The 56,100-nt window shown below is 72.1% G+C and carries 58 protein-coding genes (1 of these 58 cut by a window edge); 40 read left to right on the top strand and 18 right to left on the bottom strand.

The annotated features are described in order from the left end of the window. On the top strand, nt 1-1,888 hold the 3' portion of the coding sequence (locus D9V37_RS06715; protein ID WP_121805373.1) for a ComEC/Rec2 family competence protein. The gene continues 473 nt to the left of window position 1, outside the view; only the last 1,888 of its 2,361 coding nucleotides appear in the window; its start codon lies off the left edge, out of view; it ends in the stop codon at nt 1,886-1,888. 53 nt (nt 1,889-1,941) lie between these two features. After that, nucleotides 1,942-2,952 carry a DNA polymerase III subunit delta gene (gene holA / locus D9V37_RS06710; RefSeq protein ID WP_232524790.1) on the top strand — a complete coding sequence of 337 codons (1,011 nt, stop codon included), beginning with the start codon at nt 1,942-1,944 and terminating at the stop codon, nt 2,950-2,952. Nucleotides 2,953-3,061: 109 nt separating this feature from the next. Here the strand turns inward: holA and rpsT are convergent, their stop codons facing one another. From rpsT to D9V37_RS06695, 3 genes are all read right to left on the bottom strand, one after another. Next, complete coding sequence (gene rpsT, locus D9V37_RS06705) at nt 3,062-3,322, bottom strand: 30S ribosomal protein S20 (RefSeq protein WP_121805372.1); 261 nt, start codon at nt 3,320-3,322, stop codon at nt 3,062-3,064. Between the two features lie 120 nt (nt 3,323-3,442). Continuing rightward, complete coding sequence (locus tag D9V37_RS06700) at nt 3,443-4,363, bottom strand: fructose bisphosphate aldolase (RefSeq protein ID WP_269778369.1); 921 nt, start codon at nt 4,361-4,363, stop codon at nt 3,443-3,445. Between the two features lie 23 nt (nt 4,364-4,386). Continuing rightward, nucleotides 4,387-5,331 carry a phosphotransferase family protein gene (locus D9V37_RS06695; protein WP_147455880.1) on the bottom strand — a complete coding sequence of 315 codons (945 nt, stop codon included), beginning with the start codon at nt 5,329-5,331 and terminating at the stop codon, nt 4,387-4,389. A 44-nt stretch (nt 5,332-5,375) separates the two neighbouring features. Here D9V37_RS06695 and D9V37_RS06690 point away from each other — a divergent pair, with 44 nt between their 5' ends. Continuing rightward, nucleotides 5,376-5,840: a GNAT family N-acetyltransferase gene (locus tag D9V37_RS06690; RefSeq protein ID WP_121805370.1), complete on the top strand. Its 465-nt coding sequence runs from the start codon at nt 5,376-5,378 to the stop codon at nt 5,838-5,840. 15 nt (nt 5,841-5,855) lie between these two features. Here the strand turns inward: D9V37_RS06690 and D9V37_RS06685 are convergent, their stop codons facing one another. Then, the gene (locus D9V37_RS06685; RefSeq protein WP_198412423.1) at nt 5,856-6,494 is read right to left on the bottom strand and encodes an MOSC domain-containing protein; all 639 of its coding nucleotides are present in this window, start codon (nt 6,492-6,494) and stop codon (nt 5,856-5,858) included. Nucleotides 6,495-6,527: 33 nt separating this feature from the next. Here D9V37_RS06685 and D9V37_RS06680 point away from each other — a divergent pair, with 33 nt between their 5' ends. From D9V37_RS06680 to D9V37_RS06650, 7 genes are all read left to right on the top strand, one after another. Beyond that, complete coding sequence (locus D9V37_RS06680; RefSeq protein WP_198412422.1) at nt 6,528-8,108, top strand: FMN-binding glutamate synthase family protein; 1,581 nt, start codon at nt 6,528-6,530, stop codon at nt 8,106-8,108. Beyond that, a complete protein-coding gene (locus D9V37_RS06675; protein ID WP_121805369.1) occupies nt 8,105-8,845 on the top strand; it encodes an SDR family oxidoreductase in 741 nt (246 codons plus the stop codon). Before D9V37_RS06680 ends, D9V37_RS06675 begins: the two co-directional genes overlap by 4 nt. Before the next feature lie 23 nt (nt 8,846-8,868). Beyond that, the gene (locus D9V37_RS06670; RefSeq protein WP_121805368.1) at nt 8,869-10,593 is read left to right on the top strand and encodes a thiamine pyrophosphate-dependent enzyme; all 1,725 of its coding nucleotides are present in this window, start codon (nt 8,869-8,871) and stop codon (nt 10,591-10,593) included. Between the two features lie 117 nt (nt 10,594-10,710). Continuing rightward, nucleotides 10,711-12,561 (top strand): translation elongation factor 4, encoded by a 1,851-nt coding sequence (lepA, locus tag D9V37_RS06665; protein WP_121805367.1) that lies wholly within the window; start codon nt 10,711-10,713, stop codon nt 12,559-12,561. Continuing rightward, a complete protein-coding gene (locus D9V37_RS06660) occupies nt 12,558-13,049 on the top strand; it encodes a GNAT family N-acetyltransferase (RefSeq protein ID WP_121805366.1) in 492 nt (163 codons plus the stop codon). Before lepA ends, D9V37_RS06660 begins: the two co-directional genes overlap by 4 nt. 165 nt (nt 13,050-13,214) lie before the next feature. After that, entirely contained in the window at nt 13,215-14,051 is an 837-nt protein-coding gene (locus D9V37_RS06655; protein ID WP_408636188.1) for an aminoglycoside phosphotransferase family protein, read from the top strand. A 39-nt stretch (nt 14,052-14,090) separates the two neighbouring features. Beyond that, the gene (locus tag D9V37_RS06650) at nt 14,091-14,957 is read left to right on the top strand and encodes an oxidoreductase (RefSeq protein WP_121805364.1); all 867 of its coding nucleotides are present in this window, start codon (nt 14,091-14,093) and stop codon (nt 14,955-14,957) included. 6 nt (nt 14,958-14,963) lie between these two features. Here D9V37_RS06650 and D9V37_RS06645 read toward each other — a convergent pair whose 3' ends face one another. Next, nucleotides 14,964-15,287, bottom strand: coding sequence for a putative quinol monooxygenase (locus tag D9V37_RS06645; protein ID WP_121805363.1), 324 nt, complete (start codon nt 15,285-15,287; stop codon nt 14,964-14,966). Nucleotides 15,288-15,370: 83 nt separating this feature from the next. Between D9V37_RS06645 and D9V37_RS06640 the strand changes: the two genes are divergently transcribed. From D9V37_RS06640 to D9V37_RS06625, 4 genes are all read left to right on the top strand, one after another. Then, a complete protein-coding gene (locus D9V37_RS06640) occupies nt 15,371-16,693 on the top strand; it encodes an MFS transporter (protein WP_158604395.1) in 1,323 nt (440 codons plus the stop codon). Between the two features lie 28 nt (nt 16,694-16,721). Further along, on the top strand, nt 16,722-18,554 hold the full coding sequence (locus tag D9V37_RS06635) for an AMP-dependent synthetase/ligase (protein ID WP_121805361.1): 1,833 nt from the start codon (nt 16,722-16,724) through the stop codon (nt 18,552-18,554). Nucleotides 18,555-18,662: 108 nt separating this feature from the next. Next, the gene (hemW, locus tag D9V37_RS06630) at nt 18,663-19,877 is read left to right on the top strand and encodes a radical SAM family heme chaperone HemW (protein WP_121805360.1); all 1,215 of its coding nucleotides are present in this window, start codon (nt 18,663-18,665) and stop codon (nt 19,875-19,877) included. A 43-nt stretch (nt 19,878-19,920) separates the two neighbouring features. Beyond that, a complete protein-coding gene (locus D9V37_RS06625; RefSeq protein ID WP_121805359.1) occupies nt 19,921-20,181 on the top strand; it encodes a hypothetical protein in 261 nt (86 codons plus the stop codon). Here D9V37_RS06625 and D9V37_RS06620 read toward each other — a convergent pair. Next, the gene (locus D9V37_RS06620) at nt 20,162-20,965 is read right to left on the bottom strand and encodes a DUF3097 domain-containing protein (RefSeq protein WP_232524831.1); all 804 of its coding nucleotides are present in this window, start codon (nt 20,963-20,965) and stop codon (nt 20,162-20,164) included. The genes D9V37_RS06625 and D9V37_RS06620 overlap by 20 nt on opposite strands. A gap of 189 nt (nt 20,966-21,154) precedes the next feature. Between D9V37_RS06620 and D9V37_RS06615 the strand changes: the two genes are divergently transcribed. Beyond that, complete coding sequence (locus D9V37_RS06615) at nt 21,155-21,826, top strand: PadR family transcriptional regulator (RefSeq protein WP_121805357.1); 672 nt, start codon at nt 21,155-21,157, stop codon at nt 21,824-21,826. Then, complete coding sequence (locus tag D9V37_RS06610) at nt 21,823-22,221, top strand: DUF1707 SHOCT-like domain-containing protein (protein WP_121805356.1); 399 nt, start codon at nt 21,823-21,825, stop codon at nt 22,219-22,221. Before D9V37_RS06615 ends, D9V37_RS06610 begins: the two co-directional genes overlap by 4 nt. 85 nt (nt 22,222-22,306) lie before the next feature. On the opposite strand, the gene D9V37_RS06605 is transcribed toward D9V37_RS06610, so the two are convergent. Continuing rightward, nucleotides 22,307-23,170 carry an MBL fold metallo-hydrolase gene (locus D9V37_RS06605; RefSeq protein WP_121805355.1) on the bottom strand — a complete coding sequence of 288 codons (864 nt, stop codon included), beginning with the start codon at nt 23,168-23,170 and terminating at the stop codon, nt 22,307-22,309. A 73-nt stretch (nt 23,171-23,243) separates the two neighbouring features. On the opposite strand from D9V37_RS06605, the gene hrcA reads away from it, so the two are divergent. From hrcA to D9V37_RS06590, 3 genes are read left to right on the top strand one after another with little or no spacing between them, the layout of a single operon-like run. After that, entirely contained in the window at nt 23,244-24,275 is a 1,032-nt protein-coding gene (gene hrcA / locus D9V37_RS06600; protein WP_121805354.1) for a heat-inducible transcriptional repressor HrcA, read from the top strand. A 27-nt stretch (nt 24,276-24,302) separates the two neighbouring features. Further along, complete coding sequence (gene dnaJ, locus D9V37_RS06595) at nt 24,303-25,463, top strand: molecular chaperone DnaJ (RefSeq protein ID WP_121805353.1); 1,161 nt, start codon at nt 24,303-24,305, stop codon at nt 25,461-25,463. Continuing rightward, nucleotides 25,460-26,203 carry a 16S rRNA (uracil(1498)-N(3))-methyltransferase gene (locus D9V37_RS06590; RefSeq protein WP_121805352.1) on the top strand — a complete coding sequence of 248 codons (744 nt, stop codon included), beginning with the start codon at nt 25,460-25,462 and terminating at the stop codon, nt 26,201-26,203. The genes dnaJ and D9V37_RS06590 overlap by 4 nt, the downstream gene beginning before the upstream one ends. A gap of 399 nt (nt 26,204-26,602) precedes the next feature. Here the strand turns inward: D9V37_RS06590 and D9V37_RS06585 are convergent, their stop codons facing one another. Beyond that, on the bottom strand, nt 26,603-27,637 hold the full coding sequence (locus D9V37_RS06585; protein WP_121805351.1) for a winged helix DNA-binding domain-containing protein: 1,035 nt from the start codon (nt 27,635-27,637) through the stop codon (nt 26,603-26,605). Nucleotides 27,638-27,672: 35 nt separating this feature from the next. Here D9V37_RS06585 and D9V37_RS06580 point away from each other — a divergent pair, with 35 nt between their 5' ends. Next, on the top strand, nt 27,673-28,077 hold the full coding sequence (locus D9V37_RS06580) for a VOC family protein (protein WP_121805350.1): 405 nt from the start codon (nt 27,673-27,675) through the stop codon (nt 28,075-28,077). On the opposite strand, the gene D9V37_RS06575 is transcribed toward D9V37_RS06580, so the two are convergent. Continuing rightward, on the bottom strand, nt 28,074-29,015 hold the full coding sequence (locus D9V37_RS06575; protein ID WP_158604394.1) for a Gmad2 immunoglobulin-like domain-containing protein: 942 nt from the start codon (nt 29,013-29,015) through the stop codon (nt 28,074-28,076). The two genes, D9V37_RS06580 and D9V37_RS06575, sit on opposite strands and share 4 nt — an antisense overlap. Before the next feature lie 78 nt (nt 29,016-29,093). On the opposite strand from D9V37_RS06575, the gene D9V37_RS06570 reads away from it, so the two are divergent. From D9V37_RS06570 to D9V37_RS06560, 3 genes are all read left to right on the top strand, one after another. Beyond that, nucleotides 29,094-29,981 carry a phosphotransferase gene (locus D9V37_RS06570; RefSeq protein ID WP_121805348.1) on the top strand — a complete coding sequence of 296 codons (888 nt, stop codon included), beginning with the start codon at nt 29,094-29,096 and terminating at the stop codon, nt 29,979-29,981. Beyond that, entirely contained in the window at nt 29,978-30,328 is a 351-nt protein-coding gene (locus D9V37_RS06565; protein WP_121805347.1) for a histidine triad nucleotide-binding protein, read from the top strand. The genes D9V37_RS06570 and D9V37_RS06565 overlap by 4 nt, the downstream gene beginning before the upstream one ends. A gap of 107 nt (nt 30,329-30,435) precedes the next feature. Beyond that, on the top strand, nt 30,436-30,984 hold the full coding sequence (locus tag D9V37_RS06560; protein WP_121805346.1) for a hypothetical protein: 549 nt from the start codon (nt 30,436-30,438) through the stop codon (nt 30,982-30,984). Between the two features lie 25 nt (nt 30,985-31,009). Here the strand turns inward: D9V37_RS06560 and D9V37_RS06555 are convergent, their stop codons facing one another. Continuing rightward, nucleotides 31,010-31,258: a hypothetical protein gene (locus D9V37_RS06555; protein ID WP_121805345.1), complete on the bottom strand. Its 249-nt coding sequence runs from the start codon at nt 31,256-31,258 to the stop codon at nt 31,010-31,012. Between the two features lie 97 nt (nt 31,259-31,355). Here D9V37_RS06555 and D9V37_RS06550 point away from each other — a divergent pair, with 97 nt between their 5' ends. From D9V37_RS06550 to D9V37_RS06535, 4 genes are read left to right on the top strand one after another with little or no spacing between them, the layout of a single operon-like run. Next, entirely contained in the window at nt 31,356-32,378 is a 1,023-nt protein-coding gene (locus tag D9V37_RS06550; protein ID WP_121805344.1) for a PhoH family protein, read from the top strand. 31 nt (nt 32,379-32,409) lie between these two features. Next, nucleotides 32,410-32,880 carry an rRNA maturation RNase YbeY gene (gene ybeY / locus D9V37_RS06545; RefSeq protein ID WP_121805343.1) on the top strand — a complete coding sequence of 157 codons (471 nt, stop codon included), beginning with the start codon at nt 32,410-32,412 and terminating at the stop codon, nt 32,878-32,880. A gap of 1 nt (nt 32,881) precedes the next feature. Continuing rightward, the gene (locus tag D9V37_RS06540) at nt 32,882-34,183 is read left to right on the top strand and encodes a hemolysin family protein (protein ID WP_121805342.1); all 1,302 of its coding nucleotides are present in this window, start codon (nt 32,882-32,884) and stop codon (nt 34,181-34,183) included. 52 nt (nt 34,184-34,235) lie between these two features. Continuing rightward, nucleotides 34,236-34,673, top strand: coding sequence for a hypothetical protein (locus tag D9V37_RS06535; RefSeq protein ID WP_121805341.1), 438 nt, complete (start codon nt 34,236-34,238; stop codon nt 34,671-34,673). A 76-nt stretch (nt 34,674-34,749) separates the two neighbouring features. Here the strand turns inward: D9V37_RS06535 and D9V37_RS06530 are convergent, their stop codons facing one another. Further along, on the bottom strand, nt 34,750-35,184 hold the full coding sequence (locus D9V37_RS06530; protein WP_121805340.1) for a MarR family winged helix-turn-helix transcriptional regulator: 435 nt from the start codon (nt 35,182-35,184) through the stop codon (nt 34,750-34,752). Between the two features lie 26 nt (nt 35,185-35,210). Between D9V37_RS06530 and D9V37_RS06525 the strand changes: the two genes are divergently transcribed. The 8 genes from D9V37_RS06525 to era all read left to right on the top strand — a co-directional run bounded on the left by D9V37_RS06525 (nt 35,211) and on the right by era (nt 43,720). Further along, on the top strand, nt 35,211-36,578 hold the full coding sequence (locus D9V37_RS06525) for a chloride channel protein (RefSeq protein WP_232524788.1): 1,368 nt from the start codon (nt 35,211-35,213) through the stop codon (nt 36,576-36,578). Between the two features lie 75 nt (nt 36,579-36,653). Next, nucleotides 36,654-36,998, top strand: a complete 345-nt coding sequence (locus D9V37_RS06520; RefSeq protein WP_121805860.1) for a cytidine/deoxycytidylate deaminase family protein — start codon at nt 36,654-36,656, stop codon at nt 36,996-36,998. A 27-nt stretch (nt 36,999-37,025) separates the two neighbouring features. Then, nucleotides 37,026-38,402: an FAD-binding oxidoreductase gene (locus tag D9V37_RS06515; RefSeq protein ID WP_121805339.1), complete on the top strand. Its 1,377-nt coding sequence runs from the start codon at nt 37,026-37,028 to the stop codon at nt 38,400-38,402. Further along, nucleotides 38,399-39,691: an SAM-dependent methyltransferase gene (locus D9V37_RS06510; protein ID WP_121805338.1), complete on the top strand. Its 1,293-nt coding sequence runs from the start codon at nt 38,399-38,401 to the stop codon at nt 39,689-39,691. Before D9V37_RS06515 ends, D9V37_RS06510 begins: the two co-directional genes overlap by 4 nt. Before the next feature lie 96 nt (nt 39,692-39,787). Then, nucleotides 39,788-40,870 (top strand): glycoside hydrolase family 43 protein, encoded by a 1,083-nt coding sequence (locus D9V37_RS06505; RefSeq protein WP_158604393.1) that lies wholly within the window; start codon nt 39,788-39,790, stop codon nt 40,868-40,870. A gap of 130 nt (nt 40,871-41,000) precedes the next feature. Further along, nucleotides 41,001-42,077: a glycoside hydrolase family 43 protein gene (locus D9V37_RS06500; protein ID WP_121805336.1), complete on the top strand. Its 1,077-nt coding sequence runs from the start codon at nt 41,001-41,003 to the stop codon at nt 42,075-42,077. Between the two features lie 51 nt (nt 42,078-42,128). After that, complete coding sequence (locus tag D9V37_RS06495; RefSeq protein WP_121805335.1) at nt 42,129-42,809, top strand: siderophore-interacting protein; 681 nt, start codon at nt 42,129-42,131, stop codon at nt 42,807-42,809. After that, nucleotides 42,806-43,720, top strand: a complete 915-nt coding sequence (gene era / locus D9V37_RS06490; protein ID WP_121805334.1) for a GTPase Era — start codon at nt 42,806-42,808, stop codon at nt 43,718-43,720. The genes D9V37_RS06495 and era overlap by 4 nt, the downstream gene beginning before the upstream one ends. Nucleotides 43,721-43,954: 234 nt before the next feature. On the opposite strand, the gene D9V37_RS06485 is transcribed toward era, so the two are convergent. From D9V37_RS06485 to D9V37_RS06475, 3 genes are all read right to left on the bottom strand, one after another. Beyond that, nucleotides 43,955-44,776, bottom strand: a complete 822-nt coding sequence (locus D9V37_RS06485; RefSeq protein WP_121805333.1) for a septum formation family protein — start codon at nt 44,774-44,776, stop codon at nt 43,955-43,957. Next, nucleotides 44,773-45,555, bottom strand: a complete 783-nt coding sequence (locus D9V37_RS06480) for a septum formation family protein (RefSeq protein ID WP_158604392.1) — start codon at nt 45,553-45,555, stop codon at nt 44,773-44,775. The genes D9V37_RS06485 and D9V37_RS06480 overlap by 4 nt, the downstream gene beginning before the upstream one ends. Before the next feature lie 205 nt (nt 45,556-45,760). Next, nucleotides 45,761-46,690 carry a ferritin-like domain-containing protein gene (locus tag D9V37_RS06475; protein ID WP_121805331.1) on the bottom strand — a complete coding sequence of 310 codons (930 nt, stop codon included), beginning with the start codon at nt 46,688-46,690 and terminating at the stop codon, nt 45,761-45,763. Nucleotides 46,691-47,038: 348 nt separating this feature from the next. On the opposite strand from D9V37_RS06475, the gene D9V37_RS06470 reads away from it, so the two are divergent. The 3 genes from D9V37_RS06470 to D9V37_RS06460 all read left to right on the top strand — a co-directional run bounded on the left by D9V37_RS06470 (nt 47,039) and on the right by D9V37_RS06460 (nt 51,233). Continuing rightward, on the top strand, nt 47,039-48,268 hold the full coding sequence (locus tag D9V37_RS06470; protein WP_121805330.1) for an Nramp family divalent metal transporter: 1,230 nt from the start codon (nt 47,039-47,041) through the stop codon (nt 48,266-48,268). 137 nt (nt 48,269-48,405) lie between these two features. Continuing rightward, complete coding sequence (gene leuA, locus D9V37_RS06465; protein WP_121805329.1) at nt 48,406-50,148, top strand: 2-isopropylmalate synthase; 1,743 nt, start codon at nt 48,406-48,408, stop codon at nt 50,146-50,148. A 131-nt stretch (nt 50,149-50,279) separates the two neighbouring features. Further along, nucleotides 50,280-51,233: a PDDEXK family nuclease gene (locus D9V37_RS06460; RefSeq protein WP_121805328.1), complete on the top strand. Its 954-nt coding sequence runs from the start codon at nt 50,280-50,282 to the stop codon at nt 51,231-51,233. A gap of 53 nt (nt 51,234-51,286) precedes the next feature. On the opposite strand, the gene recO is transcribed toward D9V37_RS06460, so the two are convergent. Together recO and D9V37_RS06450 are read right to left on the bottom strand one after the other, a co-directional pair. Then, entirely contained in the window at nt 51,287-52,024 is a 738-nt protein-coding gene (gene recO / locus D9V37_RS06455) for a DNA repair protein RecO (protein WP_121805327.1), read from the bottom strand. 14 nt (nt 52,025-52,038) lie between these two features. Next, the gene (locus tag D9V37_RS06450) at nt 52,039-52,908 is read right to left on the bottom strand and encodes an alpha/beta fold hydrolase (protein WP_232524787.1); all 870 of its coding nucleotides are present in this window, start codon (nt 52,906-52,908) and stop codon (nt 52,039-52,041) included. 19 nt (nt 52,909-52,927) lie between these two features. Here D9V37_RS06450 and D9V37_RS06445 point away from each other — a divergent pair, with 19 nt between their 5' ends. Beyond that, entirely contained in the window at nt 52,928-53,383 is a 456-nt protein-coding gene (locus D9V37_RS06445; protein ID WP_147455879.1) for a GNAT family N-acetyltransferase, read from the top strand. Here the strand turns inward: D9V37_RS06445 and D9V37_RS06440 are convergent. Then, complete coding sequence (locus D9V37_RS06440) at nt 53,372-54,874, bottom strand: class I adenylate-forming enzyme family protein (protein ID WP_121805325.1); 1,503 nt, start codon at nt 54,872-54,874, stop codon at nt 53,372-53,374. The genes D9V37_RS06445 and D9V37_RS06440 overlap by 12 nt on opposite strands. 23 nt (nt 54,875-54,897) lie before the next feature. Next, nucleotides 54,898-55,677 (bottom strand): isoprenyl transferase, encoded by a 780-nt coding sequence (locus D9V37_RS06435; protein WP_198412420.1) that lies wholly within the window; start codon nt 55,675-55,677, stop codon nt 54,898-54,900. Nucleotides 55,678-55,788: 111 nt separating this feature from the next. On the opposite strand from D9V37_RS06435, the gene D9V37_RS06430 reads away from it, so the two are divergent. After that, the gene (locus D9V37_RS06430) at nt 55,789-56,100 is read left to right on the top strand and encodes an antibiotic biosynthesis monooxygenase family protein (RefSeq protein WP_121805323.1); all 312 of its coding nucleotides are present in this window, start codon (nt 55,789-55,791) and stop codon (nt 56,098-56,100) included.

The following is a 56,100-nucleotide window of genomic DNA, read 5'->3' as shown; positions in this document are numbered from 1 at the left end:
GTGGGGGCAGACGCTGCGGTCCTCGGCGCGGCTGGGGATGGCCCGGGGGGACGACCTGGCCGCGTTGGTGACACCGCGCGGGCCGCCCGCGGTGGTCGCCGAGCCGGCGCCGTGGTGGCGGGTGGTCGACCGGGTCAGGCACGGCGTCCGCGATGCGACCGCTCCGGCGGGGCGGCAGCCCGGTGCGCTGGTGCCCGCGCTCGTCGACGGCGACGAGGCGGGCCTGTCCCAGCAGACCCGCACCGAGTTCCAGACCACGGGCATGACCCACCTGCTCGCGGTCTCGGGAACCAATCTCACGCTGGTCGTCGGAGCGTTGTTGCTGCTGGCGCGCTCCGCTCGGGTGCGGGCCCGAGGACTGGTCGTCGTGGGGGCGCTCGGTGTCGTCGGGTTCGTCATGCTGGCCCGCCCCGAGCCGTCGGTGCTGCGTGCGGCGGCGATGGGGTCGGTGGCCCTGCTCGGCATGGGCAGTGGCGGCACCACGCGGGCGGGCCGCACGCTCGGCGTCGCCGTGCTGGTGCTGATGCTGGTCGATCCGTGGCTGGCCCAGCAGGTCGGGTTCGCGCTGTCCGCGCTGGCCACGACGGGCATCGTCTACCTGGCGCCGGGCTGGCGTGAGGCGATGTGCCGATGGCTGCCCCGGTGGGCGGCGGAGGCGTTCACCGTGCCGCTGGCCGCCCAGCTGGTCTGCACGCCGGTGGTCGCGAGCCTCTCAGGACAGGTGAGCCTGGTGGCGGTGGTCGCGAACCTGCTCGCGGCGCCGGTGGTGGGGCCGGCGACGGTGCTCGGTCTTGCGGGCGGGGTGCTCTCGGCGCTGTGGGCGCCGCTGGGGGTGCCACTGGGGGTGCCGGCGGGCTGGTGCGCGTCGTGGCTACTCCTGGTGGCCCACCGCGGCGCGGCGCTGCCGACGGCGGCGGTGGGCTGGTCGGCCGACCCGGTGTCGCTGCTGGTGCTCAGCCTGGTGTGCGTCGCGCTGGCGCTGGCGATGCGCGGCCTGCTCGCCCGGCGCGTCGCGACGGTGGGCACGTGCGCGGTGGCGCTGGCGGCGATGGTGGTGCCGGGCGGCCTGCCCACGCCCGGTTGGCCACCGGGCGACTGGGTGATGGTCGCCTGCGACGTCGGTCAGGGTGACGGGCTGGTGCTGCGGGTCGCCGACGGTGTCGGGATCGTCGTCGACACCGGGCCCGACCCGCAGTTCATCGACAACTGCCTGCGCCGGCTCCACGTCAGCAGCGTGCCGCTGGTCGTGCTCACCCACTTCCACGCCGACCACGTCGGCGGCCTCACCGGAGTGCTGCGCGGTCGACGGGTGGGGCTGGTCGAGGTGACGACGTTCGACCAGCCCGCCGCCGAGTACGCCGACGTGGTCCGTGAGACCAGGGCCGCCGGCGTCGCCTCGCGCGTCGTGCAGGTGGGGGAGAAGGTGCACCTCGGCGCGCTGACCTGGCAGGTCCTGGCCCCGAGCGGTCCACCACCGGACGACTCCGACTCCCCACCCAACGACGCCAGCATCGCGATGCTGGTGAGGACCCGGGGCATCACCATCTTGCTGACCGGCGACCAGGAGCCCTGGTCGCAGGAGCGGCTGGCCCAGGTCGTCCCCGGACTGCGGGTCGACGTGCTCAAGGTCGCCCACCACGGCTCGGCGAAGCAGGACCCCGACCTGGTCCGCGCGCTGCGCCCGCGGCTGGCGGTCATCTCGGTCGGGGTCCGCAACGTCTACGGCCATCCCGCTCCCTCGACGCTGCGGCTGCTGGCTCAGGCCGGCGCGAGCGTCGCGCGCACCGACACCGAGGGCGACGTCGCGGTCACGGTCGACGGCGGGGGACGGCTCGGCACCGCCCACCGGATGCCGGCGGTCCGGCCGCCCCCGGGCGGGGTGGGGTGATCACCGCCGGCTGCGGGCGTCCGGTGTCGGCGCTGCGTGAGAGGGTCGTGGGCGTGGCGGACGACGGTGCGGCTGGGCTGGGCGGGGTGCTGCTGGTCTCGGGACCCGAGGAGTTCCTCGCCGAGCGGACCATCGGCCGGGTGCGGACCGCCGTGCGCGCGCTCGACGCCGAGGCCGAGTTCAGCGAGACCACCGCCGACCAGCTCAGCCTGGCCACGCTGGGAGAGCTGAGCGCCCCGTCGCTGTTCTCCAGCACCCGGTGCGTGGTGGTCCGGCGGCTCGAGGACCTGCCCGAGGAGTCGACGGGCGGCATCCTCGCCTACGCCGCGGCGCCGGCCGAGGACGTCGCCCTCGTGCTGGTGCACTCCGGTGGTCAGCGGGGCAGCGGACTGCTCACCAAGCTGCGCAAGGTCGACGGTGTCCGCGAGGAGCGCACCACCTCGCCCAAGCCCAGTGAGTACCCGCGCTTCGTCGTCTCGGAGCTGCGGGCGCTCAACGCACGCATCGAGCCCGACGCGGCGTCCGCGCTGGTGGCGGCCGTGGGGCAGGACCTGCGAGGCCTCGCCTCGGCCTGTCACCAGCTCGCCTCCGATGCCGCGGCGCTCGGCTCCGGCTCGGGTGGTCGCGGCACGGTCATCGGCTCCGACCTGGTCAAGCAGTACTTCGGGGGCCGGGCCGAGGCGCGCTCGTTCGACATCGCCGACCTCACGGTGGGCGGTCGACGCGCCGAGGCCCTGGCCGAGCTGCGGTGGGGTCTGTCCACCGGGCTCGCGCCGGTGCTGGTGACCAGTGCGGTCTCCAACAGCCTGCGGCAGCTGGTGAAGGTCGGCAGTGCCGCCTCCGGCACCCGCGACGCCGACCTGGCCCGCAGCGTCGGGATGCCGGACTGGAAGCTGAAGTCGGTGCGCGCCCAGCTACGGGAGTGGCACCCCGACGCCCTCGCCCTCGCGGTGCGAGCGGTCGCGGTGGCCGACGCCGACGTCAAGGGGCAGGCCGCCGACGCCTCCTACGCGCTCGAGCGGATGGTCATGACGGTGGCCGACCTGCGCGGCCGCACCGGCTGAGCCGGGCGCGGTCGGCCCTCACCGGGCCAGCTGGGCCAGCTGGGCCAGGGCATGAAGAAGCCCCGCCCAGGATCCTGACGGATCCCGACGGGGCTCGAGACGAGCAGCGTCAGACGCTGCTCGCGCGGCGGGCGATCGCCGACTTGCGGTTGGCCGCCTGGTTCTTGTGGATGACGCCCTTGCTGGCGGCCTTGTCCAGCGCACGACCGGCGGCGCCGGCCAGCTGCTGGGCCTCGGCGGCGTTGCCGGCGTCGGCGGCCTCGCGGAACTTGCGGATGGAGGTCTTCAGCGCCGACTTGACCGCCTTGTTGCGCTCGTGCGCGGCGTCGTTCTGCCGGATCCGCTTGATCTGGGACTTGATGTTCGCCACTGGGTGCGCCCTTTACGTTGCTGGTGGAGAGAGGAAAGTCGAGGGTCCGAGTCGCGCCGGACACAGCCGCCAACAATACCAACGCCGGCTCACGGGGCCCAAATCGCGTCGCGGGCGCGCTCAGGACTTCTCGGTCGAGGCGGCGTAGATCTGCTCGACGGCGGCCGCCAGGGCCGCGTCGAACTCCTCCTGGCCCATGTCGCGGCGCAGGTCGGAGATCAGGGCGCGGGAGAAGCTGGCGATCATGGCGTGGTCGTGGGCCAGTCGCTCGCAGGCCTCGTCGCGGGAGTAGCCGCCCGAGAGGGCCACGACGCGCATCACCCGGTCGTGCTCGACCAGCGGCCGGTAGAGGTCGGGGATGGTCGGGATGCTCAGCTTGAGCATCACCTGGCGCCCGGCGGGCAGCGCGTCCAGCCCGGCCCGCAGCTCGTCCAGCAGCATGCCCTCGGCCTCGGCCTTGTCGGGTGCGTCGATGGAGACCTCCGGCTCGAGGATGGGCACCAGGCCGTAGGTCGAGATGTGCTCGCCGATCTCCAGCTGCTGGCCGACCACCGCCGCGATGCCCGAGCGGGAGGCGTGCTGGACCACCGAGCGCATCTTCGTGCCGAAGACCCCGAGTCCCACCGCGCGGTCCAGGAGGTCGTCGAGGCCGGGCATCGGCTTCATCGTCTGCACGCCGTCGGCCTCCTCGGCCAGGCCCTGGTCGACCTTGACGATCGGGACGATGCCCCGCTCGCGCCACAGGTACGTCGGCGCCGGGGCTCCCTCGACCTCGCCGTCCATGGTCTGCTCGAAGAGGATCGTGGCCAGCACGCGCTCGCCGGTGAACGCCGGCGCGGTCATGATCCGTACGCGCATCTGGTGGATCAGCGCGAACATCTCCGCCTCGCTGCTCCAGGAGTCCTCCGGCACGCCGTACCCGGCCAGCGCCTTGGGCGTCGAGCCGCCGCTCTGGTCCAGCGCGGCGATGAACCCCGGCCGCTGCGACATCTGCTCCAACATCTGCTCCGACATCTGCTGCGCGATCTGCTCCGAGCTCATGGCCCCATCCTGCTCCCGCGACCTCACGACCAGCCCCGCCGCTCGCCGAGCCAGCCCCACAGCGCCGCCGCGTACCACCGGCCGTGGACGCGCAGGTACGGCGAGTTGCTCGGCGCCTTCTTCCGTGAGCTCTCCACCATGTAGCCGCACAGCGCGGCCAGCCACATGTCGATGTGCTCGGGGTCGACGTCGCGGGTGAGCCGCCGCTGGGCCAGCACGGCGTCGGCGTCCAGTCCGTCGCCCCACGCCGAGACCAGCAGGTCGACGCTGTCCTGCCACGGTGTGGCCAGCGTCGGCCAGTTCCAGTCCACGGCGACGTCGCCCGCGGGCTCGGCGGTCAGCAGGATGTTGTCGTCGCGCAGGTCGGTGTGGCAGAAGGCGTCCATCGGCAGCTCGACGTACGCCGCGGCCAGCTCGGCCGCCTCGTCTCGGTGGGGCCGGTCGGCGGCACGGAACCAGAACCGGTCGAACCCGCCGATCACGGCGGTGATCGGCTCCAGTCCCATCGCCGGCACCGGAGCGGTGGCCTCGGCGATCTGCTCGGCGACCTCGAGGGCGCGGTCGAGCTCCTCGCGCACCCACGGACGGGTGGGCGGGCGCCCGGCCACGACCCGCATGCCGACCGCGATCCAGAGGTCGTCCTCGTGCACCCACAGGAGCTCCGGCGCCGGCACCGAGGCCGGCAGCGCGGTGAGCTTGCGGGCCTCGTCGCGGTAGGAGTCCGCGGCGTAGGCCTGGGCGACCTTCGAGGCCGCCTTCACGAAGACCTGGCGGCCGTCCTCGCCGGTCAGCACCGAGGCGAACCCGGGCGTGAACCCCGCGTCGCGCGACTCGCCCGAGACCACGCGCGACCCGAGGCGTCGCTGGATCTCACCGCGCAGCTTGGGCGGCAGGAACTCCCACGTGAGCCGCCGTGCCGTCCGCCCGTGCGGCACCGGCTCGACGTCGTCCATCACGGCCCTGGTCACGAACCCGATCCTCGCAAACCCCGGTCGTCGAGGACACTGACCCGGTGCCCGAGCTGGTGACCCCGCACGTCCGCTACGCCGAGTCCTACCGCGCCGCCTACCGCGAGCTCGACCGCGAGCCGCCCACCGACGTCGCGGCCGAGGTGGCCAACCTGGTGGACGAGCAGTGGCGGCCCGAGCCGGGCAAGGTGCGCTGCACGCACCTGTGGTGGGTCGCGGGCGAGGAGTACCTGGGCCGGATCGGCGTCCGCCACGAGCTCGACGACTGGCTGGCCGAGCTCGGCGGTCACATCGGCTACGACGTCCGACCCTCCCGGCGCCGGCAGGGCCACGCCACCGCCATGCTCGCCGCCGCTCTGCCGACCGCCCACGCGCTGGGCATCGACCCGGCGCTCATCACCTGCGACACCGACAACGTCGCCTCGCGCCGCACCATCGAGGCCAACGGCGGCGTCTTCGAGGACGAGCGCGGCGGCAAGCTGCGCTACTGGGTGGCCACGGACCGCTGACCCGACGGCTGCCGATCAGCGGCCGCGCACCCGCGCAGCGAGCTCGGGGGTGAGGTCCGACCCTGCGGAGGCGAGGCCTGGGAGCAGCTCGGGCTGGGTGGTCAGTGCCCGGAAGCACTGGCTGATGGTGACGCCGTGGTCGGGGCGGTGCAGGACCTCGATCGGGTCGTCCTGCTGGACGAGCCCCGGCACGGCCACCGACAGGTACGCACCGGGTCTCGCCTCGGCCGTGAACTGCTTCAGCCAGCCCTTGGTGCCCATCACGCCGGCGAAGGTGCCGCACGGGATGCGCGGCACCGTGACCACGAGCTCGACCGTGCGGCCGACCCGCCAGCGCTCGCCCAACGGCGAGGCGTTGACGTCGATGCCCGACGTCGTCAGGTTCTCGCCGAACGAACCGTCCGGCAGTAGCGCACCCAAGGTGCGCTCCCAGTGGCCCAGATCCTCGGCAGCGAACGCGTAGACGGCCTGGTCGGGGCCACCGTGGTGCCGGCGGTCGCCGATGAAGTCGCCGTCGAGCCCACTGTCGCCGGCCCTGGGGACGCCCACCCGGACCGGGCCGTCGACCGGCTCCTTGCCGATGCCGGTCCAGCCCGCCCGCTTCCACGGGTTCGGCTCGCGCGAGCCGACGTTGACGGAGCACACGGTCGCCACCACCCCAGAGTAGGTGGGTCTACTGTCCGAACCGTGCTGCGATTCTTCGTCCTCGGCGGCCTGTTCTTCCTCCTCGTGGTCACCGTGGTCGCCGGTTCGATCGGCGGGCTGGCGTGGTGGTTCCTGGTCGCCTTGCTGGTGGTCCTGCTCGGGGTCGGTGTGTGGGACCTGGTGCAGAAGAAGCACGCGATCCTGCGCAACTACCCGGTGCTGGGTCACATGCGGTTCCTGCTCGAGGGCATCCGCCCCGAGCTGCAGCAGTACTTCATCGAGCGCAACTACGACGGGCGGCCCTTCGACCGCGACACCCGCAGCGCCATCTACCAGCGGGCGAAAAGCACGAAGGAGGAGGCGCCGTTCGGCACCGAGCGCGACGTCTACGAGGTGGGCTACGAGTACCTCGTCCACTCCACGGCGCCGGTCGAGACCATGAGCGAGGCGCCGCGCGTGCGCATCGGCACGCAGGCCTGCACCAAGCCCTACGACATGGCGCTGATGAACGTCTCGGCGATGAGCTTCGGCGCCCTGTCGGGCAACGCCATCGAGGCCCTCAACAAGGGGGCGGCGATGGGCGGCTTCGCCCACGACACCGGCGAGGGCGGGCTCTCGAAGTACCACCGGCAGGGCGGCGACCTGGTCTGGGAGATCGGGTCGGGCTACTTCGGCTGCCGCACCGACGACGGCGGGTTCGACGCCGACAAGTTCGCCGAGGTGGCCTCCGGCGACCAGGTGCGGATGACCAGCCTCAAGCTCAGCCAGGGCGCCAAGCCCGGCATCGGCGGCGTGCTCCCGGGCAAGAAGGTGACCAAGGAGATCGCCGAGGCGCGCGACGTGCCGCAGGGGGAGAAGTGCGTCTCCCCGGCCTACCACAAGGCCTTCCACACCCCGCGCGAGCTGGTGCACTTCCTGGCCCACATGCGCAACCTGTCGGGCGGCAAGCCGGTGGGCTTCAAGCTGTGCCTGGGCTCGCGCTCGGACTTCTTGTCCATCTGCAAGGCGATGGTCGAGGAGGGCACGACCCCGGACTTCATCATCGTCGACGGCGCGGAGGGCGGCACCGGCGCGGCGCCTCAGGAGTACGAGGACCACATCGGTGTGCCGCTGACCGAGGGGCTGATGACGGTCGACAACGCGCTGCGCGGCGTGGGGCTGCGCGACACGATCAAGGTTGGCGCCAGCGGCAAGGTCACCAACGGCGTCGACATCGTCAAGCGCATCATCCAGGGCGCCGACTACACCAACTCCGCGCGCTCGATGATGATGGCGGTCGGCTGCATCCAGGCCCAGACCTGCCACACCAACACCTGTCCGGTCGGCGTCGCCACGCAGGACCCTCGGCGAGCTCGCGCGCTCGACGTGCCGTCCAAGGCCGAACGCGTGCACCGCTACCAGCAGCAGGTGGTCGAGCAGGCGATGCAGGTCGTCGCCTCGATGGGGCTGAGCTCCTTCACCGAGCTGCGCCCGCACATGCTGCGCCGCAACGTCAGCCACGGCACCATCAAGAGCTACGCGGAGATCTACCGGCCCCTGCAGCCCGGCGAGCTGCTCGCGACGCCGCCCGCGGACTGGGAGCGCGACTGGGAGCTCGCCGACGCCGACCGGTTCACCCCGTGACCGAGGGGCTCGAGGGCCGCGTCGTCGTCGTCACCGGCGCCAGCAGCGGCATCGGCGAGGCGATCGCGCTGCACCTGGCCGAGCGTGGCGCGCACGTGGTGCTCGGCGCTCGCGGTGAGGACGCGCTGCGCGAGGTGGCCGGTCGCATCGAGTCGGCGGGGGGTCGAGCGGTCCACCGCGCCACCGACGTACGCCGTCGCGAGGACGTCGAGGCCCTGGTCGCCACCGCTCGCGAGCACTTCGGTGGCCTCGACGTGATGGTCTCCAACGCCGGCGCGATGCCGGTCTCCTTGATGGACGACCTCAGGGTCGACGACTGGGACCTGATGATCGACGTCAACCTGCGCGGTGTGCTGCACGGGATCGCCGCCGCGCTGCCGGTGTTCCGCGAGCAGGGTCGCGGTCACTTCGTGCACATCGCCTCGACGGCGGCCTACAAGGTGGTGCCGCAGCAGGCGCTGTACGCCGCCACCAAGACCGCGGTGCGGGTGCTCACCGACGGGCTGCGCCAGGAGCTGGCCCCCGACCTGCGGGTCTCGCTGGTCTCGCCCGGCTTCACCCACACCGAGGGCATCGGCAAGGGCAGCGACCCCGAGATCGCGGCGGCCATGATCGCCCGCCGCGACGAGATCGCGATGCCGCCCGAGGCCGTCGCCCGCGCTGTCGCCTACGCCCTGGAGCAGCCGGAGTCGGTCGACGTCGGCGAGATCGTGCTCCGCTCCACCGCCCAAGCCTGATCCCCGATCGAGAGGTTGGACCCATGACCACCGTTGCCGAGCTCATCATCGACGCCCTCGCCGACCACGGCGTCACCTCCGTGTGGGGTGTGGTCGGCGACGCCCTCAACCCCGTCACCGACGCGATCCGGCGCGAGGACCGCATCGAGTGGGTGGGCGTGCGCCACGAGGAGGCCGGCGCCTTCGCGGCGTCGGCGCAGGCGCAGCTGACCGGCGAGCTCGCGGTCTGCATGGGCACGGTGGGCCCGGGCGCCCTGCACCTGCTCAACGGCCTCTACGACGCCAAGAAGTCGCACGCGCCCGTGCTGGCCATCGTGGGCCAGGTGCCCCGCGAGGACATCGGCACCGACTTCTTCCAGGAGGTCGACAACGACGTCGTCTTCGCCGACGTCGCCAGCTGGAGCGGCACCTTGACCTCAGTGGACCAGATGCCGCACCTGCTGGAGGAGGCGGTCAACACCGCGATCTCCACCCAGGGCGTGGCCGTGCTCTCGATCCCCGGCGACGTCGGCGCACTCGAGCTGCCGAAGGGGACCCGCAGCTGCGCCTTCGTCCGACCGGCCCCGCCGGCCGCCGCGGACGCCGACACCGTGCGCGCCGTGGCCAGCGTGCTCAACGAGGCCAAGCGGGTCACGCTGCTGGTGGGCCAGGGAGCCCGGCACGCGCGGGCCGAGGTGCTCGACCTGGCCGAGCGGCTGCAGGCGCCGATGGTGCTCACGCTCAAGGCCAAGGACGGCTTCGACGACGACAACCGCTTCGAGATCGGCCAGTCCGGGTTGATCGGCAACCCGGCCACCGCCGAGGCGTTCGCCACCTGCGACGTGCTGTTCCTCCTCGGCACGGACTTCCCCTACCGCAACTTCCTGCCCACCGGTAAGACCGTGGTGCAGCTGGACTCGCGCGGCCAGCACGTCGGCCGGCGCACTCCGGTGACGCACCCGTTGGTGGGCGACAGCCGGCTGACGCTGCAGTCGCTGCTGCCGCTGCTGGAGCACCAGGAGAGCAGCCGTCACCTCGACGCCGCCCGGAAGGTCTACGAGGAGTGGGGTCGGCTGCAGGCCCACCTGGCCGACCCCGACTACGACAAGAAGCTGTTCGGCCGGCTGCGCCGCAAGGTCGACAACCCCGAGCGACGCATCCGCCCCGAGCTGGTCGCGGCGGCGGTCGAGAGGCACGCGGCGCCCGACGCGATCTTCACCACCGACACCGGCATGTCGACGGTCTGGCTCTCCCGCTTCGTGCGCATGACCGGCGGCCGGCGGCTGATCGGTTCCTACAACCTCGGCTCGATGGCCAACGCGATGCCGCAGGCGCTCGGCGCCCAGGCATTGGACCGCGCCCGTCAGGTGGTCTCGTTCTCGGGCGACGGCGGGCTGACCATGCTCCTCGGCGACCTCATCACCGCGGTCAGCCACCGGCTGCCGGTCAAGATCGTCGTCTTCGACAACGGCCGGCTGGGCATGGTCAAGCTCGAGATGGAGCAGGTCGGCCTGGCCGAGTTCGGCACCGTGCTGCACAACCCGGACTTCGCCGCCCTGGCCCAGGCGATCGGCATGCACGGCGTCCGGATCACCGACCCGCGCGACGTCGACGGCGCGGTCCGCGACGCCTTCGCCCACGACGGCCCGGTGCTGCTCGACGTCCTCACCAACCCCGACGAGATCGCCATCCCGCCCAAGCCCACGCTCGAGCAGGGCTGGGGCTTCGCGATCGCCAAGTCCAAGGAGTTCCTGGTCGCACCGGAGTAGGACCGACGCTCAGCACGAGACCGGTTCCGCGATGGGCTCCGTGAACGTCGCCGCGCTCTCGCCCCAGCCGATGCCGTGGGAGTATTGGGCAAGCCCGACGCACGCCGAGCCTGAAAGATGTCCGTGACCCGCACCGCTCCCGTTCCTGGCCGCACCGACCCGGCCGTCCTCCGGAACTTCTGCATCATCGCCCACATCGACCACGGCAAGTCCACGCTGGCCGATCGGATGCTGCAGCTGACCGGCGTCGTTGACGAGCGCAGCGCGCGTGCGCAGTACCTGGACCGGATGGACATCGAGCGCGAGCGCGGCATCACCATCAAGTCCCAGGCGGTCCGCATGCCGTGGACGGTGGGCGAGACGCCGTACGTGCTCAACATGATCGACACCCCCGGCCACGTCGACTTCACCTACGAGGTCTCCCGCTCGCTGGCCGCGTGCGAGGCGGCGGTGCTGCTGGTCGACGCAGCCCAGGGCATCGAGGCGCAGACGCTGGCCAACCTGTACCTGGCCATCGGCGCCGACCTGCACATCGTCCCGGTGCTCAACAAGATCGACCTGCCCAGCGCGCAGCCGGAGAAGTACGCCGAGGAGCTGGCCGGCATCATCGGCTGCGACCCGGGCGACGTCTTGAAGGTCAGCGCCAAGACCGGCGACGGTGTCGCGGCGCTGCTCGACGAGATCGTGGCCCAGACCCCGCCTCCGGTGGGCGACGCCGACCAGCCCGCGCGAGCCCTCATCTTCGACTCGGTCTACGACACCTACCGCGGCGTCGTCACCTACGTCCGTGTGGTCGACGGCGAGCTCAAGCACCGCGACCGGATCAAGATGATGTCGACCGGCGCCGTGCACGAGATGCTCGAGGTCGGCGTCATCAGTCCCGAGCCGGTGAAGGCCGACCACATCGGGGTCGGCGAGGTCGGCTACCTGATCACCGGTGTGAAGGACGTGCGCCAGTCGCGCGTCGGTGACACCGTGACCAGCCAGCACGACGGCGCCGGCGAGCCGCTCGGCGGCTACGAGCACCCCAAGCCGATGGTCTTCGCCGGGCTGTACCCGATCGACGGCGACCAGTACCCCGACCTGCGCGAGGCGCTGGACAAGCTGCAGCTCAACGACGCGGCCCTGGCCTACGAGCCGGAGACGTCGGGCGCCCTCGGGTTCGGGTTCCGCTGCGGGTTCCTCGGGCTGCTGCACATGGAGATCACGCGTGACCGGCTCGAGCGCGAGTTCGGCCTCGACCTGATCTCGACCGCGCCCAGCGTGGTCTACCGCGTGGTGATGGAGGACGGCAGCGAGCACGTCGTCACCAACCCCAGCGAGTTCCCCGACGGCAAGATCGCCGAGGTGCACGAGCCGATGGTCAAGGCGACCGTCCTCAGTCCCAGCGACTACATCGGCACGATCATGGAGCTCTGCCAGTCCAAGCGCGGCCAGCTCGACGGCATGGACTACCTCTCCGCCGACCGCGTCGAGATGCGCTACACGCTGCCGCTGGCCGAGATCGTCTTCGACTTCTTCGACCAGCTGAAGTCGCGCACCAAGGGCTACGCCTCCTTGGACTACGAGACCACCGGCGAGCAGGCCGCCGACCTGGTCAAGGTCGACATCCTCCTGCAGGGCGAGCCGGTCGACGCCTTCAGCGCGATCGTGCACCGCGAGGCGGCGTACTCCTACGGGGTCATGCTGGCCGGCAAGCTGCGCGAGCTCATCCCGCGGCAGCAGTTCGAGGTACCGATCCAGGCCGCGATCGGCACCCGGGTGATCGCGCGGGAGACGATCCGCGCCATCCGCAAGGACGTGCTGGCCAAGTGCTACGGCGGTGACATCACCCGCAAGCGCAAGCTGCTGGAGAAGCAGAAGGAGGGCAAGAAGCGGATGAAGATGGTCGGCCGCGTCGAGGTGCCGCAGGAGGCGTTCGTCGCCGCGCTCTCCACCAACGCCCCGGCGGAGAAGAAGGCGAAGTGATCCTCCGCCCGGCTCGTGACGACGAGTGGCCGGTGCTGGAGTGGCTGTGGCAGGCCTACGGTCACGACCTCTCGGAGTTCCGCGACTCCTACCCGCGTCCCGACGGCCGGTTCACCCACGACCACCTCGACCGGGCCCGCGGCACGGGGACGGCGTATCTCGCCCTGACCGATCCGGGTCAGGGGCGCGGCGAGGTGCCGGTGGGCTTCTCGTTGGTGACGGCGGGGGAGCGCGGCGAGTGGCACATGATGGCGTTCTTCGTGACCCGGCGGGTGCGTCGCACCGGCCTCGGTCGCGACCTCGCGCTGGAGACGATCCGCCGGCACCCCGGGCCGTGGGAGATCGCCTTCCAGGAGGAGAACCCCCGTGCCGCGTCGTTCTGGCGCCGCATCGCCGACGAGGCGTTCCCCGACGGCTGGCGCGAGGAGCGGCGCCCGGTGCCCGGCAAGCCGGAGATCCCGCCCGACGTGTGGATCATCGGCGGGTGACACCCGAGCAACCGCCGAGGCGTCGTGTTGTCGCGCGTCGTGGCCGGTGAGGCGTCGCGTCCCGACGGTGCGGATGATGCGACGCCTCGGCGCCGATGACTGACGAGGTGGCGACGCCTCGGCGCCAGTGACCCGCGAGGTTGCGACGCCTCGGCGGCCGTGATGATGGCACCCGTGGCGTTGACCGACGACCTGCTCGCCGAGTGGGACCTGCGGGTCGACGGTGCCCCGATGCGCGGTCGCACCGCGGTCGTCACCCCGGTGCTGACCGCCGACGACGTCCCGGCCGTCCTCAAGGTTTCGACGCGCTCGCTCGTCCCTCGCGGGCTGCTCAACCACCAGGTCGTCGTGCCGCACCCCGAGGCCGAGCACGAGCACCTGGCCCTCAAGCGCTGGGCGGGCGACGGTGCGGTCGAGCTGCTGCGGGCCGACCCGGGTCGCTGGGCGCTGCTGCTCGAGCGCTTGGAGTACCGCGACCTGCGCGAGGAGTGGGACGTCGCCGCCTGCGAGGTGGTCGGCGACCTCTATCGGCGCCTGCACGTGCCGGCGCTACCGCAGCTGCGGACGCTGTCGTCGTCGGTCGCCCGCTGGGCCGAGGAGCTCGCCCGCGCCGAGGTCGCGATGCCGCCGCGGCTGGTGCAGCAGGCGATGTCGATCGCACGCGACCTCGCCGGCGACCCCGCCACCGACGGCACGCTGATCCACACGGACCTGCACTACGAGAACGTGCTGGCCGCCGAGCGCGAGCCGTGGCTGGCGATCGACCCCAAGCCGATGTCGGGCGACCCGCACTACGAGGTGGCGCCACTGCTGTGGAACCGGTTCGACGAGCTCGCCGGCGACGTCCGGCGCGGCACCCGGGCCCGGTTCCACGCCGTCGTCGACGCGGCCGGGCTCGACGAGGACCGTGCGCGCGACTGGGTGGTGCTGCGCATGGTGGTGGCCGCGGACGACCTGGATCCGACGCGGTGCGTGGCCATCGCGAAGGCCGTGCAGGACTAGCGGTTGCGCTGCGCGGAGACCGGGGTAACGTAACCGGACATGACCTCCACTTACGTCATCGGTGACTACTCGGTCCACCGCGTCGGCTACGGCGCCATGCAGCTGCCGGGCCCCGGAGTGATGGGCCCGCCGCGCGACCACGACGAGGCGCTGCGGGTGCTGCGCCGGGCGATCGAGCTGGGCGTGGACCACATCGACACCGCCGACTTCTACGGCCCCTACGTGTCCAACGACCTGATCCGCGAGGCGCTGGCGCCCTACCCGGAGGGCCTGGCCCTCGTCTCCAAGGTGGGCGCCTTCCGCGACGACGCCGGCAACTGGCTGCCCGGCCAGACCCCCGCGCAGCTGCGGCAGGGCGTCGAGGACAACCTGAAGCGGCTCGACGTGGAGCGGCTGGCCGCGGTCAACCTGCGGCGCATGGACGAGCACGAGGGCGTCGAGGCGGTGCCGCTCGAGGACCAGCTCGCCGAGATGGCCGCCCTGCGCGAGGAGGGCAAGATCGCCGGCATCGGTATCTCGACCGTGCCGCTGGAGATGGTGCGCCAGGCCCACGAGAGCGTCGGCCTCGTGACCGTCCAGAACGCGTTCAGCCTGCTCTCCCAAGACGACCGGCCGACCCTGGAGTACTGCCGCGAGCAGGGCATCTCCTACGCCCCGTACTTCCCGCTCGGCTCGGCGTTCGAGCACATGCCCAAGGTGGTGGACGACGTGACGGTGCAGGCCGTGGCCGAGCGCACCGGGCACACGCCCTCGCAGGTGGGTCTGGCCTGGCTGCTGGCCCAGGCCGACAACGTGCTGCTCATCCCGGGTACGTCGTCGATCGCCCACCTGGAGGAGAACCTGGCGGTGGGTGACATCGAGCTCTCCGCCGAGGATCTGGCCGAGCTGGACAAGGCCGCGTCGTAGCGGGCGCTACTCCGGCATCTGCACCTCGCCGAGCTCGTCCCAGCCCTCGCCGTCGACCTGACGGCTGACGATCCTGGGTCGACTGACCAGGGCTTGGCCGAGCTCGCGCATCGCCTGCTGGAAGTGGTCGCTCGAGACGTGCGGGCCGGCGCCATCGTCGGTGAACGCCTCGACCAGCACGAACTCGGCCGGGTCCTCGACGCTGCGCGACCACTCGAACCACAGGTTGCCCGGCTCGGCGCGGGTGTCGCGCGTGAAGTCGGCCACGAGGTCCATCCACCGGTCGGACCACTCGCGCTTGGTCTCGAACTTGACGACGATGAAGATCATGCAACCGAGCGTTGCACACCTTCGCAGGTGTCCAGTTGCCTAATGAGGGCGAGGAAGTCGGCCTGGTCGCCGAGAATCCTTCCGTGCCGACCGCCGACCCTCCGAACGCCGGACCTCGGCACCAGGCGCGCTCGACGTCGCGGCTGTCGCGACTGCTGCCGCCCCCGGGACCGACGCGGCTGATCGCGGTCCTCAGCCTGGTCAACAGCACCGGCAACGGGGCGTTCTACGCCCTGAGTGCGCTCTACTTCACGCGCATCGTCGGCCTTCCCGTGCTCGAGGTGGCGCTGGGCCTCTCCATCGCCGGCATCGCCGGGCTCGTGGCCGGCATCCCCGTCGGGCACCTGGCCGACCGGCGCGGTCCGCGGGAGATCCTGGTGCTCACCCTGGTGCTGGCCGGCATCGCGGACGGCCTGCTGCTCCTGGTGACCAGCTACTGGCAATTCGTGGTGATGGCTTGCGTCTTCAGCTTCGCCACGGCGGGTGCCTCGGCGGTGCGCAACGCGCTGATCGCGGCCCTGGCCACCGGGGCCGAGCGCTCGGTGTCGAGGGCCTACGTCCGGGCGGTGACCAACGTCGGAACGGGACTGGGCACGGCCCTGGCCGCGCTGGCGCTCCATGCCGACGACCGGCCCTCCTACATCGTGGTGATGCTGATCGACGTCGTCAGCTACGTGCTGTGCGCCTTCCTCGCGGTCGGCCTGCCGAAGGTGTCGGCGCCCCCTCGTGAGGAGGCGGCGGGGATCCTGACCGCCGTCAGGGACCTGCCGTACCTGACCGTCACCGGCCTCTCGGCCGTGCTGGCGCTGCACTACGAGATGCTCGCCATCGGGGTGCCGCTGTGGGTGGTCAACCACACCAGTGCCCCCAAGTGGCTGGTCTCGGTGCTGCTGGTGCTCAACACCGTCGTGGTGGTCACCTGCCAGGTGGCGGTCGCACGGCGGATCGTGACGCTGCGCCACGCGATCACGGCCAGCGCGGTGAGCGGTCTGCTGCTGTTCGAGTCGTGCGTCGTGTTCGGGCTGAGCAGCAGCGGCGGGCTGGTGATCGCCTCCCTGGTGCTGGTCGCGGCGCTGCTGCTGCAGGTCGTCGGCGAGATCACGCAGGCCGCCTCCTCCTTCGTCCTCGGCTTCGACCTCGCCCCCGAGCACGCCCAGGGCCAGTACCAGGGCCTGTTCGGCTCGGCGATGACCCTCTCGGCCCTGGTCGGGCCGACGGTGATCGCCGTGCTGCCGCTGCGGATCGGACCACCGGGATGGTGGGTGCTCGGGGCCTTGATGCTGGTCGCCGGCCTGCTGCTCGGACCCGCGGCCCGGTGGGCCGAGAGGTCGCGGGCGAGAGCGGATCTGGTCGTGCCGAGGTCGGGGGAGACACCCTCGGCTACTGTCTGGTCACCGCCGACGTGATCGTCGCCACTCAGCGAGGAGAACACCTGTGCCCCACGGACCCGAGGACTACGACGCCTCCGTGATCGAGGGGCGGCCGGCCAACGTCGCCGCGCAGTTCCTCGATCGGGTACGCCGCAGCGGCAGCCGCGAGGCCTACCGCTATCCCGACCCCGCTGCGAGCGGTGGTTGGTCCTCGCTGACCTGGGACGAGGTCGGCGAGCGGGTGCGCCACTACGCCGCCGGTCTCCTCGAGCTCGGTCTCGAGCGCGAGCAGCGCGTCGGCATCGCCTCGGCCACCCGATACGAGTGGATCCTGGCCGACCTGGCGGTGATGTGCGCCGGCGGGGCCACGACCACCGTCTACCCCTCCACGCGCGCCGACGACACCGGCTACATCCTGGCCGACTCCGAGTGCCGGTTCGTGTTCGTCGAGGACGACGACCAGCTGGCCAAGCTCGTCGAGCAACGGGCCGAGCTGCCGAAGCTGGAGAAGGTTGTCACCTTCACCGGCTCGGGCGACGGCGACTGGGTCATCGGCCTGGACGACCTGGCCGCGCTGGGGGAGAAGCGACTGGCCGACCAGCCCGAGGAGATCGACACCATCGCCGGTGAGATCCCCTCCGACGCGCTGGCCACGCTCGTGTACACCTCGGGCACCACCGGCCGGCCGAAGGGCGTGCGGCTGCGCCACGACTCGTGGGTGTACGAGGGCGTGGTGATCCAGGCCTACGGCTTCCTTACCGAGGACGACCTGCAGTACCTGTGGCTGCCGATGTCGCACGTGTTCGGCAAGGTGCTGCTGTGCTCGCAGCTGGCCTGCGGCTTCCCGACCGCCGTGGACGGCCGGGTCGACAAGATCATCGACAACCTGGCCGTCGTCCGGCCGACCTTCATGGGCGCCGCGCCGCGGATCTTCGAGAAGGCCTACGGCCGGATCACGACCATGACCGAAGCCGAGGGCGGGCTGAAGAAGGCGATCTTCGACCGCGCCTTCGCCGTCGGTCTCGACGTCGACGCCCGCCGGCGCGAGGGCCGCTCGGTGCCGCCGCTGCTGGCCGCCCAGCACGCCCTGTTCGACCGGCTGGTCTTCGCCAAGGTGCGCGAGCGGTTCGGTGGCCGGGTGCGCTTCTTCATCTCCGGGTCCGCGGCGCTCAACCGCGACGTCGCGCTGTGGTTCAACGCCGCCGGCATCGTGATCCTCGAGGGCTACGGCCTGACCGAGACCTCGGCCGGCGCGTTCGTGAACCACCCGGACAAGAACAAGTTCGGCACGGTCGGCCCGGTCTTCCCCGGCGAGGAGGTACGCATCGCCGAGGACGGCGAGGTACTGCTCAAGGGCCCGAACATCATGGACGGCTACCACCGGCTGCCCGAGGAGACGGCGTCCGCGCTGGTCGACGGCTGGCTGCACACCGGCGACATCGGCGAGCTCGACGACGACGGCTACCTGCGCATCACCGACCGCAAGAAGGACCTGTTCAAGACCTCCGGCGGCAAGTACGTCGCGCCCTCGGCCATCGAGTCGCGGTTCAAGGCCGTGTGCCCCTACGTCAGCAACTTCCTGGTGATCGGCAACGAGCGCAACTACTGCATCGCCCTGGTGGCCCTGGACCCCGAGGCGATCGCGGAGTGGGCCGAGCGCAACGGCGTCAGCGGCGATTACACCGCCATCGTCACCTCGCCGAAGTGCCGCGAGATGGTGCAGGGCTACGTCGACGAGCTCAACTCAGGCCTCAACCGGTGGGAGACGGTCAAGAAGTTCGAGATCCTCGAGCACGACCTCACCATCGAGTCCGGCGAGCTCACCCCCTCGCTCAAGGTCAAGCGGAAGGTCGTCGAGACCAACAACGCCGATCGGATCGACGCGCTGTACGGCTGAGCCCGGGGGTTGCGCCAACTGCGCACTTGCGAAGATGGCGCGCGTGATCCGTCGGTCCCGGCGCGCCGAGTGCGCAACTGCGCAGTTGGCGCACGTCCGGACCCGCTGATGCCCAGCACCCTGCCCGAGGGCGACGCCGCCCCGGCCGACGGATCCCTGCCCGAGCACGCCCTGGCCGGGCTGGGGGAGAGGCCGCTCGGGCTCTACGTCCACGTGCCGTTCTGCCGGGTGCGCTGTGGCTACTGCGACTTCAACACCTACACCGCCGAGGAGCTGGGCTCCGGCGCCTCGCGCGCGACCTACGCCGACCAGGCGGTGGCCGAGGTCCGGCTCGCCGCCCGGGTGCTGGGCGACCGCGCACCGCAGGTGGCCACGGTGTTCCTGGGCGGGGGCACCCCGACGCTGCTGCCCGCCGAGGACCTCGCCCGCGTGCTGCAGGCGGTGCGCGACGAGCTCGGTCTGGCGCCCGGTGCGGAGGTCACCACCGAGGCCAACCCCGACAGCGTGACGCCGAAGTCGCTGACGCAGCTGGCCGAGGCCGGGTTCACGCGGGTCTCGTTCGGCATGCAGTCCGCGGTGCCGCGGGTGCTGGCCGTCCTGGACCGCACCCACGACCCCGACCGGGTGTCGCTGGTGGTCGAGCAGGCTCGCGCGGCCGGCATCGCCCAGGTGAGCCTGGACCTCATCTACGGCACGCCGGGGGAGACCGGTGCCGACTGGCAGGCCTCCCTCGACGCGGCCCTGGCCAGCCGGCCCGACCACGTCTCGGCGTACTCGCTCATCGTCGAGGACGGCACCGCGCTCGCGCGCCAGGTGCGCTCGGGAGTGTTGCCGATGCCCGACGAGGACGACCTGGCCGACAAGTACCTGCAGGCCGACGACGCACTCGGCGCCGCCGGGCTGGCCTGGTACGAGGTCTCGAACTGGGCCACCGGCCCCGACGCCCGGTGCGAGCACAACCGGCTCTACTGGACCGGTGCCGACTGGTGGGGCGTCGGGCCGGGCGCGCACTCCCACGTCGGCGGGGTGCGGTGGTGGAACGTCAAGCATCCGGCCGCCTACGCCGCGCGCCTGGCCGAGGCCGTCTCGCCGGCCCACGCCCGTGAGGCGCTCGACGCGGAGACCCGTCGCGTCGAGCAGGTGCTGCTGGAGGTGCGGCTGGCCGAGGGGTTGTCGCTCGACCGGCTCGACGCCTCCGGCCGCGACCAGGTGGCCGGCATCGTCGGCGACGGGCTCGCGGAGCTGCGTGAGGAGTCGTTGGTGCTCACCCGCCGTGGCCGGCTGCTGGCCGACCTGGTGGTGCGACGCCTGCTCGACCCGTGAGCCGGCTGGTTGGCGACCCTCGGCGAGGGGGTAGAACGTCGGCATGGACCGACGTAGCGAGGCGCAGCGGCACCTGGAGGCCATGTCCGCACCGGAACCGGCGCCCGTGGCGCCGCGTGTGCGCCGTCGCCATGGTGGCGGCCTGCTGCGTCGACTCGCGCTCGGGGCGCGTCGCTTCTACCGGGTGTGGCTGCAGAGCGACCGGAGCACCGAAAGCGTGCAGGCCCGGTGGGGCCGGTTGAGCGAGCTGCGCGCCGACGACGACTACCGGCGGTTGGAGACGTTCACGCGCCAGGACCCGTGACGAAGTCGATGAGCTCCTCGACCCGGCCCAGGAACGCCGGCTCGAGGTCGTTGTAGTCGCGGACGCCCCCCAGGATGTGCTTCCAGGCGCGCGCGACGTCGGCCTGATCGCGGTGCGGCCAGCCCCAGGCCTGGCACACGCCCTTCTTCCACTCCAGCTGGCGCGGCACGACCGGCCAGGCCTTCTTGCCGAGCCGCTGCGGCTTCACCGCCTGCCAGACGTCGACGTAGGGGTGACCGACCACCAGGACGTGCTTGCCCTCCGGGCTCTTGGCCACCGCCTGGGCGATGCGGCTCTCCTTGGAGCCGGGGACGAGGTGGTCGACCAGCACGCCGACCTTCCGCTCGGGGCCGGGCCGGAAGTCGCGCAGGTGCGCGGGCAGGTCGTCGACGCCCTCGAGGTACTCCACCACCACGCCCTCCACGCGCAGGTCGTCGCCCCAGACCTTCTCCACCAGCTCGGCGTCGTGGCGGCCCTCGACGAAGATCCGGCTCGCGCGCGCCACGCGGGCCTGCGTGCCGGGCACCGCGACCGAGCCCGACGCCGTGCGCGTGGGCGCGGCCGGTCCGGCCTTCGTCGGCGCCACGAGCGAGACCGGGACGCCCTCGAGCAGGAAGCCCGGACCCAGCGGGAAGGTGCGGTGCCTGCCGCGCCGGTCCTCCAGCGTCAGCGTGCCGAGGTCGCGCTCGACCTTGACGATCTCGCCGCACCAGTCGGTGGTGACCTCCTCGACCACCAGCCCGAGGTCGGCGACCGTCTCCACGGCACGACCGCGCTTGGGCATCCGCCAGTCGGTGTTGAGGACGTCGGTCCCGTATCGATCCACGGCGCTCAACGCTAGAGCGCGCCACCGACAGCTCCGCGCAGCGAAACGCGGCCGGGAACAACTCTTGCGCGACGAGCGTTCGCGATATATCGTCAATGCATCGGGAGTGTTCTTCTCTCGATCTCGAACAACAAAGGAGGTCCCACCATGGGACGCCATCACTTCACCCAGCAGTACACCCAGGACGAGCTCGCGGAGTTCGCCCGCCGCCGCAACCGCGGCGGCTTCGGTCCCGGCCCTGGCTTCGGCGGTCCGCCGTGGCTGGCCGAGATGTTCAACCAGGGCGGTCGCGGACGCGGCCGTCACGGCTTCGGCGGTCCTGGCGGTCCCGGCGGCCGCGGTCCCCGGGCGCGTCGCGGCGACGTGCGCGCCGCCATCCTCGACGTCCTCGCCGAGGACCGGGGCGAGAACGCCACGCCGCTCAACGGCTACGCGGTGATCCAGCGGATCGCCGAGCGCACCGAGGGCGTGTGGAAGCCCAGCCCCGGGTCGGTCTACCCGACCGTCTCCCAGCTCGAGGACGAGGAGCTGGTCGTGCAGAGGGAGGACGGCAGCCGCAAGACGCTGCACCTCACCGACGCCGGCCGCGCCTACGTCGCCGAGCACCCCGAGGAGATGGCCGCCGTGTGGGCGCCCTTCGCCGAGGAGCAGGCCGAGGACGGGTCCGCGGACCTGAAGAAGGTCATCGGCCAGACCATGGCCGCCGTCTGGCAGCTCGCCTCGACCGGCACCACCGCCCAGGTGGAGCAGGCCGCCGAGGTGCTCGCCGAGACCCGGCGCAAGCTCTACACCATCCTCGCCGAGGGTGACCCGCAGTGAGTGCCGAGGAGTGGCGGATCACCGACGGTGACCGCCACTCCGCCCTCCAGGCGCTCGGCGAGCACTACGCCGCCGGGCGCCTGGACGCCGCGGAGTTCGACGAGCGCTCCGAACGGGCGCTGGCCGCCCGCACCAACCAGGACCTGCGGCCGCTGTTCGCCGACCTGCCCCCACCGCACGGACCCCGGACCACGCCTCCCGGCGCACCGACGCCGGCTGTCGCGGCCGGCACGTTCCGCCGGCCCGGCCCCCGCGGGTTGCCGTTCCCGTTGCTGCCGCTGCTCGTGCTCGCCGTGGTGTTCGTGGCCTTCCACGGGTTCTGGCTGCTGCCGCTGGCCTTCCTCGGGTTCTGTCTGCTGCGCGGCCGGCACTGGACGCATCGTCGGGGTTGGTGACCTCCCACGACGGACGGACGGTTCCCACGGTGCGCACACCGTGGGAACCGTCCGTTCACCACGGTGCCGTGGTGAACGGACCCCCTCAGAGCAGCGGCAGGTGCCGCGCCGCCCGGGGCAGCTCGGCGTACCCCCGCACCACGGCCTGCCCCAGCTCCTCGCGGGGGTAGGGCCACTCGGCGGCGTCGAGGGCGTCGGCCACGGGGACGCCGCGGCCGGCCAGGTCGCGGATCGTCTCGGCGACGACGCCGATCGCGGCCCGCTGCTCCTCCACGAACCCGCGGCCCACCGGGTTGCCGTGGCCGGGCACCACGACGGTGTCGGGGCCGACCAGGTTGAGCACCAGGTCGAGGGAGAGCGGCCACGACATCGGGAAGCACTCGGCCCCGAAGCCCGGGGCGGCGGAGCGGTCCGACTCCTCGACCAGGTCGCCGGCGAGGACGACGTCGGCGTCGTCGAGGCGCACCACCACGTCACCGCCGGTGTGACCCCGGCCGGGGTGGACCAGCTCGACCGCACGGTCGCCGAGGTCGACCACCTGCACCGAGGAGAACGTGTGGGTCGGCAGCGCCACGCGGCTCTCGATCATCTCCTCGCGGTGGTGCTGGTCGGGGTCGTCGCGGCAGGCCTGCTGCACCTGCGCCAGGTGGGCCGGCATCGCGGCGGCGGCGTCCTCGTGGGCGTAGATCGCCACGTCGCCGGCGGCGTTGCCGAGGCTGTGGTCGAAGTGGACGTGGGTGTCGACGACCCCGACCAGCTCGCCGACGCCCAGGCCACGTGCGGCGTCGACGGCGGCAGCCGCCGCGCGCTCGGACCACAGGGTGTCGACCATGACGAAGCCCCGGGCGCCGGCGACGACGCTCGTGCTCACGTCGAACGGGGTGTGCCGCGAGACCCATACCCGGTCGGCGACCTCGACGAACCCGGCGTCGCGCTGCAGCAGGACCACACCGGCACGCTAGTACGCTTGGCACTCAGGGGACACGAGTGCCAGGGACCACGGTCGGCGGAGGAGGGTTGCCATGCAGGAGGAGCGGCGGCTCGCCGTGCTGCGGGCGATCGTCCAGGACTACGTCGAGACCCGCGAGCCGGTGGGCTCGAAGACGCTGGTGGAGCGCCACCGGCTCGGTGTCTCCCCGGCCACGATCCGCAACGACATGGCCGCGCTGGAGGAGGAGGGCTTGATCACCCAGCCCCACACCAGCGCGGGCCGGGTGCCCACCGACGCGGGCTACCGGCTCTTCGTCGACCGGCTCACCGCGATCAAACCGATGTCGGCCGGGGAGCGGCGGGCCATCGCGACCTTCCTCGACGGCGCGGTCGACCTCGACGACGTCGTGCAGCGCAGCGTCCGGCTGCTGGCGCAGCTCACGCACCAGGTCGCGATCGTGCAGTACCCGACGCTGTCGGGGTCCACGGTGCGTCACGTCGAGCTGGTCGCCATCGCGCCGAGCCGGCTGCTGGTGGTGCTGATCTTGAGCACCGGCCGCGTCGAGCAGCGGCTGGTGGAGGTGCCGGCCGACCAGCCGGCTCCCTCGGAGGACGAGCTGGCCGACCTGCGCCGCCAGATGCTCGGCCTGGTCAGCGGCGCCCGGATCGCCGACGCCGTCGCCTCGCTGCGCGGGCTGCCCGAGACGATCTCGCCGGCCCAGCAGGAGGTCGCCGGCCAGCTCGTCGAGGCCCTCGTCGAGGCGATGTCCGACCACCGCTCCGAGGGCCGCGTGGCCGTCGGCGGCACGGCCAACCTGGCCCGGTTCGGCGACTCCTTCGACAGCTCGCTGAAGCCGCTGCTCGAGGCGCTGGAGGAGCACGTGGTGCTGCTCAAGCTCCTCGGTGAGGCCGGGGCCTCGCCCGCCGTCACCGTGCGCATCGGCGCCGAGGGGCCGCTGCAGGAGCTCTCGTCGACCTCGGTCGTCGCCAGCGGCTACGGCCCGGGGTCCGACGCCTTGGCCGCGCTGGGCATCGTGGGCCCCACCCGCATGGACTACCCGGGCACCATCGCGGCCGTCCGGGCCGTTGCCCGCTACGTCTCCGCCATCCTCAACGAGACCTGACCCGACGAAGGCTGAGTAACCACCCACGTGAACCCGTACGAGATCCTCGGCGTCGACCGCGATGCCGACGACGACACCATCAAGAAGTCCTACCGCCGGCTTGCGCGGCAGTACCACCCCGACGTCAACCCCGACCCCGACAGCCAGGAGCGGTTCAAGGAGGTCTCGGCCGCCTACGAGGTGCTCTCCGACCCGCAGAAGCGGCGGATGTACGACCTCGGCGGCGACCCCATGGGCGGTGGCATGGGCGGTGGGTTCGCCGGCCAGGGCGCCGGCTTCTCCTTCACCGACATCATGGACGCCTTCTTCGGCGGCGCCGCGGCCGGTGGCGGCCATGGACCCCGGCCCCGCACCCGCCGCGGGCAGGACGCGCTGGTGCGGCTCGACGTCACCCTGGCCGAGGCGGCGTTCGGCACCACCCGCGAGCTCAAGGTCGACACCGCCGTGCTGTGCAGCACCTGCCACGGCTCGGGCGCGGCGGCCGGCACGCGGCCCGTCACCTGCGAGACCTGCCACGGCCGTGGCGAGGTGCAGCAGGTGCAGCGCTCGTTCCTCGGCGAGGTCCGCACGCTGCGTCCGTGCGCGGCCTGCCGCGGCTTCGGAGAGATCATCCCCGAGCCGTGCCGCGAGTGCGCCGGCGACGGGCGCGTGCGTTCGCGCCGCGCGCTGACCGTGAAGATCCCCGCGGGCGTTGACACCGGAACCCGGGTGCAGCTGACCGAGCAGGGCGAGGTCGGCCCCGGTGGCGGCCCGGCCGGCGACCTCTACGTCGAGGTCCGCGTCGCGCCGCACGAGACCTTCACGCGCGAGGGAAACGACCTGCTGTGCCACGTCGTGCTGCCGATGACCGCCGCGGCGCTCGGCACCACGATCGACCTGCCGCTGCTCGAGGCCGACCTGGAGTCCTCCGACCCGGAGCTGGAGACCTCGGTCGCCTTCGACATCCGCGCCGGCACGCAGTCCGGCGCCGAGCAGCGCATCCGCGGCCGTGGGGTGCCGTCGCTGCGCAGCGGCGGTCGCGGCGACGTCGTCGTCACCGTCGTCGTGGAGACGCCAGCGCGCCTCGACGAGCGCCAGCAGGAGCTGCTGCGCGAGCTGGCCGTCTTGCGTCACGAGGAGTCGCCCGACGGCCGCGTCGAGCCGGCGCACAAGTCGGTCTTCGGCCGGTTCAAGGACGCCTTCAAGTGACGCTGCCGGTCTACGTCCACGACGGCACCGCGTCGCTGCGCGCCGGTGACGACGTCGTCCTCGACGGCGACGAGGGCCGCCACGCGGTGACCGTCCGGCGCACGGCCGCGGGGGAGCGGGTGGTGCTCACCGACGGCGCCGGCGCCGCCGCCACCGTGCTCGTGACCGACGCCGCGAAGGCCTCGCTGACCGGCGTGGTGGAGGAGGCCGAGGTGCGCCCGGCCGAGGAGCCGCGGGTGACCGTGGTGCAGGCCATCCCCAAGGGCGAGCGCGCCGACCTGGCCGTCGAGGTGCTCACCGAGGTCGGCGTCGACGAGATCGTGCCCTGGGCCGCCGAGCGGTGCGTCGCGGTGTGGAAGGGCGAGGAGAAGACCGCCAAGGCACTGGCCAAGTGGCGCGCGACGGCCCGCGAGGCCGCCAAGCAGGCCCGGCGGGTCTGGTTCCCCACGGTGGCCGAGCCCGCGACGACCGACGACGTCGCCGCCCTGCTCGCCGGCGCCAGCGTGCCGGTCGTCCTCGACGAGGCGGCGTCCGGCCCGATCGGCAACCTGCCCATCCCCGGCCGCGGCTCCATCGTCGTGGTCGTCGGCCCCGAGGGCGGCATCTCGCCCGCGGAGCTCGAGGCCTTCGCCGCCGTCGGCGCCGAGCCCGTCCGGCTGGGATCCTCGGTGCTGCGTACCTCCACCGCCGGCGTCGCCGCCGTCGCCGCGTTGCTGGCCCGCACCCGGCGCTGGGGGTAGTGCGCCCACCGCGCACGTGCGAAGACGGCGCGCGGAATGGGACGCATGTGGCGTGCCGGGTGCGCACGTGTGCAGTGGGCGCACCCCGGGGCGGTCCTGTGCGGGGGCTAGCCGGCTGTGGGGCCGGCGTGCATGGTGCCGGCGTCAAAACTCCGCACTTGCGCAGTTGCGAGTCCGGCGTGTCGGACTTGCCGCCACGAATCGGGCCCCCTAACTGCGCAAGTGTTGAGTTGCCGCACGTGATGGGTCGTCGGGGAAAAGCTCAGTCGGCGTCCAGCCCGGAAGCGCCAAAGCCCCGCACTTGCGGAGTTGCGAGTCCGGCGTGTCGGACTTGCCGGTAGGAATCGGTCCACCTAACTGCGCAAGTGTTGGGTTGGCGCACCCCGGGCCCGCCGCCACTCACCGCACGGCCAGCAACCGCTCCACCCGCTCGACCTCCTCGGCCAGCTCCTCGCGCTCCGAGCGGGTCGGCTCGCGCCACAGGTCGAGGACCACCCTGCCTTTCTCCAGCCGCCAGAACCCGGCCCCGGCGCCGTCGAGGAGCACCAGCTGCCCGACGCCGCCGTTGGTCCCCATCCAGCGCTTCCGGTCCTCCCCGGCCAGCACCCGGTCGCGTTTGGTGTGGGAGAGCCAGAGGTTGTCGTAGCGCCCGAGCAGTCGGGCCGGGGCGGCGGTGTCCTCCTCGGCGATCGGGGCGTCGGGCACGTCGAGGAGCACGGCGCCGTCGGGCCCGGTGTGGCGTGTCAGGACGAGGTCGGCGAGCACGGGGCCGAGCCGGGTCACACCGGACCAGGTGGTCAGGTCGCTCGCCGTCGCCGGGCCGTACGCACGCAGCCAGCGCCGCACCAGCGTCGGCAGGTCGATCTCGGTCTGCGGAGCACCGAGCCAATGCTCCACATCGACGTAGCTGACGCCGCCGGCGCGCTGCCACAGCCCGCGCGGCGGTGCTTGCACCAGCGGGAGCCGACTGCGGGCCGCCTGCAGCGTGGCATCGGCAGAGGTCTCGGGGAACGCCGCGGTGAAGCGCTCGCGCAGCTCGGCCGCCGGCACGGGTACGTGGGCATTCGCGGCGGCGGCCAGTTCCTCGCGAGCGAGGTGCGCTGCGGGTCGGGCCTGCCGGTCGCTGCGCAGCTGCCGGTCGAGGAACGGCTGCACCCACGGTCGCAGCGCCAGCGCGTCGGCCGGTGCGAGCAGGTGGATGGTGCCGCGCATGGTGAGCAGCCGCACGGCCTCGCGGCGCTCCAGGTGCGCGGACAGCGCGAGCGGGTCGAAGCCGGCCACCCGGGCGGCCAGCGAGAGGTACGGCGGCAACGGCTCCTGGGCCTGCAGTCCCACGAGGTGCTCGACCATCGCCAGTGGTTCGACGTCCGTCCGCTCGAGGAGGTGCTGACGCAGCAGCAGCGTGCGGTCGAGCGCGCGGGCGGTGAGCTGCACGGAAAAACGCTAGACGAACGGAGCAGGGTGGCGGCATGACCCTTCGCTGGCAGTGCCTGTGCGTCGACGTCGCCGAGCCCGAGGTGGCGGCGGACTTCTGGGAGGCCGCCCTGGGCTGGCGGCGTACCCACTCCTCGGATGCCGAGGTGGTCCTCGAGCCGCCGGCGGGCAGCCCCGAGGACGGCGTCAGCCCGGACCTGCTGTTCCTGCGGGTGCCGGAGGAGAAGGCCGGCAAGAACCGGCTCCACCTCGACCTGCGTCCCGACGACCAGGCCACCGAGGTGGCCCGCCTGGAGGGTCTCGGCGCTACGCGGGTCGAGGTCGGTCAGGACGGTTCGCAGTCGTGGGTCGTGCTGGCCGACCCGGTGGGCAACGAGCTGTGCGTACTCCGCGCGCTCACCGCCGAGGAGCTCGCCGAGTACGAGATGCCCAATGGTTAACGGACGTTAACCGTCTTCGTGTCCTGGCTGACTGGTCGGCCCTGGCCCGACTCGTCGCTGTCATGCACCACCAGCGTGTAGCTGCCCGCGGGCACGCCGCTGACCGTGAACCGGTACGGCGAGGGCATACAGCACTCGCGCGCCGTGGCGTGGCCGCGCTGGACCACTCGCGATCCCTGCTTCAGCTCCCAGACCACGGTGGCCTCGAACGTCGCGGCGACACCGCGAACCGTGATGGTCGAGCCCACGGAGGCACCGTCCGTCGGGCTCGTCACCCACACGGGGGCCTGCACCTGGAGCGGGTCGGCCCTCGCGACCGGGGCGCTCGTGTCGACGCCGAGCACGCTCGGCACCGCCTCGCCGTCGATGGTGAACGTGACCGGCACAGGCTGACCAAGCACGGCGTCGACCGTGTACACCACCGCCTGCACGCCGACGCTGCCGCCGCCGGACGGTGCCGCCGTGAGGGCGTCGGCGCTGCCGTGGAGGTCGACGGTGACCCCGTCGGCGGTGCTCGACGTGATGCTGGCGACGGTGCCGCCCGGCCACAGGCTGCGGTAGTCGGGATCGCTCGCGGTGCCGCCGACGGCCACCTGTACCGCACGCTGCAGCTCCTGGGCGGGGGTCACGCCCGGCAGCGACAGCAGCTCGCGGTAGAGCCGGACCCCGCGGGCCGCCTGTCCGGCGTAGTAGACCGGCGCACGGACGTCGCTGCCGACGGGGGTGGCGGGCGGGCTGCTCGATGGCGTCGCGGCGCCCGACACGCGCGAAGGCTGAGCGGTGGCGTCGGAGTGCCGCTCCGGCTGCTGCCCGCGTACGAGCGCCACCACCGCGGCCACCGCGACCAGCAGCACCACCACGGCGGCGACGACCACCCAGCCGCGCGACTCCCGGTCCGGTGCCGGGGCCTGGTGCATCTTCACGTCAGTCCGACGCACCAGCGTCGCCCGCGGTTCACGCACCGTGCCGAAACCCGCTGGCCGTGCGGACCCCACGCCGTCAGGGTGCTGTGCGTGATGCATCCCGACCAGCTCGACGTGGACGAGCACGTCGTGGCCGGCCTCGTCGCCGACCAGTTCCCGCAGTGGGCGGGCCTGCCGGTGGTGCGCACCGGCCACGCGGGCACCGTCAACGCGATCTTCTGCGTCGGCGGCGTGGTGGCAGCGCGGCTGCCGCTGCGGGCTCGCGACGGCGAGGTCGTCAGGCTGTCGCGGGAGGCCGAGGCCGGTGCGGCCCTCGCCGCCGCCACCACCGTGCCGACTCCCGAGCCGCTCTTCCTGGGCCGGCCCGGACGCGGCTACCCGCTGCCGTGGTCGGTGCAGACCTGGCTGGCGGGGGAGACCGCCGACGTCCGCGACCCGGCGTCCTCGCGTGCGTTCGCCGAGGACCTGGCGGGCTTCGTCGCCCAGGTCCGGGCGATCGACACCGGCGGCCGGACCTTCTCCGGCGACGGGCGCGGTGGCGACCTGCGCGACAGCGACGCGTGGGTGGCCCACTGCCTGGAGCAGAGCACCGGCCTGATCGACGTCGCGGGCGCGGCGGCGCTGTGGTCCGAGCTGCGGGAGCTGCCACCGACCGGTCCCGACCGCACCACGCACGGCGACCTGACCACAGGCAACGTGCTCGTCTCGGCCGACCTGCGCCTGGCCGGCGTGCTCGACACCGGGGGCACCGGACCGGCCGACCCCGCCCTGGACCTCGTCGGCGCCTGGCACCTGCTCGACGCGGCCCCGCGGCAGGTGGTGCGCGACGCGCTGGGCTGCGACGACGTCGAGTGGCAGCGGGGCCGGGCGTGGGCGCTGCAGCAGGCCCTCGGCGCGGTCTGGTACTACGCGGACACCAACCCGGCGATGGCCCGGATGGGCCGGCGCACCATCGCCCGGGTCCTAGAGTCGGGCGCGTGAGCACCGACCCGGACTGCCTGTTCTGCAAGATCGTCGCCGGCGACGTGCCGGCCGAGGTGGTGCACACCGACGAGCGCACTGTCGCCTTCCGCGACGTCAACCCGCAGGCGCCCACCCACGTGCTGGTGGTGCCCCGCAGCCACCACCGCAACGCCGCGGAGCTGGCCGCGGAGGACCCCGAGAGCCTGGTGGCGGTGGTCTCGGCGGCCGGTCAGGTCGCGGTGGCCGAGGGTCTCGACACCGGCTACCGGCTGGTGTTCAACACCGGAGCGGAGGCCGGCCAGACGGTCTTCCACGTCCACCTGCACCTGCTGGGTGGCCGGCAGCTGGAGTGGCCGCCCGGCTGACGAGCCAGGCTGGCAGCAGGCCGTCAAGAGCCTGTGAATGGCGCGTCCTGCCTGTGAAAGCCGCCTCGCCGCTCAGGTCGTGCGAGGGCGAGGCCGATGCCAGCGACATGACCAGCATCAGCTCCGTCTCCAGCCTCAGCTCCACGCTGAGCACGCTGGCGACGCAGAACACGCAACGGGGCAAGAGCCCCTACGACGCGGTCTCGTCGCTGCTCGACATGAGCGCCGACGACATCGCGAAGGCCGTCTCCAACGGCACCAGCCTCGACGATCTCGCCAAGGACAAGGGCGTCTCCCACGACGACCTGATCGCCGCCCTCAAGGCGGGTGCGCCGCAGGAGCTGCAGGGCACCAGCGAGCTTGACTCCATGGTCGAGAACATCGCCTCGCGCACCGGTGGGCCGTCGGGTCCGCCGCCCGGTCCGCCCCCGGGTCCGCCGCCCGGTGGCAGCGGCGTGCTCAGCGGCAACCTGACCTCCTCGCAGAGCGAGCTGCTGGACTCGTTGAGCAGCCTGCTCGGCACGACCTCCGACGACCTGTCCTCGCAGCTCTCGCAGGGTGCCGACCTCGGTCAGCTGCTGCAGGACAAGGGGATCTCGCTCTCGCAGGTCGCCTCGACGCTGCAGAGCGGCTTCCTGGTCGACGTCACGGCCTGAGCCGACCTGCCCCGAGCCGATTCACTCAGTGACCGAGCAGGTGCATGACGGTCACGAGCAGCGGCCAGCCGACGAGGAGCAGCAGTGCGACCCACGCCACGAGCTTGTGGCTGGGCTTGCGCGGGTCCAGGTGCGAGAAGAACGCCAGCTGCGCGCCCTCCAGGGTGTTGCGGTCCAGCCCGATGCGGGCGGCGTCCTCGGTGCCGAAGGGCTCGTGCGGACCCCAGTCGCGGGTCGCCCGCTGCTCCTCGTCGTGCTCGGGGCCGCCGGTCATGGGGCCAGCGTAGAACGCGGATGAGGTTGTCGGCGCGCGCCAGTAGCATGGAGCGAGCCGCACCGCCCCACCAGGAAGGGCCCCCACCCGGGCATCCATGACCGAACGCCAACCGGACGACGTCCGCTCCTCGACCTCCGAGACGACCCACCAGGTCGTCGTCCCCAACAGCATCAACATGGTGGCCCTGCTCGGTCCGGGTGATGAGAACCTCGGGCTGATCGAGCGCGCCTTCGACGCCGACGTCCACGTCCGCGGCAACCAGGTCACGCTGCGCGGCGAGCCCGCCGAGGTCGCGCTGGCCGAGCGGCTCCTCGAGGAGCTGGTCACCATCCTGCGCACGGGACAGAGCGTCACCGGCGAGACCGTCGAGCGGGCCATCGGCATGCTGCGCACGGAGACCACCGAGCGCCCGGCCGACGTGCTGAGCCTCAACATCTTGTCCAACCGCGGCCGCACGATCCGTCCCAAGACCCTGAACCAGAAGCGCTACGTCGACGCCATCGACAAGCACACCATCGTCTTCGGCATCGGCCCGGCCGGCACCGGCAAGACCTACCTGGCCATGGCCAAGGCGGTCCAGGCGCTGCAGACCAAGCAGGTCAACCGGATCATCTTGAGCCGCCCGGCCGTGGAGGCCGGCGAGCGGCTCGGCTTCCTTCCCGGCACGCTGAGCGAGAAGATCGACCCCTACCTGCGCCCGCTCTACGACGCGCTGCACGACATGGTCGACCCCGAGTCGATCCCCAAGCTGCTGGCCGCCGGCACCATCGAGGTCGCACCGCTGGCCTACCTGCGCGGCCGATCGCTCAACGACTCCTTCATCGTGCTCGACGAGGCGCAGAACACCACGCCGGAGCAGATGAAGATGTTCCTCACCCGGCTCGGGTTCGGCTCGAAGATCGTGGTCACCGGCGACGTCACGCAGGTCGACCTGCCCGGCAGCACCAAGTCCGGGCTGCGCGTGGTGCAGGGCATCCTCGAGGGCATCGAGGACGTCTCCTTCAACCGGCTCACCGCCTCCGACGTCGTGCGGCACCGGCTGGTCGGCCAGATCGTCGCGGCCTACGACGCCTTCGACGCCCGCGAGGAGAAGGCCGGCGGGTCGCGCGGACGATGAGGACCAGCGACGAGGACCAGGTGGTCACCCGATGAGCATCGAGGTCCTCAACGAGTCCGGGCTGGACCTGGACCCCCACCGCACCCAGCGGCTCGCCCGGTTCGTGATGGGCCAGCTGCGCGTGCACCCGCAGGCCGAGCTGTGCGTGACCGCTGTCGACGAGGACACCATCGCCGAGCTCAACGGACGCTGGATGGAGGCGGAGGGCCCGACCGACGTGCTCGCCTTCCCGATGGACGAGCTGCGTCCGGGCCTGGTCGACGCCGAGCCCGAGGAGGGCGTGCTGGGCGACCTGGTGCTGTGCCCGGCGGTCGCCGCGCGGCAGGCCGAGACGGCCGGCCACTCCACCACCGAGGAGCTGGACCTGCTCACCGTCCACGGCCTGCTGCACCTGCTCGGCTACGACCACGCGCTGCCCGAGGAGCACGCGGAGATGTTCGGCCTGCAAGACAAGCTGCTCGAGCTGTGGCGCACCGAGCTGGCCGGCGACGCCAGCCCCTGACGTGACCGCGCAGAACCTGTGGTTGCTGGTCCTGGTCGTGGGACTGGTGGTGGTGGCCGGGCTCCTCAGCAGCGCCGAGGCCGCGCTGTCGAGCTTCTCGCGCGCCCGGGCGAGCGAGCTGGCCGAGGAGAAGCGACCGGGCTCGCGGGCGCTGCTGGCCGTGGTCGACGACCCGCCCCGGGTGATGGCCACGCTGCTGCTGCTGCGGCTGCTGGCCGAGACCAGCGCCGTCGTGCTGGCCACCGCCGTCGTCTTCGACCTGCTGGGCTCGATCCGCGGCGACGAGACCAGCGTCGTCACCCACCGCTGGCCGTCGGTGGTGGTCTCCATCGCCGTCATGCTCGTCATCTCGTTCGTCTTCATCGGGGTCGCGCCCCGCACGCTGGGCCGCCAGCACGCGGAGACCGTCGCGCTGCTCTCGGCCGGCGCCCTGATCTGGCTGACCCGGGTGCTGGGACCGGTACCGCGGCTGCTCATCCTCATCGGCAACGCCCTCACGCCCGGCCGAGGCTTCCGCGAGGGCCCGTTCGCCTCCGAGGCCGAGCTGCGCGAGCTGGTCGACCTGGCCGAGGCCTCGGGGCTGGTGGAGGTCGGCGAGCAGCGGATGATCCAGTCGGTCTTCGAGCTCGGCGACACCATCGCCCGCGAGGTGATGGTGCCGCGCACCGACGTCGTCTACATCGAGCGCACGAAGACGCTGCGGCAGGCGATGTCGCTGCTGCTGCGCAGCGGCTACTCCCGGATCCCGGTCGTCGAGGACGACCTGGACGACGTGGTCGGCTTCGCCTACCTCAAGGACCTCTCGCGCCGGGTCTTCGACCGGCACGAGGCCGAGGCCAAGGAGAAGGTCGAGTCGGTGATGCGGCCGGTGCTGTGGGTGCCCGACACCAAGCCGGTCGACGACCTGCTGCGCGAGATGCAGGCCGACCGTCGCCACATCGCCGTCGTGGTCGACGAGTACGGCGGCACCGCGGGCGTGGTGACCATCGAGGACATCTTGGAGGAGATCGTCGGCGAGATCGTCGACGAGTACGACCCGGCCGCCGAGGAGGTCGAGCGGCTGCCGGACGGCACCGTGCGGCTGCCCTCGCGCTTCCCGGTCGACGACCTCGAGGACGTCGTGGGGGTGCGGATCGTCGACGACGAGATCGACTCGGTGGGAGGTCTGATGGCCAAGCACCTGGGCAAGGTGCCGATCCCCGGCTCGATCGTGGTCATCGACGGCCTGATCTTCGAGGCCGAGCAGGCCGCCGGCCGTCGCAACCGGATCGGCACGGTGTCGATCCGCCCTGTCACATCCTGACGACCTCGCACGTCATCCTCACGACACGACGCACCCACCGACAGGAGTCACGATGCCCAGCAGCAAGTCCGGGTTCACCGCCGAGGAGCGCGAGGCCATGAAGGCGCGCACCGAGGAGCTGCAGTCCTCCGGCCGCGGCGGGAAGAAGAAGGCCGAGGAGGCCGAGGCCTGCCTCGAGGCGATCGAGAAGATGGAGGGCCTCGACCGCGCCATCGGCGAGCGCATCCACGCCATCGTCACCGACGTCGCCCAGGGCCTGCGCCCGAAGACCTGGTACGGGATGCCGGCCTACGCGAACGCTGCAGACAAGGTGGTCTGCTTCTACAAGCACTCCGCCAAGTTCGGTGCCCGCTACTCCACCTTCGGCTTCAACGACACCGCCTCCCTCGACGACGGCGACCTGTGGCCCACCGAGTACGCCGTCACCAGCACCTCGGAGGCCGTCCTGGCGGAGCTGGAGAAACTGGTCAAGCGCGCCGTGGCGGGATAGTCAGAGACGAAATGGCTGTCGATCAGGCCGATCGACAGCCATTTCGTCTCGGACTACGCCGCCGGGCGGGGCGGCCTCACGACCACAGCTCGGCCGCGATGTCGGCGAACAGCCGCATCGACCGGGTGAGCTCGGCGGTCTGCTCCTCGGTGAGGCGTTCGACGACGGCGGTCAGGTCGCGGCGACGGCGGTTGCTGATCTTGGTCACGATGCGCTTGCCGGCCGGGGTCAGGGCCAGCCGGGTCTCGCGGCGGTTCTCGGGCGGGATGCTGCGGTCGACCAGGCCCGCCTCCTCGAGCCGGTCGACCATCCGGGCTGCGGTGGAGGGGACGACGTCCAGTGCCGCGGCGAGGTCGACCAGTCGGCGTGGCCCGTCGGTGAGCACGACGAGCATCCGGAACTGGGGGAGCGTCATCGACGTCGAGTCCGCGATCGAGCGGGCCGAGACCGCCACCAGAGCGCGTGAGGCGTCGAGCAGGGCGTCGACCGCCTCATGCTGATTCGCTTGCATAGCTGCAACTGTTGCATACTGCAAGCGTGCATCGCATCCCCACGAAGGTCCGTCACGTCCGCAGCGTCGGCCCGGGGCAGGTCCGGCTGCTGCTGCTCGCGCTGCTGGTCGGCCTCGGTGCCGGCGCCGGCGCGATCGTGTTCCGCTACCTGGTCCTGGGGCTCACCCGACTGCTCTCCGGGCACGCCGACTACGCCGGCGCCGGCCACTCCGCCAACCCGCTGGTGCCGTGGCTGGGCCCCTTCTTCGTGCTGGTCGCGCCGGTGGTGGCGGGGCTGGTCTACGGGCCGCTGGTCACGCGCTTCGCGCCCGAGGCCCGTGGCCACGGCGTGCCCGAGGTGATGCTCGCCGTAGCCCGCAACGGTGGCCGTATCCGCCCGCAGGTCGCGCTGGTGAAGTCGCTGGCCAGCGCCCTGTGCATCGGCGGCGGCGGCTCGGTGGGCCGGGAGGGTCCGATCGTCCAGATCGGGTCGGCACTGGGGTCCTCACTCGGTCAGATGCTCCGGCTCGACACCGCGCGGCTTCGCCTGCTCGTCGCCTGCGGGGCCGCCGGCGGGATCGCCGCCACGTTCAACGCCCCGCTGGCCGGCGTCTTCTTCGCGATGGAGCTGGTGCTGCGTCGCTGGAACGCCGAGTCGTTCGGGATGGTGGCCGTCTCCTCGGTCACGGCCAGCGTCACCGGCCGAGCGGTGCTCGGCGACGAGCCGTTCCTGTCCCTGCCGGGCTTCGAGGTCACCCACCTGACGCAGTACGCGCTCGTCGCGGTACTCGGTGTCGTGGCGGGCGTGGTGGGCGTCTGCTTCTCACGGTTCCTCTACCTCGTCGAAGACGTCTGCGACTGGATCTGGCACCGCACCCGCGGCCCCGAGTGGCTGCGTCCGGGCGTCGGCGGGCTCGCGCTCGGCGTGGTGCTGCTGGCGCTGCCGCAGCTGTACGGGGTGGGGTACCCGGTGCTGGGCGACGCCGTCGACGGTCGCTACGCGGTGGGCTTCCTTCTCGTGCTGCTGGCCGGCAAGATGCTCGCCTGCAGCCTCACGATCGGCATCGGCGGCTCCGGCGGCGTCTTCGCGCCCAGCCTGTTCTGCGGGGCGATGCTCGGCGCGGCCTTCGGTGAGCTGGTGCACGCCGTCGACCCAGGCGCCGGCCCGGCGGGGGCGTACGCGCTGATCGGGATGGGAGCCGTGTTCGCCGGCGCCGCGCGCGCCCCGGTCACGGCGGTCGTCATCCTCTTCGAGCTGACCGGCGAGTACTCGATCATCTTGCCGATGATGCTGGCCATCGTGCTGGCCACCGGCGCCAGCCACCTCGTCTCCGCCGACACCGTCTACACCCGCAAGCTGTTGCGCCGTGGCATCGATCTCGAGCAGCCCAGCGACCTCCCCGCCACCGCCTGAGCGCCTAGTCCAGACCGAGTAGCACCGATCTCGGCCTGCGCACTGGTGCTACTCGGTCTGGACTACCCTCGCGGCGTGCCCGAGCTGAGCGACCCCGAGGATCAGAAGCTGGTGACGTTGGCCCGGGCGACTCGGGCGCGGACGCAGGCGGCGGAGGGGGCGGCGCTGCGCGACCTCGACGGGCGCACGTACGCCGCGGCGACGGTCGACTTGGCGCACCTGCAGGTCAGCGCGGTGGGCGTGGCGCTGGCGATGGCCGTGGCCTCGGGGGCTGCGGGGGTGGAGGCGGTGGTGGTGCTCACCGACGCCGACGCCGTGGCCGAGAACGACCTGGCGGCGGTGCGCGATCTCGGCGGCGAGGGCGTCGCTGTGCACCGAGCAGACCCCCGCGGGAGTGTGGCGGAGACCCTCTCCACCTGAGGGCGCGAGGAGTTATAGCCTGCGGGTATGGGGCTCGTCGGGCAGCAGGCGCACGACCGCGCGGTCGAACGACTCAGCGCCTCCTACGCCGCGATCCCGGCCGAGCGCCGGGTGCGGCTGGCGAAGCGGACCTCGAACCTGTTCCGGCCGCGGGCCGACAGCGACGCTCCCGGCCTCGACGTCGCAGGGCTCGCCGGGGTCATCAGCGTCGACGCCGCGAACCGCACGGCCGACGTGCAGGGCATGTGCACCTACGAGGACCTGTGCGACGTCACCCTCGAGCACGGGCTGATCCCGCTGGTGGTGCCGCAGCTGCGCACCATCACCCTCGGCGGCGCGGTCACCGGCCTGGGCATCGAGTCCACCAGCTTCCGCAACGGCCTGCCGCACGAGTCGGTGCTGGAGATGGACGTGTTCACCGGCACCGGCGAGGTGGTCACGGCCACCGCCACGAACGAGCACGCCGACCTGTTCGCCACCTTCCCGAACTCCTACGGCTCGCTCGGCTACGCCACCCGGCTGCGCATCGAGCTGGAGCCGATCGGCGCGCTGGTGGGGCTGCGTCACGTGCGGTTCGACGACATCGGCCTGCTGGGCAAGACGATCGAGCAGATCGTCGAGACCGGCGAGTACGACGGCCAGCACGTCGACGGCATGGACGGCGTCGCCTTCGAGCCGGGCGAGGCGTACCTGACGCTGGCCACCTGGCTGCCCGCGCGCGACGGCGCACCCACCAGCGACTACGCCGGCCAGCAGATCTACTTCCGCAGCATCCGCGAGCGCGAGAGCGACCTCCTCACGCCGTACGACTACCTGTGGCGCTGGGACACCGACTGGTTCTGGTGCTCCGGCGCGTTCGGCGCGCAGAACCCCTACCTGCGCCGGGTGTGGCCGCGGCGCTGGCGGCGCAGCGACGTCTACCACCGGCTGCTGGGCCTGGACCAGCGCTTCGACATCGCCGACCGGCTCGACCGCCGCGCCGGCCGGCCGCGGCGCGAGCGCGTGGTGCAGGACATCGAGGTCCCCGTCGAGCGGCTGGGGGAGTTCCTGGCCTGGTTCGACGAGCACGTCGGGATGCGCCCGGTGTGGCTGTGCCCGCTGCGGTTGCGCGGCGAGACCACGTGGCCCACCTACCCGCTGGAGCGCGGCCGTACCTACGTCAACGCAGGGTTCTGGGGCACCGTCCACGTGGGCCCCGAGGCCGACGACGCCCCGCGCAACCGCGCGATCGAGGCCGAGGTGCACGACCTGGGCGGCCACAAGTCCCTGTACTCCGAGGCCTTCTACGACCCCGAGACCTTCGACCGGCTCTACGACGGCGCCAACCTGGCCGCCGTGAAGGGTCGCTACGACCCGGCCGGGCGGTTCCCCTCCCTCTACGACAAGGCGGTGCGACGCGGATGACCCTGCTGGACGGAACCTCGGCGATGAGCATCGGGCAGATGCTCGACTCCCTGCTCAAGGGCGGCTTCCCGATCGCGTTCACCGCCTACGACGGCAGCTCGGCGGGCCCGCAGGATTCCCCGATCAAGGCCCACCTGGCCAACGAGCGCGGGCTGCGCTACCTGCTCACCGCCCCCGGCGACCTCGGCCTGGCGCGGGCGTACGTGATGGGCGACCTGGAGATCTCCGGCGTCCACCCCGGCGACCCCTACGAGGCGATGGCGCGCATCAAGGAGCACACGCACTTCCAGATGCCGCCGGCCACCGACGTGCTGCGGATGCTGCGCTCGGTCGGACTGTCGAACCTCAACCCGCCGCCGGTGCCCCCGCAGGAGCACCTGCCGCGCTGGCGCCGGCTGGTGGAAGGCATGCGGCACTCCCAGGCCCGCGACGCCGAGGCCATCCACCACCACTACGACGTCTCCAACCGGTTCTACGAGCTGGTGCTCGGTCCCTCGATGACCTACACGTGCGCCTGCTACCCGACGATCGACGCGACGTTGGAGGAGGCCCAGGGCTTCAAGTACGACCTGGTCGCGCGCAAGCTCGGACTGCACGAGGGCGACCGGCTGCTCGACGTCGGCTGCGGCTGGGGCGGCATGGTGCGCCACGCCGCGCGCAAGTACGGCGTCAAGGCGCTCGGCGTCACGCTGTCGCAGGAGCAGGCCGAGTGGGCGCAGGAGGCGATCAAGCGCGAGGGGCTCGACCACCTGGCCGAGGTGCGCTTCATGGACTACCGCGACGTCCCCGAGGGCGACTTCGACGCGATCAGCTCGATCGGCCTCACCGAGCACATCGGCGTGAAGAACTACCCGGCCTACTTCTCGGTCCTGCGCGACAAGCTGCGTCCCGGCGGCCGGCTGCTCAACCACTGCATCACCCGCCAGGACAACCGTCCGAAGAACACCGGGGCGTTCATCGACCGCTACGTCTTCCCCGACGGCGAGCTCACCGGCGTCGGCACCATCGTCAGCGCGATCCAGGACCACGGCCTGGAGGTACGCCACGAGGAGAACCTGCGCGAGCACTACGCGATGACGCTGCGCGACTGGTGCCGCAACCTGGTGGCGAACTGGGACGAGTGCGTCGCCGAGGTCGGCGAGGGCACCGCTCGGGTGTGGGGGCTCTACATGGCCGGCTCGCGGTTCGCCTTCGACATCGACGAGATCGAGCTGCACCAGGTGCTGGCGGTCAAGGACCACCCCGGGGGCGCGGCCGACTTCGGGCTGCGGCCGACCTGGAACGGCTGAACCGGATCCGCCGGAACTCCTGCTGGGTTACCCTTCCCCGAAGTCCTCGGGTGACGGGAGTGAACGATGAGGCACGGGGTACGACGGGTCGCGCTCGTGACGGGGCTGCTGGCCGCGGCGCTGACGGCCTCGACGCTGCCGGCGGCGCAGGCGGTCGATCACAAGCCGAACCCGAAGGGCAGCGACCCGTTCACCGCGGGCACGCCGTACACCGGTGACTTCCCCGACCCCACCGTCCTGCGCATCGGCTCGACCTATTTCGCCTACTCGACCACGACGGCGAACATCAACCTGCCGCTCCTGACCTCTCACGACCTCTCGATCTGGACCACGCGTCCCAGCTACACCGCGGGCTCGGCCACCGACAACGACGCGCTGCCCGACAGCCCGGTCTGGGCCAGCCAGAACACCGTGGTCAACGGGCACCGCAAGTCGCCGGTCTGGGCGCCGTCGGTGGCGCGCATCCAGGGCCGCTACGTCGCGGCGTACGCCACCCAGCTGGCCGACCACAGCCGTTACTGCATCTCGACCGCTCGCGCCGGTTCGCCCTGGGGCCCGTTCACCGACACCAGCGCCGGTCCGCTCGTCTGCCCGGCGCACCAAGGTGCGATCGACCCCTCCCTGTTCCGCTACAAGGGCAAGAACTGGCTGCTCTACAAGACCGAGGGCAACGCCAGCACGCCGCCGAAGATCTGGTCGCGCCAGCTGAACAAGTACGCCACCGGCTTCGCGCACCGCTCAAAGGCCCGGGTGCTGCTCAAGCCGAAGCTGGCCTGGGAGGGCGGGGTCATCGAGAACCCGGCCATGGTGGTCTGGCGCAAGCGGCTCTACCTGTTCTACTCGGCCAACAACTGGGCCAGTGACCGTTACCGCATCGGCTACTCGCTGTGCACCTCGATGGTCACCAAGTGCAAGCGGCTCACGCGCTACCCGCTGATGCGCAACTCCGCGACCATCTCCGGGCCCGGCGGCGAGTCGCCGTTCGTCGACGCCCACGGACTGCTGCGGATGGCCTACCACGCCTGGACGCCGGGCAACATCGGCTACCCGACGACCACCACCTGCCTCACCCAGCCCAGCGGGTGCGCGCAGCGTCGGATGCACATCGCCCGCCTCGTGCGGGTGCCGGGCACCAAGCGGCTGCGGCTGGCCGACTACGGCGCCAGGTTCGGTACATAACGCCGCGAGCGTCTCGATCACCGAGAAGCTCTCGTCCGTTTGGTCCGATTTAGCAAGAACGCCGGACGGAGCGACCCGTCGCGCTCGATAGTTTGCGGGTCAGTCGTTCTCGGATCCCGCAGGAGCAGCAGTGCCGCCCCACCACCGCCGCCAGCACCGCGACAGCGGCCCGCGCCGACGTACGCCGGTGGTGCTCGCCCTGCTCGCGGTGGCCGCGATGCTGGGCTCGCTGCTGGTCGGCTCCTCGGCCGACGCCGCGCGTCCGGGAGCCTTCGACAACGGGCGCGCCTACTCCGGTGACTTCCCCGACCCCTCGGTCATCCGGGCCGGGTCGACGTACTACGCCTACTCCACCAACACCTCCAACCTGAACCTGCCCACGCTGGCCAGCAAGGACCTCGTGCACTGGACCGCCTACGGCGACTCGATGCCGAGCCCGGGCAGCTGGACCAGGCAGATCCGGTCCGGCGGGCGGTCGATCACCCGCACCTGGGCGCCGTCGGTGACCTACGTGCACGGGCAGTCGCACGGGCAGGGCCGGTTCGTGCTCGCCTACACCGCTCCGATCGACGCCGGCGGGGCCCGCAAGAACTGCATCGGACTGGCCAGTGCGGCCAAGCCGACCGGTCCGTTCGTCGACCACGGCTCGCACCCGGTGGTGTGCCCCTCGGACCAGGGCGCCATCGACCCGCAGGTCTACGTCGCCGAGGACGGCCATCCGTACCTGATCTGGAAGACCGAGGGAATCGTCGGGCACGCGCCCACGGTGTTCTGGTCGCAGCGGCTGCGGGCCGACGGCACCGCGCTGGCCGACGGCACCAGCCCGACCTCGCTGCTGAGCACCGCGCTGGCCTGGGAGGGCCACGTCATCGAGAACCCGACGATGATCCGGGTGAACGGGCTGATCTACCTCTTCTACTCCGCCAACGAGTACCGCACCACGAGCTACGCCATCGGCTACGCGGTCTGCCAGAGCGTGCTGGGACCGTGCGTCCGTCCGAGCACCGCGCCGCTGCTGGCCACCGGCGGCGGCATCGCCGGCCCGGGCGGACCGACGCCGGTGCTGGGTCCCGACGGCCAGCTGCGCCTGGCCTACGCCGCCTGGGACGCCGGTCGCGTCGGCTATCCGCGCAACCAGCGTCGGCTCCACGTGGCCCGGCTGGCCATCGACGCCGACGGCCTGCTGCACGTCACCGACCGGGGATGAGGTCGGCGGCCCCGTGACCACGGCGGCCGCGGTGTCACTAGCCTTGGGTCGGTGAGCCACCGGACCGCGCCGCTGCCCGGACGCGTCACGTCGCGTCGCGAGCTCACGGCCCACCTGGTGCGACTCGAGGTCGAGGTGCCGGGCTGGCACAGCAGCGGCGTCCTCGACGAGTGGGTGGCGCTCACGGTGCCGGGTCAGTACCAGACCCGCTACTACACGGTGCGCGACGTCGAGGGGGAGCGGCTAGTGCTCGACGTGGTCATCCACGACGAGGGGCTGGTGACCACCTGGGCGGCCGGCGACTGCGTCGGCGACCAGGTGCTGGTCTCGCTGCCGCAGGGCTCGTTCGCGCTCCCCGACGACGCCGGCTGGCTGGTGCTGGCGGCCGATCTGACCGGTCTGCCCGCGGTGGCCCGGATCGCCGCCCACCACCGGGTCACGGCCTACGTCGAGGCGCCCGCCGGCACCGAGGTGGCCTACGACCCGATCGCGGGCGAGGTGACCTGGGTGGAGCCGCCGGCGCACGGGTCGGGCCAGACGTCGGCGCTGGCGGACCTGGTGAGCGGGCTGACCTGGCCCGCGGGCCCGGGCTACTTCTGGATGGCGGGGGAGTCGGCGCAGATGCGCGAGATCCGCAAGCACCTGCGTCACGAGGTGGGCTTCGAGACCACGAGATTCGACGTGATGGGCTACTGGAGCGGCGCGCGCGGCCGCCGGCTGCGGGCCTCATGAGCCACCGTTCCGGCTTCGCCTGCTTCGTCGGTCGCCCCAACGCCGGCAAGTCCACGCTGACCAACGCCATCGTCGGCACCAAGGTGGCCATCACCTCCTCGCGACCGCAGACCACGCGGACGACCGTGCGCGGCATCGTCCACCGGCCAGACGCACAGCTGGTGCTGGTCGACACCCCGGGCCTGCACCGGCCGAGGACGCTGCTGGGCGAGCGGCTCAACGACCTGGTGCGCACCACGTGGGCCGAGGTCGACGTGGTGGCGGTGTGCTTCCCGGCGGACCAGAAGATCGGGCCGGGCGACCGCTTCTTGACCCAGGAGCTGGCCAAGGTGCGGCGCACCCCGAAGCTCGCGGTGGCGACCAAGACCGACCTCGTCGGCCCCGAGCGGGTGGCCGAGCACCTGCTCGACATCGCCGCGCTGGGCGACCAGACCTCCACCGAGTGGGCGGACGTGGTGCCGGTCTCGGCCGTCTCCGGCGACCAGGTGGGCCTGCTCGCCGACCTGCTGGTGGCCCGACTGCCCGAGGGTCCGCCGCTCTACCCCGACGGCGAGCTCACCGACGCCCCGGAGGAGACCATCGTCGCCGAGCTGGTCCGTGAGGCCGCGCTCGAGGGCGTCCGCGACGAGCTGCCGCACTCGATCGCGGTGGTGGTGGAGGAGATGGGGCTGCGCCCCGACCGGCCCGCCGACAAGCCGCTGCTGGACATCCACGCCAACCTCTTCGTCGAGCGCGACTCCCAGAAGGGCATCGTCATCGGGCACAAGGGCGCCCGGCTGCGCGAGGTCGGCACCCGCGCCCGTACCTCCATCGAGGCGATGCTGGGGACGCCGGTCTACCTCGACCTGCGGGTGAAGATCGCCAAGGACTGGCAGCGCGACCCGCGTCAGCTGCGACGGCTGGGGTTCTAGGCTGCCGCAGCCGGCGGGGTGGTCTCGACGCGCCGGCTCGTTCCTCGCCGTGCTGCTCGACCACCCGTGGTGCCGCCGCGGATCGAGCCGTGTGGTGCTGCGGTGTTCGAGGAGCAGGCGAGCCGTAGTGCTGCGGTGATCGAGCAGCAGGCGAGCCCTGGCGAGCCGCGCGTCGAGATCACCCCACCGCGGTGGCCGGGCACGGGTCGTCCCTGACCTCCGCGCCCGCCTCGCTCAGGTCGCCGGCACCCAGCACAGCCCGTACCGCTGCCCGTCGTCCCACTCGTGCTTCGTGGGCCACTCGAAGGACCACTTGTAGACCAGCGGATCGGTGGCCCGCTGCTGGGCCTCGACCTTGCAGCTGTCGTCGGCGGCGGCCTGCGCCTTGGCGCCGAGGTAGGCAGCGTCGGCGGCGATGGCGACGACCTTGACCGCCTGCCACTGGTGGGGCTGGGCGCAGATGATGCGGCTGAAGCGCTTGGCTGAGGGTGCCGAGTTGCCGCAGATGCCGTAGCGATCCAGGCCCCGGTCGGCGTCGGAGAGCACGTTCTTCGTCGTGGCCAGGGTGGCCAGGTCGTCGGCGCCGCGCACGGCGACCAGGTCGCAGCGGAACCAGTCGGCGCCGCGGTCGGCCTGCGTCAGCGACGGGCTGAACCAGATCGAGGTGAAGCGGCTCAACCGCTGGGTGTCCTGGTCGCCGCCCACCCAGCCGCCGACCTTGGTCGGGCAGGTCTGAGCGATCTGGGTCTGCACCGTGGCGCTGTCGACGGTGAGCAGGTGGCCGTCGACCACCGGGTCGATGCGACCCACGTAGATCGTCACCGCCGTGTGGGCCTGCGAGCACGGCACCGCCGGGACGTCGGTGGTGGGGCTGGTGGCCGCGTCGTAGGTGAGCTGGTAGCACTGGCCGACCTGCGGCGGCGGGTCGGGCGCCTGCGAGGTGGTGGCGCTCGGGCTGGGGCTGCGGGTCGTGGACCGCTTCGCGGCGGGCGCGCCACCGCTCGCGCAGCCGGAGACCAGCAGCACGAGGAGCACGAGGAGGAGGAGACGCCTCATCGGGTGGTGGCCGCCCAGCAGACCGAGCGTCGCTCGCCCGCGGCCCAGTCGGCTTCGCGTACGACGCTCGAGCCGTAGCGGTAGTCGGTCGTGGGGTAGCCCAGCCAGCCGCCGACCGAGTCGGAGCAGAACTGCTGGCTGCGCACCTGGGCGATCCGCTCGCCGGGCCAGGCGTCCTGGGGCTGCCCGACCTTGATGGTGGTGACCGCCCGCCAGGTGTGCGCCTGGCTGCACGGTACCCGCGGGGCGCCGGCCAGCCGGGTGCCACGGGCGCAGGCCATCCAGTCCTCCGGCGGGCGGGCGGCCAGGGCGCCCGCGGTGGTGCGCGGCAGCGACCGATAGGCCCGTGCGTCCTCGGGTCCGCCGACGACGTCGCAGCGGAACCAGCGGGCCCGGGCGGCCCACGCCGGCTTCGACGGGCCGAACCAGGCCCAGCTGAACAGGGATCGCAGCGCGATCGACTCATCGCCACCCAGGTGCGCGACGAAGGCCGGCTGGCACACGCCGTAGACGTAGCGGCCCAGCGCACTGCTGCCGTACGCCGCGCGTCGCAGCGAGGCCGGGAAGCGGCCGACGAGATAGGTCTGCGCGGTGTGCCGCCGCGAGCAGGCCACCCGCGGCGAGTCGTTGTTGGAACGAGCGACGTCGCGCGGGGTGAGCGAACGGCAGGTGCCGTCGGCGGGGGCGGCGGTACGCGCCGGTGCTGTGGTGCCACAACCGGCGGCCACGACTGCCAGCAGCAGCGTGGCGTGGGCGAGGCGCCCGGGGTTCAGGAGCACGCCCGCGAATGTACCGGCCGCCAATGGTGCGCCCGGGCGTGGGCAGGCCCCGACGCCCGGCCGCGAGAGGGGTGCGACCGGGCGTCGGAGGATCAGGCTCGCGGCGCCTGGGTGGCCAGGAGCCAGGCCGCCCGGGCGACGACCATCACCAGCAGCAACGAGGCGAGGACGGTGCCGACCTCGGTCAGGATCAGGTCCATCGCGATCAACCGTTCGCGCCGCTGGTGTTGACCACACCGTTGACGCCGCTGGGGTAGAAACCACCGCTGGTGGTGGCGGCCGGGTTGAGGTAAACCACGTTGAGCACCTGCTGCGGCGAGCGGCTGAACGCCACGCCGTTGGCGTCGGTGGGCACCAGGTTGGCGCGGTAGCCGCGCTTGGCGGGACCCTGGTCCAGGTCCGTGGTGCCGTCGAGGGAGTCGCGCGCCCGGCTGATCTTGTCGGCGGCGTAGCCCAGACCGCGGTCGTAGAGCTTCTCGCGGATGATGCCGGCGTGGTAGGCCTCCACGGCCAGGATGCCGGCGGCCGCCTCGAGGTAGGCCGAGTTGCCGATCAGCGGCGCCGCGCCCTTGTAGGCCGTGACCCCGACGTCCTCGAAGATGAAGGCGGCCAGCAAGAAGTTGTTCTCGTTGGCGAAGGGGTCGAACCGCTGGTGCTTCTTGATCAGCCCGGCGGCACGGGCCGCGGCGGTGAAGGAGTGGTACAGGTCGATCTTCGGCCGCGAGACCGCCGCCGAGCCGAGGTTCTGGCGCAGGAAGGCGACGTGGTGGGTCTCATCGCCGGCGATCTCCTGGGCCACCGAACGGAGCCGCTTGGTGGCGAAGTGGACCTTGCGACCGCCCGAGACGCTTCCCAGCGTGCCGGTGCCGCCGATCAGCGAGCTGTCCAGGCCCCGACCGTAGGCCGCGCGGTGGTAGAACTCGGCCTCCAGGTACTCCAGGTTGAGCGCGAAGTTGAGCACCGCGCTCTCGGTGGGGGTGGCGGCCTCGGCAGGCGAGGCGCCGAGCGCGCCCAGCGAGCCGGCACCCAGGGTGCCCAGGCCGGCCACACCGGCCGCCTTGAGGAACACGCGCCGGTCGGTCTCGTTCTCGGCGCTGCGGTTGATCATGTCGCGCACGACGGATTTTCCGAACATCTCTTCTCCCATTTCGCTAGAGTCATACCTCGGCCGTTTACGCCGTCACTCGCCAGCACGTCGGGGATGCGGATCGCGGTTCCGACGTCCTAGCGCGGGACGGTGACAACACCGAATCGCCAACTGAGCTTGGCGTCTGGGAACCGAACCTAGGCCCGATGCGTCCGAGGGGAAAGGGTTCAAACAAATAAAATAAAAGTCGTCGCCAATCCAAGAAATGAAGTGCTCCGAATCACAACCGCACACTCATAAGGCCACGATCTTCCCCCTCTTGCGCAGGTATTCCTTTCGCGTTTAGCGTGCGGTGGACCGCTCTTTTTCTCCCCTCCGCCCTCCGCGAGGTCGCCCATGTACCAGCAACGGCCCGGCCGCCTGTGGCGACTGCGGTGGTGGCTGCGCCGCTCGCTGCCGGCGCTGGGGCCGGCCTTCGTCGCCGCGATCGCCTACGTCGACCCGGGCAACGTCGCGACCAACGTCGCCGCCGGGGGGCGCTTCGGCTACCTGCTGGTGTGGGTGGTGGTGGTCGCCAACGTGATGGCGATGCTGATCCAGTACCTCTCGGCCAAGGCCGGCCTGGCCACGGGCCTGAGCCTGCCCGCGCTGTGCCGCGAGCACCTGCCTCGTCGGGTGGTCGGCGGGCTGTGGCTGCAGGCCGAGCTCGTGGCGATCGCCACCGACGTGGCCGAGGTGGTGGGCGGCGCGCTGGCGCTCCGGCTGCTGTTCGGCCTGCCGCTGCTGACCGGCGGACTGATCACCGCCGGCGTCGCGTTCGCGCTGCTGCTGCTCAAGAACCGCGGTCACCGGCCGTTCGAGATCGCCGTCACCGGCATGCTGGGCGTGATCCTCGTGGGCTTCGCCTACGACCTGGTCCTCGGCCGGCCCGACGTCGGCGCGCTGGTCGGCGGCAGCGTGCCGAGGTTCGACGGAGCGGCCTCGGTGGTGCTGGCCAGCGCCATGCTGGGCGCCACCGTGATGCCGCACGCCATCTACCTGCACTCCGGGCTGACCGCCGAGCGCGCCGTGGGCGCCAGCGAGCCGCGTCGCCGTTTCCTGCTTCGCGGCCAGCGCGTCGACGTCGTCGTCGCGATGACGCTGGCGGGCCTGGTGAACCTGGCGATGCTCGTGGTCGCGGCGAGCATGCTGCGCGGCCACGGCGACACCATCGAGGCCGCGCACGCGGCGCTGGGCGAGGTGGCCGGGCGACCGGCGGCGGTGCTGTTCGCCGTCGCCCTGCTGGCCTCGGGGTTCGCCGCCTCCAGCGTCGGCACGCTCTCGGGCCAGCTGGTGATGGAGGGGTTCTTGCGCCGTCGGCTGCCGCTGGTGCTGCGGCGGCTGGTCTCCCTGGCTCCGGCGCTGGTGGTGCTCGCCGTCGGCGTCGACCCGACCAAGGCGCTCGTCGCCTCCCAGGGCGTGCTGTCGCTGGGCATCCCGTTCGCGCTGGTGCCCCTGGTGCTGTTCACCCGCCGCCGCGACCTGATGGGCGCACTGGTGAACCGACGGCTCACCACCGTCGTCGGCGGGGCCTGCGCGGCGCTGGTCATCGCGCTCAACCTCGCCCTGGTGGGGTCCCTGGTGTGAGACGGGTGCGCTACCGTGGGACCACCATGGCGCGCCTGCTCCTCCTTCGCTGCCGCAGCGAGGTCTGACCACTCCGGACCCCTCGCTGCGGAGTTCCGTGCCGCCTCCGGATCCCAGCGCCAGCGAAGGACCATCCGATGACCCTGCAGAACCAGCGCCACGTCAACACCCAGCGTCCCGGCGGGATGCCGGTGCACCGCTACCGTCCGTTCCCGCCGATCGACCTGCCTGATCGCACCTGGCCCTCGCGGACCATCACCCAGGCGCCGCGGTGGCTCTCCACCGACCTGCGCGACGGCAACCAGGCCCTCATCGACCCGATGAGCCCGGCCCGCAAGATGCGCATGTTCGAGCTGCTCGTGCGGATGGGCTACAAGGAGATCGAGGTCGGGTTCCCCTCGGCCTCGGAGACCGACTTCGCCTTCGTCCGCGCGCTGATCGAGTCCGACAAGGTGCCCGAGGACGTCACCATCTCGGTGCTCACCCAGGCCCGTGAGGACCTCATCGAGCGCACCGTGCAGTCGCTGGTCGGCGTCCACCACGCCAACATCCACATGTACAACGCGCTGGCGCCGCTGTTTCGCCGCGTCGTCTTCCACGCGGGCAAGGACGAGATCAAGGACATCGCCGTCCGCGGCACCGAGCTGGTGATGAAGCACGCCGAGAGCTGGCTGGACAAGACCGTCATCGGCTACGAGTACAGCCCGGAGATCTTCACCGGCACCGAGCTGCCGTTCTCGGTCGAGGTGTGCGAGGCGGTCTCCGACGTCTGGCAGCCGGGCGACGGCCGCGAGATCATCCTCAACCTGCCCGCCACCGTCGAGATGGCCACGCCCAACGTCTACGCCGACCAGATCGAGTGGTTCTGCCGCCAGCTCACGCGGCGCGAGGACACCGTCGTCAGCCTCCACCCGCACAACGACCGCGGCACCGGTGTCGCCGCCACCGAGCTGGCGCTGATGGCCGGCGCCGACCGCGTCGAGGGCTGCCTGTTCGGCCACGGCGAGCGCACCGGCAACGTCGACCTGGTGACGCTGGCGATGAACCTGTTCAGCCAGGGGGTCGAGCCGATGATCGACGTCTCCGACATCGACGAGATCCGCCGCACGGTGGAGTACTGCACCCAGCTGCCGGTGCACCCGCGCCACCCCTACGCCGGCGACCTGGTCTACACGGCGTTCTCCGGCTCCCACCAGGACGCCATCAAGAAGGGCCTGGAGGCGCTCGAGGCCGAGGCCGAGGAGGCCGGCCACCCGGTGGCCGAGCACCCGTGGGAGGCGCCGTACCTGCCCATCGACCCGCGCGACGTCGGCCGCACCTACGAGGCCGTCATCCGGGTCAACAGCCAGTCCGGCAAGGGCGGCGTGGCCTACCTGATCAAGACCGAGCACAAGCTCGATCTGCCGCGTCGGCTGCAGATCGAGTTCTCCGGGGCCGTGCAGCGACAGACCGACGGCGAGGGCGGCGAGATGTCGGCCGACCAGATCTGGTCGGCCTTCACCGCCGAGTACCTCGACCGCGAGACGCCGCTCAAGCTCGACTCGGTGCATACCTCGTCCACCTCGGGCGGCAAGGACGCGCTCACCGTGGGCATCTACGTCGACGGCGAGCTGCGCCGGCTCGAGGGCACCGGCAACGGCCCCATCAACGCGTTCATCAACGCCCTGGCCGACCTCGGCGACCCGCGGTTCGACATCCGGCTCCTCGACTACGCCGAGCACGCCCTCTCCGCGGGCGGCGACGCCCAGGCGGCGGCGTACGTGGAGCTCACCGTGCCCTCGGGGGGCGCCGAGGAGGTGCTCTGGGGCGTCGGCGTGGACCCCAACATCGTCACCGCCTCGCTCAAGGCGGTCATCTCCTCGATCAACCGGGCCCGCTGAGGCGTCACATCTCCGCGCGTCAGCACGCGCGAGGCGTCGTGTCCTCGCGCGTGCTGGGTGGCGAGGCGTCGCATCCGCGCACCTGTGGATGACGACCTGCGCCAGCGGCCCGGTCGGGTGAGGCTCGGCGCATGCACCGTGCACTCACCCTCGACGACCTGCACGCCCGCCTGGCCTACCTGCCCGACGACGCTCCGTTCACGGCGGAGCAGGTCGCGCAGGTGGGGATGGGCGACCGGCACGTCACCCGGCTGCTGATGGCGGGCTCGCTGCGTCGGCTCGTGAAGGGCGTCTACGTGAGGGCCGACGTCGAGGACTCGCTCGCGCTGCGGTGCGCGGCGGTGCGGCTGGTCGTGCCCGACGACGCGGTCGTCACCGACCGCACCGCGGGCTGGCTCCACGGTGCCGAGATGGTCCTCGCTCCGAACGACCACCTCAAGGCACCGACCGTCTCGGCCTTCCAGCGGCGTCGCGGCGGCCGGCTGCGCAACGACCTCACGGCCAGCGGGCAGCGCCTCATGCCCGACAGCGACGTCGTCGAGCTCATGGGTTTGCGCGTCACCACGCCGCTGCGGACCGCGCTCGACCTCGGGCGGCTGCTCCACCGCGACCAGGCTTTCGCCGCGATGGGCCAGATGCTGCGGGTCGGCGTGGACCAGGACGAGGCACTCGGCGAGGTGCGGCGGTTCGCCGGCTTCCGCGGAGTTCGGCAGCTGCGCGAGCTGCTGCCGCTGGTGGACGCCCGGGTGCAGTCACCGCCGGAGTCGGTGCTGCACCTGCGGTGGCTGGAGTGCTCGGACCTCCCGGTGCCGGAGCTCCAGCTCGAGGTGCCCGGACCACGCGGCTCCTCGTTCTTCTTGGATCTCGGGGTGAGCCGGCTCCGGTTGGGCGCCGAGTACGACGGGTGGGAGTGGCACTCGGGCGAGCGCGCCGAGGACGACGCCCAGCGGCGGGCGTGGATCCGCAACCGCCTCGGCTACCTCGTGCTGGTCTTCCGTCGGGAGCAGCTCTTCGGCCCGCGCGAGAACGTCGGACTCACCCTGCGGCGTGCCGTGTACGAGCGGACGCGACGCCTCGGTGCCTAGCACGGGCGAGAACGCGACGCCTCGGGGCTCGAGACGCGCGGGAACGCGACGCCTCAGCGGGCTACGTAGGCCATCGAGCGCAGTCCCCGCTCCAGGTGCCACGAGAGGTACGCCGAGACCAGCGTGGCGGCCTCGCGGCGGGCGCGGTCGTGGCTGGCTCCGAGGGACTCCACGAGGTCCCAGTCGCCGGCGAGGAGGCCGCCCATGAGGGTGATCGCCTCGGGGGCGGGAGAGGCCGAGCCCGGCAGCCGGCAGCCGGCGCACAGCACGCCACCGTGGGCGGGGTTGAACCAGCGGTGCGGGCCCTCCAGCCCGCAGGTGGCGCAGGCCGCGAAGGTTGGGGCGTAGCCGGCTACGGCCAGCGATCGCAGCAGGAACGAGTCGAGGACGTCCGCGGGCCGGCGCTCGCCGGAGACCATCGCGCGCAGCGCGCCCACCAGCAGCAGGTACTGCTGCACCGACGGCTCGCGCTCCTCGGCCACGAGCCGCTCGGCCGTCTCGAGCATCACCGAGGCGGCGGTGTAGGTGTCGTAGTCGGCGCTGATCGAGGCGCCGAAGGGGTCGCGGGTGACGGCCTGGGTGATGGTGTCGAGGTTGCGGCCTACGGCCAGCTGCAGGTCGACGTGGGTGAACGGCTCCAGCCGCGAGCCGAACTTCGAGGACGTCCGCCGCACGCCCTTGGCCACGGCCCGCACCACGCCGTGCTGCCGGGTGAGCAGCGTGATGATGCGGTCGGCCTCGGCCAGCTTGCGCGTGCGGAGCACGATCGCGTCGTCGCTGTAGAGAGGCACCCCTTGATCATCGCCTAGGTGGAGCGCACCGAGCGCGCCTGGGACGGCGCGTCGCCCGACCACACCTCGTCCAGGAACGCCGCGGCGATCTCGGTGAGCCGGTCGGGGCGCAGCGCCCACTCCACGATGCTGCGCGCCTCGACGAAGGTGGCGTTGGGCATCTCCTCGGCCAGCATGGCGGCGTCGGCGGCCGGGTGGATGGGGTCGCGGGGGTGGCCGACGACCAGCGCCGGCATCTCCAGCGACTCCCGGATCCGGGCGCCCGGCGCGATCCGGCCGAAGAGCAGGCCGTGCATCGTCGCGGCCATCGGGCCGGGCCGCTGGCCGAGGGTGTCGAGCACGATCCCCGCCCAGAACGGCACCAGGCCGCGGGGCACCGCGTGCGTCACCCGGCGGACGGCCGACACGGTGAGGGGCAGGTAGCGCGCCGCGAACATCAGCGGGCTGAAGGCGACCAGGCAGGCGTCGAGGGCGTTGTCGAGCACCGGCATCTCCAGCACCAGCGCGCGGACCCGGTCCGGCGCGGCCGCCGCGACCTCGAGCGAGACGTTGGCACCCAGCGACGTACCCCCGACGACGGCCTCGTCGGCGCCCAGGTGGTCCAGCAGCGCCAGCACCTGCTCGCCGAAGGCGGTCATCGAGTAGACCAGCGGGTCGTCGGGACGGTCGGAGCGGCCGTGCCCGAGCAGGTCCAGGGCGACGACGTGGTTGCCGGCCTCGGCCAGCGCCCGGGCGAGCGGCTGGTGCATACGACGGGTCATCAGCTGGCCGTGGAGCAGCACCACCCAGCGGTCGTCTCCGCCGCGGGCGCCGCCGTACTCGGTGTACTCCAGCCGGCAGCCGTCGACGAACAGCTGCCCGATCCGTTCGGATACCAGGCTCACGGCGTAGGACGATAGCCCGGTGGACCTGCGGATGATCGGACCCGAGGACTGGCCGCACTGGCGCGGCATCCGCCTCGCGGCGCTGGCCGGTGACCCCGACGCGTTCGGCAGCACACTGGCCCGCGAGCAGGCCTACGACGAGCAGCGCTGGCGCGGCTTCTGCCACGAGCCGGCCACGCTGGTCCTCGACGGCGACGAGCCGGTGGCGATGGGCAGCGGCTTCGCCGACGAGCCCGGCCGGCTGATGGTGGTGGCGATGTGGACCCGCCCCGAGCGACGCGGGGAGGGACTGGGCGGCCGGGTGCTCGACGCGGTCACCGCGTGGGCGGTGGACCAGGGGCTGCGACCGCACCTGTTCGCGATGCTGACGAACCCCGATGCCGAGCGCCTCTACACCCGTCACGGCTACGTGCGCACCGGGCTGGTCGAGGAGCACGGCGGCCGGCTCGCCGCCCAGCTCGAGCTACCCGGCTGACCCGCTGCGCAGCGACTTGCGGTCGAGCTTGCCGACGCTGGTGAGCGGGATCCGGCCCACCACGTGCACCTCGCGGGGGTACTTCACCTTCGAGAGATGCTCGCGCGCGTAGGCGACCAGCTCCTCCGACGTCGCGGTGGCGCCCTCGTGGAGCTCCACGTAGCCGACGACCTCCTCGCCGCGCTCGGCGTCGGGCCGCCCGACCACGGCGGCGACCGCCACCGCCGGGTGCTGCACCAGCACCTCCTCGACGTCGCGCGGGTAGACGTTGAAGCCGCCGCGGATGATGACGTCCTTGAGGCGGTCGACGATGAAGAGGTAGCCGTCGTCGTCGAGGTGGCCGACGTCGCCGGTGTGGAACCAGCCGTCGCGCAGCGCGACGGCGGTGGCCTCGGGGTCGTTCCAGTAGCCGCTCATCAGCGCAGGCGTGCGCACGCAGATCTCCCCGTCGACGCCGGGGCCGGCGTCGGTGCCGTCGGGCAGCTCGATGCGCAGCTCGGCCAGCGGCACGGCACGTCCTACGCTGCCCGCCCGGGCCTGCCCGTACGGCGTCGAGGAGGCCGAGGCGGTGGTCTCGGAGCAGCCGTAGCCCTCGTCGATCTCGACCCCGGGCAGCAGCCGCGCCCACTGCGCGACCACCTCGGCCGGGAGGGGAGCGCTGCCGCTGCCGACCCGGCGCAGCGAGGACAGGTCGTAGTCGCCGACCGGCATCGTGGCGATGAGCCGCAGCATCGTCGGCACCAGCGCGGAGGCCTCGACCCGCTCGCGCTGCACCAGCTCCAGCCAGGCGGTCGGGTCGAACCAGCGCATCAGCACCGTGGTGCCCGGCCGGACGGCGTGCAGACCCATCGTGCAGACCATCAGTCCGTAGACGTGAGCCAGCGGCAGTGGCACCAACGAGACGTCCATCGGCTCGACCTCGCCGGAGGAGACCGACGCCCACGCCGCAGCGGAGAGGGCGTCGTGGCTGATCATGACGCCTTTGGCGCGCCCGGTGGTGCCGCCGGTGTAGAGCAGGGCGGCCAGGTCGGTGGAGTCGACGTCGGTCAGCGAGGCCTCGTCGCCGGTGAGCAGCGCCTCGTACTGCTCGCCGACGACCACGACCCGCACCTCGAGATCCTCGACGGCCGAGGCGAGCGTGGCCTCGAACTCGTGGGTGGTGACCACGACCTTCGCGCCGGAGTCGACCAGGGCGTGGCGCAGCTCGTCGCGGCTGAGCAGGAACAGCAGCGGGGTCACCACCGCACCGAGCCGCCACACCGCCTGGTAGGTCTCCAGCACCTCCGGGCAGTTGGCCATGCAGACCGCCACCCGGTCGCCGCGGCCGACGCCGAGGTCGGCGAGCCCGGAGGCGAACCGCCGCGCCCGCGACCCGGTGTGGGCGCTGGTGTGCCGGGCGCCCTCGAAGACCAGTGTCGACTCCTGGCCGAAGCGGTCCTGGGCCTGCTCGGCGAGCCGGGAGAGCGGGGTGCCGGTCGGTTGGGTGATCACCCTCACAACCTACGAGCAATCCCTCAGGCCGACCCGTACCGACGGTCGCGATCGGCGTAGGTCTCGATGGCGCGCCACAGGTCGCGACGGTCGACGTCGGGCCAGAGCACGTCGGTGAAGACCATCTCGGAGTACGCGGCCTCCCAGAGCATGAAGTTGGAGAGCCGCTGCTCACCAGAGGTGCGCCAGATCATGTCGGCGTCGCCGATCTCGGGGACGTAGAGGTAGCGGGCGAAGGTCTTCTCGGTGATGCGTGTGGGGTCGAGGCGGCCGGCGACGGCGTCGCGCGCCATCGCGGCGGCGGCGTCGGCCAGCTCGGCGCGGCCGCCGTAGTTCACGCACATGGTGAGGGTGAGGACGTCGTTGCGCTGCGTGAGCTCCTCGGCGACCTGCAGCTCCTTGATCACCGAGCGCCACAGCCGCGGCGCCCGGCCGGCCCACCGGACCCGGACGCCCATCTCGTTCATCTCGTCGCGGCGGCGACGGATGACGTCGCGGTTGAAACCCATGAGGAACTTGACCTCGGCCGGCGAGCGGGTCCAGTTCTCCGTGGAGAACGCGTAGGCCGAGACCGCTTTCACGCCGATCTCGATCGCCCCCTCGACGACGTCGAACAGCGACTGCTCGCCGCGGGAGTGCCCCTCGGTGCGCGGCAGCCCGCGGGTCTTCGCCCAGCGGCCGTTGCCATCCATGATGATCGCGACGTGGCGCGGGACCAGGTTCTTCGGGACGTCCGGGGGGAGTGCGCCCGACGGGTGAGGGGTTGGTCGGCGGGGCACGGGGGGGAGCCTAGTGCGCGCCAAAGTCCCGCACTTGCGCAGTTTTGCGCGTGATATATCGGGCGCCACCCCGGAATTGCTTCGCAAGTGTGGGGTTGGCGCAGCCCGGGGACGCCGCGACCTACGCTGACCCCCGTGCTCGTCGTGACCCGCTTCCGAGTCCCCGAACCCGAGGGCGAGGCGTTCCGGGCCGACCTGGAGACCGCCCGTGACGCCCTGGCCGAGCGGCCCGGGTTCGAGTCGGCGCACCTGGGGCGCAACGTCGACGAGCCGGAGCTGTGGACGATGGTGACCGTCTGGGCCGACGTCGGCTCCTACCGGCGTGCGCTCGGTGCCTACGAGGTCAAGCTCCGGGCCGTGCCGCTGCTGGGTCGGGCGCTGGACGAGCCGAGCGCCTACGAGACGCTCGACGGGCCCCTCAACACCGCCGGCGCCCGGGAGCTGTGA

The sequence above is a fragment of the Nocardioides mangrovicus genome (assembly GCF_003674065.1).
Lineage (GTDB): Bacteria > Actinomycetota > Actinomycetes > Propionibacteriales > Nocardioidaceae > Marmoricola > Marmoricola mangrovicus.
This window is presented reverse-complemented; position numbering and strand designations above follow the sequence as displayed.

Coding starts and splice junctions, on each gene's coding strand:
- D9V37_RS06700 (WP_269778369.1), bottom strand. CDS start 4,363: ATGAGCTCGGAGCAGATCGCGCAGCAGATGTCGGAGCAGATGTTGGAG.
- D9V37_RS06670 (WP_121805368.1), top strand. CDS start 8,869: ATGACCACCGTTGCCGAGCTCATCATCGACGCCCTCGCCGACCACGGC.
- lepA (WP_121805367.1), top strand. CDS start 10,711: ATGTCCGTGACCCGCACCGCTCCCGTTCCTGGCCGCACCGACCCGGCC.
- D9V37_RS06655 (WP_408636188.1), top strand. CDS start 13,215: ATGGCACCCGTGGCGTTGACCGACGACCTGCTCGCCGAGTGGGACCTG.
- D9V37_RS06650 (WP_121805364.1), top strand. CDS start 14,091: ATGACCTCCACTTACGTCATCGGTGACTACTCGGTCCACCGCGTCGGC.
- D9V37_RS06645 (WP_121805363.1), bottom strand. CDS start 15,287: ATGATCTTCATCGTCGTCAAGTTCGAGACCAAGCGCGAGTGGTCCGAC.
- hemW (WP_121805360.1), top strand. CDS start 18,663: ATGCCCAGCACCCTGCCCGAGGGCGACGCCGCCCCGGCCGACGGATCC.
- D9V37_RS06625 (WP_121805359.1), top strand. CDS start 19,921: ATGGACCGACGTAGCGAGGCGCAGCGGCACCTGGAGGCCATGTCCGCA.
- D9V37_RS06620 (WP_232524831.1), bottom strand. CDS start 20,965: ATGCCCAAGCGCGGTCGTGCCGTGGAGACGGTCGCCGACCTCGGGCTG.
- D9V37_RS06615 (WP_121805357.1), top strand. CDS start 21,155: ATGGGACGCCATCACTTCACCCAGCAGTACACCCAGGACGAGCTCGCG.
- hrcA (WP_121805354.1), top strand. CDS start 23,244: ATGCAGGAGGAGCGGCGGCTCGCCGTGCTGCGGGCGATCGTCCAGGAC.
- D9V37_RS06580 (WP_121805350.1), top strand. CDS start 27,673: ATGACCCTTCGCTGGCAGTGCCTGTGCGTCGACGTCGCCGAGCCCGAG.
- D9V37_RS06570 (WP_121805348.1), top strand. CDS start 29,094: ATGCATCCCGACCAGCTCGACGTGGACGAGCACGTCGTGGCCGGCCTC.
- D9V37_RS06560 (WP_121805346.1), top strand. CDS start 30,436: ATGACCAGCATCAGCTCCGTCTCCAGCCTCAGCTCCACGCTGAGCACG.
- D9V37_RS06555 (WP_121805345.1), bottom strand. CDS start 31,258: ATGACCGGCGGCCCCGAGCACGACGAGGAGCAGCGGGCGACCCGCGAC.
- D9V37_RS06550 (WP_121805344.1), top strand. CDS start 31,356: ATGACCGAACGCCAACCGGACGACGTCCGCTCCTCGACCTCCGAGACG.
- ybeY (WP_121805343.1), top strand. CDS start 32,410: ATGAGCATCGAGGTCCTCAACGAGTCCGGGCTGGACCTGGACCCCCAC.
- D9V37_RS06535 (WP_121805341.1), top strand. CDS start 34,236: ATGCCCAGCAGCAAGTCCGGGTTCACCGCCGAGGAGCGCGAGGCCATG.
- D9V37_RS06530 (WP_121805340.1), bottom strand. CDS start 35,184: ATGCAAGCGAATCAGCATGAGGCGGTCGACGCCCTGCTCGACGCCTCA.
- D9V37_RS06515 (WP_121805339.1), top strand. CDS start 37,026: ATGGGGCTCGTCGGGCAGCAGGCGCACGACCGCGCGGTCGAACGACTC.
- D9V37_RS06510 (WP_121805338.1), top strand. CDS start 38,399: ATGACCCTGCTGGACGGAACCTCGGCGATGAGCATCGGGCAGATGCTC.
- era (WP_121805334.1), top strand. CDS start 42,806: ATGAGCCACCGTTCCGGCTTCGCCTGCTTCGTCGGTCGCCCCAACGCC.
- D9V37_RS06485 (WP_121805333.1), bottom strand. CDS start 44,776: ATGAGGCGTCTCCTCCTCCTCGTGCTCCTCGTGCTGCTGGTCTCCGGC.
- D9V37_RS06475 (WP_121805331.1), bottom strand. CDS start 46,690: ATGTTCGGAAAATCCGTCGTGCGCGACATGATCAACCGCAGCGCCGAG.
- D9V37_RS06470 (WP_121805330.1), top strand. CDS start 47,039: ATGTACCAGCAACGGCCCGGCCGCCTGTGGCGACTGCGGTGGTGGCTG.
- leuA (WP_121805329.1), top strand. CDS start 48,406: ATGACCCTGCAGAACCAGCGCCACGTCAACACCCAGCGTCCCGGCGGG.
- D9V37_RS06460 (WP_121805328.1), top strand. CDS start 50,280: ATGCACCGTGCACTCACCCTCGACGACCTGCACGCCCGCCTGGCCTAC.